Annotated in this window: 52 protein-coding genes, 2 tRNA genes and 1 pseudogene (1 of these 55 only partly in view); 31 read left to right on the forward strand and 24 right to left on the reverse strand. The window is 59.3% G+C overall.

What is annotated here, in order from left to right:
• From AC2A6O_RS27795 to dctP, 3 genes are all read right to left on the reverse strand, one after another.
• Positions 1–130, reverse strand: partial view of a TRAP transporter large permease gene (locus tag AC2A6O_RS27795; protein ID WP_498931997.1) — the beginning only. 1187 nt of this gene lie to the left of the window's left edge; the window shows 130 of its 1317 coding nt (coding positions 1–130); the start codon lies at positions 128–130; its stop codon lies off the left edge, out of view.
• On the reverse strand, positions 120–641 hold the full coding sequence (locus AC2A6O_RS27800; RefSeq protein ID WP_162855071.1) for a TRAP transporter small permease subunit: 522 nt from the start codon (positions 639–641) through the stop codon (positions 120–122). The genes AC2A6O_RS27795 and AC2A6O_RS27800 overlap by 11 nt, the downstream gene beginning before the upstream one ends.
• 159 nt (positions 642–800) lie before the next feature.
• A complete protein-coding gene (gene dctP, locus AC2A6O_RS27805) occupies positions 801–1823 on the reverse strand; it encodes a TRAP transporter substrate-binding protein DctP (protein WP_148585911.1) in 1023 nt (340 codons plus the stop codon).
• A gap of 132 nt (positions 1824–1955) precedes the next feature.
• Here dctP and AC2A6O_RS27810 point away from each other — a divergent pair, with 132 nt between their 5' ends.
• Positions 1956–2681, forward strand: a complete 726-nt coding sequence (locus AC2A6O_RS27810; RefSeq protein ID WP_498931998.1) for a GntR family transcriptional regulator — start codon at positions 1956–1958, stop codon at positions 2679–2681.
• Positions 2682–2720: 39 nt separating this feature from the next.
• Here the strand turns inward: AC2A6O_RS27810 and AC2A6O_RS27815 are convergent, their stop codons facing one another.
• Entirely contained in the window at positions 2721–3308 is a 588-nt protein-coding gene (locus AC2A6O_RS27815; RefSeq protein ID WP_498931999.1) for a TetR/AcrR family transcriptional regulator, read from the reverse strand.
• Positions 3309–3394: 86 nt separating this feature from the next.
• On the opposite strand from AC2A6O_RS27815, the gene AC2A6O_RS27820 reads away from it, so the two are divergent.
• The 3 genes from AC2A6O_RS27820 (at position 3395) to metK (ending at position 7626) form a co-directional block, all read left to right on the forward strand.
• Positions 3395–4198, forward strand: a complete 804-nt coding sequence (locus AC2A6O_RS27820) for a crotonase/enoyl-CoA hydratase family protein (protein ID WP_498932000.1) — start codon at positions 3395–3397, stop codon at positions 4196–4198.
• Positions 4199–4662: 464 nt separating this feature from the next.
• Positions 4663–6354: a glycine/sarcosine N-methyltransferase gene (locus AC2A6O_RS27825; protein WP_498932001.1), complete on the forward strand. Its 1692-nt coding sequence runs from the start codon at positions 4663–4665 to the stop codon at positions 6352–6354.
• A gap of 84 nt (positions 6355–6438) precedes the next feature.
• Positions 6439–7626: a methionine adenosyltransferase gene (gene metK, locus AC2A6O_RS27830; RefSeq protein ID WP_498932002.1), complete on the forward strand. Its 1188-nt coding sequence runs from the start codon at positions 6439–6441 to the stop codon at positions 7624–7626.
• Between the two features lie 70 nt (positions 7627–7696).
• Here the strand turns inward: metK and AC2A6O_RS27835 are convergent.
• Positions 7697–7993 (reverse strand): annotated as a pseudogene (locus AC2A6O_RS27835) (Rossmann-fold NAD(P)-binding domain-containing protein); the annotation flags it as partial.
• Between the two features lie 179 nt (positions 7994–8172).
• Positions 8173–8622 (reverse strand): ketosteroid isomerase-related protein, encoded by a 450-nt coding sequence (locus AC2A6O_RS27840; RefSeq protein ID WP_498932003.1) that lies wholly within the window; start codon positions 8620–8622, stop codon positions 8173–8175.
• Positions 8623–8991: 369 nt separating this feature from the next.
• Here AC2A6O_RS27840 and AC2A6O_RS27845 point away from each other — a divergent pair.
• The 8 genes from AC2A6O_RS27845 to AC2A6O_RS27880 all read left to right on the forward strand — a co-directional run bounded on the left by AC2A6O_RS27845 (position 8992) and on the right by AC2A6O_RS27880 (position 15554).
• Positions 8992–9064: transfer RNA gene (locus AC2A6O_RS27845), tRNA-Thr, on the forward strand.
• Positions 9065–9140 (forward strand) — tRNA-Leu (locus AC2A6O_RS27850).
• A 388-nt stretch (positions 9141–9528) separates the two neighbouring features.
• On the forward strand, positions 9529–10686 hold the full coding sequence (locus AC2A6O_RS27855) for a slipin family protein (RefSeq protein ID WP_498932004.1): 1158 nt from the start codon (positions 9529–9531) through the stop codon (positions 10684–10686).
• Between the two features lie 192 nt (positions 10687–10878).
• Positions 10879–11430: an RNA 2'-phosphotransferase gene (locus tag AC2A6O_RS27860; RefSeq protein ID WP_498932005.1), complete on the forward strand. Its 552-nt coding sequence runs from the start codon at positions 10879–10881 to the stop codon at positions 11428–11430.
• Positions 11431–11605: 175 nt separating this feature from the next.
• On the forward strand, positions 11606–13075 hold the full coding sequence (locus AC2A6O_RS27865) for an MFS transporter (RefSeq protein ID WP_498932006.1): 1470 nt from the start codon (positions 11606–11608) through the stop codon (positions 13073–13075).
• 130 nt (positions 13076–13205) lie between these two features.
• Positions 13206–13355 carry a hypothetical protein gene (locus AC2A6O_RS27870; protein WP_498932007.1) on the forward strand — a complete coding sequence of 50 codons (150 nt, stop codon included), beginning with the start codon at positions 13206–13208 and terminating at the stop codon, positions 13353–13355.
• 99 nt (positions 13356–13454) lie between these two features.
• Positions 13455–14513, forward strand: a complete 1059-nt coding sequence (locus AC2A6O_RS27875; protein WP_498932008.1) for a PAAR domain-containing protein — start codon at positions 13455–13457, stop codon at positions 14511–14513.
• Positions 14514–14570: 57 nt separating this feature from the next.
• Entirely contained in the window at positions 14571–15554 is a 984-nt protein-coding gene (locus AC2A6O_RS27880; protein ID WP_148585900.1) for a hypothetical protein, read from the forward strand.
• Between the two features lie 21 nt (positions 15555–15575).
• On the opposite strand, the gene AC2A6O_RS27885 is transcribed toward AC2A6O_RS27880, so the two are convergent.
• From AC2A6O_RS27885 to AC2A6O_RS27900, 4 genes are all read right to left on the reverse strand, one after another.
• Complete coding sequence (locus AC2A6O_RS27885; RefSeq protein ID WP_498932009.1) at positions 15576–16901, reverse strand: DUF930 domain-containing protein; 1326 nt, start codon at positions 16899–16901, stop codon at positions 15576–15578.
• 106 nt (positions 16902–17007) lie between these two features.
• Positions 17008–18993 carry an RNA polymerase sigma factor RpoD gene (gene rpoD, locus AC2A6O_RS27890; RefSeq protein WP_148585898.1) on the reverse strand — a complete coding sequence of 662 codons (1986 nt, stop codon included), beginning with the start codon at positions 18991–18993 and terminating at the stop codon, positions 17008–17010.
• 531 nt (positions 18994–19524) lie between these two features.
• A complete protein-coding gene (gene dnaG / locus AC2A6O_RS27895; protein ID WP_498932010.1) occupies positions 19525–21471 on the reverse strand; it encodes a DNA primase in 1947 nt (648 codons plus the stop codon).
• Positions 21472–21645: 174 nt separating this feature from the next.
• Positions 21646–22140, reverse strand: coding sequence for a GatB/YqeY domain-containing protein (locus AC2A6O_RS27900; RefSeq protein ID WP_162530082.1), 495 nt, complete (start codon positions 22138–22140; stop codon positions 21646–21648).
• A gap of 245 nt (positions 22141–22385) precedes the next feature.
• On the opposite strand from AC2A6O_RS27900, the gene carA reads away from it, so the two are divergent.
• Positions 22386–23570 carry a glutamine-hydrolyzing carbamoyl-phosphate synthase small subunit gene (carA, locus tag AC2A6O_RS27905; protein ID WP_498932011.1) on the forward strand — a complete coding sequence of 395 codons (1185 nt, stop codon included), beginning with the start codon at positions 22386–22388 and terminating at the stop codon, positions 23568–23570.
• Positions 23571–23733: 163 nt separating this feature from the next.
• Here carA and AC2A6O_RS27910 read toward each other — a convergent pair whose 3' ends face one another.
• The gene (locus AC2A6O_RS27910; RefSeq protein ID WP_148585894.1) at positions 23734–24171 is read right to left on the reverse strand and encodes a MerR family transcriptional regulator; all 438 of its coding nucleotides are present in this window, start codon (positions 24169–24171) and stop codon (positions 23734–23736) included.
• Positions 24172–25040: 869 nt separating this feature from the next.
• On the opposite strand from AC2A6O_RS27910, the gene AC2A6O_RS27915 reads away from it, so the two are divergent.
• The 4 genes from AC2A6O_RS27915 to AC2A6O_RS27930 all read left to right on the forward strand — a co-directional run bounded on the left by AC2A6O_RS27915 (position 25041) and on the right by AC2A6O_RS27930 (position 30149).
• Complete coding sequence (locus tag AC2A6O_RS27915) at positions 25041–25319, forward strand: helix-turn-helix domain-containing protein (RefSeq protein WP_498932012.1); 279 nt, start codon at positions 25041–25043, stop codon at positions 25317–25319.
• 171 nt (positions 25320–25490) lie between these two features.
• Complete coding sequence (gene carB, locus AC2A6O_RS27920; RefSeq protein ID WP_498932013.1) at positions 25491–28853, forward strand: carbamoyl-phosphate synthase large subunit; 3363 nt, start codon at positions 25491–25493, stop codon at positions 28851–28853.
• A 114-nt stretch (positions 28854–28967) separates the two neighbouring features.
• The gene (greA, locus tag AC2A6O_RS27925; protein WP_148585891.1) at positions 28968–29441 is read left to right on the forward strand and encodes a transcription elongation factor GreA; all 474 of its coding nucleotides are present in this window, start codon (positions 28968–28970) and stop codon (positions 29439–29441) included.
• A 240-nt stretch (positions 29442–29681) separates the two neighbouring features.
• Positions 29682–30149 carry a hypothetical protein gene (locus AC2A6O_RS27930; protein WP_498932014.1) on the forward strand — a complete coding sequence of 156 codons (468 nt, stop codon included), beginning with the start codon at positions 29682–29684 and terminating at the stop codon, positions 30147–30149.
• 37 nt (positions 30150–30186) lie between these two features.
• Here AC2A6O_RS27930 and AC2A6O_RS27935 read toward each other — a convergent pair whose 3' ends face one another.
• Together AC2A6O_RS27935 and AC2A6O_RS27940 are read right to left on the reverse strand one after the other, a co-directional pair.
• Entirely contained in the window at positions 30187–30537 is a 351-nt protein-coding gene (locus AC2A6O_RS27935) for a VOC family protein (protein WP_498932015.1), read from the reverse strand.
• Between the two features lie 32 nt (positions 30538–30569).
• Positions 30570–31037 carry an Lrp/AsnC family transcriptional regulator gene (locus AC2A6O_RS27940; protein ID WP_148585888.1) on the reverse strand — a complete coding sequence of 156 codons (468 nt, stop codon included), beginning with the start codon at positions 31035–31037 and terminating at the stop codon, positions 30570–30572.
• Between the two features lie 201 nt (positions 31038–31238).
• Here AC2A6O_RS27940 and AC2A6O_RS27945 point away from each other — a divergent pair, with 201 nt between their 5' ends.
• The 3 genes from AC2A6O_RS27945 to AC2A6O_RS27955 are packed head-to-tail and all read left to right on the forward strand — an operon-like array spanning position 31239 to position 34188.
• Positions 31239–32270: a mitochondrial fission ELM1 family protein gene (locus AC2A6O_RS27945; RefSeq protein WP_498932016.1), complete on the forward strand. Its 1032-nt coding sequence runs from the start codon at positions 31239–31241 to the stop codon at positions 32268–32270.
• A gap of 21 nt (positions 32271–32291) precedes the next feature.
• Complete coding sequence (trxB, locus tag AC2A6O_RS27950; RefSeq protein WP_148585886.1) at positions 32292–33260, forward strand: thioredoxin-disulfide reductase; 969 nt, start codon at positions 32292–32294, stop codon at positions 33258–33260.
• A gap of 31 nt (positions 33261–33291) precedes the next feature.
• Positions 33292–34188 (forward strand): LysR family transcriptional regulator, encoded by an 897-nt coding sequence (locus tag AC2A6O_RS27955; protein WP_148585885.1) that lies wholly within the window; start codon positions 33292–33294, stop codon positions 34186–34188.
• Between the two features lie 703 nt (positions 34189–34891).
• Here the strand turns inward: AC2A6O_RS27955 and msrP are convergent.
• A complete protein-coding gene (gene msrP / locus AC2A6O_RS27960) occupies positions 34892–35854 on the reverse strand; it encodes a protein-methionine-sulfoxide reductase catalytic subunit MsrP (RefSeq protein ID WP_498932017.1) in 963 nt (320 codons plus the stop codon).
• Positions 35855–36023: 169 nt separating this feature from the next.
• Positions 36024–38081, reverse strand: a complete 2058-nt coding sequence (locus AC2A6O_RS27965) for an elongation factor G (protein WP_498932034.1) — start codon at positions 38079–38081, stop codon at positions 36024–36026.
• A gap of 477 nt (positions 38082–38558) precedes the next feature.
• Here AC2A6O_RS27965 and AC2A6O_RS27970 point away from each other — a divergent pair, with 477 nt between their 5' ends.
• The gene (locus AC2A6O_RS27970) at positions 38559–38852 is read left to right on the forward strand and encodes a hypothetical protein (protein ID WP_148585882.1); all 294 of its coding nucleotides are present in this window, start codon (positions 38559–38561) and stop codon (positions 38850–38852) included.
• 35 nt (positions 38853–38887) lie between these two features.
• Here AC2A6O_RS27970 and AC2A6O_RS27975 read toward each other — a convergent pair whose 3' ends face one another.
• The 4 genes from AC2A6O_RS27975 to AC2A6O_RS27990 all read right to left on the reverse strand — a co-directional run bounded on the left by AC2A6O_RS27975 (position 38888) and on the right by AC2A6O_RS27990 (position 41920).
• Positions 38888–39367 carry a DUF992 domain-containing protein gene (locus tag AC2A6O_RS27975; protein WP_498932018.1) on the reverse strand — a complete coding sequence of 160 codons (480 nt, stop codon included), beginning with the start codon at positions 39365–39367 and terminating at the stop codon, positions 38888–38890.
• A gap of 107 nt (positions 39368–39474) precedes the next feature.
• A complete protein-coding gene (locus AC2A6O_RS27980) occupies positions 39475–39705 on the reverse strand; it encodes a hypothetical protein (protein WP_498932019.1) in 231 nt (76 codons plus the stop codon).
• A gap of 203 nt (positions 39706–39908) precedes the next feature.
• Complete coding sequence (locus AC2A6O_RS27985; RefSeq protein WP_498932020.1) at positions 39909–41108, reverse strand: pyridoxal phosphate-dependent aminotransferase; 1200 nt, start codon at positions 41106–41108, stop codon at positions 39909–39911.
• A 95-nt stretch (positions 41109–41203) separates the two neighbouring features.
• Positions 41204–41920, reverse strand: coding sequence for an MBL fold metallo-hydrolase (locus AC2A6O_RS27990; protein WP_498932021.1), 717 nt, complete (start codon positions 41918–41920; stop codon positions 41204–41206).
• Between the two features lie 127 nt (positions 41921–42047).
• Between AC2A6O_RS27990 and AC2A6O_RS27995 the strand changes: the two genes are divergently transcribed.
• Positions 42048–42407, forward strand: coding sequence for a winged helix-turn-helix transcriptional regulator (locus tag AC2A6O_RS27995; protein ID WP_498932022.1), 360 nt, complete (start codon positions 42048–42050; stop codon positions 42405–42407).
• 37 nt (positions 42408–42444) lie between these two features.
• Here AC2A6O_RS27995 and AC2A6O_RS28000 read toward each other — a convergent pair whose 3' ends face one another.
• On the reverse strand, positions 42445–43575 hold the full coding sequence (locus AC2A6O_RS28000; protein WP_205514165.1) for a hypothetical protein: 1131 nt from the start codon (positions 43573–43575) through the stop codon (positions 42445–42447).
• A gap of 428 nt (positions 43576–44003) precedes the next feature.
• Here AC2A6O_RS28000 and AC2A6O_RS28005 point away from each other — a divergent pair, with 428 nt between their 5' ends.
• The 5 genes from AC2A6O_RS28005 (at position 44004) to AC2A6O_RS28025 (ending at position 46825) form a co-directional block, all read left to right on the forward strand.
• Positions 44004–44228: a hypothetical protein gene (locus tag AC2A6O_RS28005; RefSeq protein WP_498932023.1), complete on the forward strand. Its 225-nt coding sequence runs from the start codon at positions 44004–44006 to the stop codon at positions 44226–44228.
• A 43-nt stretch (positions 44229–44271) separates the two neighbouring features.
• The gene (locus tag AC2A6O_RS28010) at positions 44272–44514 is read left to right on the forward strand and encodes a hypothetical protein (protein WP_498932024.1); all 243 of its coding nucleotides are present in this window, start codon (positions 44272–44274) and stop codon (positions 44512–44514) included.
• 496 nt (positions 44515–45010) lie between these two features.
• Positions 45011–45484 carry a DUF3775 domain-containing protein gene (locus AC2A6O_RS28015; protein WP_498932025.1) on the forward strand — a complete coding sequence of 158 codons (474 nt, stop codon included), beginning with the start codon at positions 45011–45013 and terminating at the stop codon, positions 45482–45484.
• Positions 45485–45683: 199 nt separating this feature from the next.
• Positions 45684–45809 (forward strand): hypothetical protein, encoded by a 126-nt coding sequence (locus tag AC2A6O_RS28020; RefSeq protein WP_286192709.1) that lies wholly within the window; start codon positions 45684–45686, stop codon positions 45807–45809.
• 56 nt (positions 45810–45865) lie between these two features.
• Positions 45866–46825 carry a heparan-alpha-glucosaminide N-acetyltransferase gene (locus tag AC2A6O_RS28025; RefSeq protein WP_498932026.1) on the forward strand — a complete coding sequence of 320 codons (960 nt, stop codon included), beginning with the start codon at positions 45866–45868 and terminating at the stop codon, positions 46823–46825.
• A gap of 36 nt (positions 46826–46861) precedes the next feature.
• On the opposite strand, the gene AC2A6O_RS28030 is transcribed toward AC2A6O_RS28025, so the two are convergent.
• Entirely contained in the window at positions 46862–47737 is an 876-nt protein-coding gene (locus AC2A6O_RS28030) for a phosphotransferase (protein ID WP_498932027.1), read from the reverse strand.
• A gap of 79 nt (positions 47738–47816) precedes the next feature.
• On the opposite strand from AC2A6O_RS28030, the gene AC2A6O_RS28035 reads away from it, so the two are divergent.
• The 3 genes from AC2A6O_RS28035 to AC2A6O_RS28045 all read left to right on the forward strand — a co-directional run bounded on the left by AC2A6O_RS28035 (position 47817) and on the right by AC2A6O_RS28045 (position 51673).
• Complete coding sequence (locus AC2A6O_RS28035) at positions 47817–48131, forward strand: Rdx family protein (protein ID WP_498932028.1); 315 nt, start codon at positions 47817–47819, stop codon at positions 48129–48131.
• 97 nt (positions 48132–48228) lie between these two features.
• The gene (locus AC2A6O_RS28040; RefSeq protein ID WP_498932029.1) at positions 48229–48933 is read left to right on the forward strand and encodes a substrate-binding periplasmic protein; all 705 of its coding nucleotides are present in this window, start codon (positions 48229–48231) and stop codon (positions 48931–48933) included.
• Between the two features lie 217 nt (positions 48934–49150).
• The gene (locus tag AC2A6O_RS28045) at positions 49151–51673 is read left to right on the forward strand and encodes a methyl-accepting chemotaxis protein (protein ID WP_498932030.1); all 2523 of its coding nucleotides are present in this window, start codon (positions 49151–49153) and stop codon (positions 51671–51673) included.
• 101 nt (positions 51674–51774) lie between these two features.
• On the opposite strand, the gene AC2A6O_RS28050 is transcribed toward AC2A6O_RS28045, so the two are convergent.
• The 3 genes from AC2A6O_RS28050 to AC2A6O_RS28060 form a co-directional block, all read right to left on the reverse strand.
• Positions 51775–52155 (reverse strand): carboxymuconolactone decarboxylase family protein, encoded by a 381-nt coding sequence (locus AC2A6O_RS28050; RefSeq protein ID WP_330563324.1) that lies wholly within the window; start codon positions 52153–52155, stop codon positions 51775–51777.
• A complete protein-coding gene (locus AC2A6O_RS28055) occupies positions 52109–52585 on the reverse strand; it encodes a MerR family transcriptional regulator (protein WP_498932031.1) in 477 nt (158 codons plus the stop codon). The genes AC2A6O_RS28050 and AC2A6O_RS28055 overlap by 47 nt, the downstream gene beginning before the upstream one ends.
• A gap of 198 nt (positions 52586–52783) precedes the next feature.
• Positions 52784–54358, reverse strand: a complete 1575-nt coding sequence (locus AC2A6O_RS28060) for an ABC transporter substrate-binding protein (protein ID WP_498932032.1) — start codon at positions 54356–54358, stop codon at positions 52784–52786.
• A 196-nt stretch (positions 54359–54554) separates the two neighbouring features.
• Between AC2A6O_RS28060 and betC the strand changes: the two genes are divergently transcribed.
• Positions 54555–56072, forward strand: coding sequence for a choline-sulfatase (gene betC / locus AC2A6O_RS28065; protein ID WP_498932033.1), 1518 nt, complete (start codon positions 54555–54557; stop codon positions 56070–56072).
• The last annotated feature ends 709 nt before the right edge of the window (positions 56073–56781 follow it).

Raw genomic sequence — 56781 nt, forward strand, 5'->3', positions numbered from 1 at the left:
CACGTTCGCCGAAATAAAGGATCGCGGTCGCCAGCGACACCGTCAGCGTGGTTATGCCAAGCGGCACGCCCAGCGCCATCAGCGCCAGCAGCGCAACGACGATCAGAAGGGTGATGATTTCAATGCCCACCGGCGATCTCCCCTTCGGTGCGCTGGAACCAGCGAATGATGTTTGCGACAAGCTGGAGGATGTAGAGAACGCAACCCACGACAAGCAGGGTCTTGAGATAGGTCGGCTGGATCGAATTGAGTGCGGTGCCGGAATGTTCGGTGCGCTTCAGCACCTTCAGCATCGGGTCCCACAGGGCCAGCGTCAGAACGCCCACGGCCCCTGCCGCGATCAGCATCTGCAACAGCCGCATGACGTGCCAGACGCGGGGGCTGACCAGCGTTTCGATCATGGTGATGGAAATATGCCGCTGCCGCTGGGTGACATATCCAACAGCCAGAACCCAGGCCGAGGCACAGAGCGTCATGGCAAGTTCCGTCGACCAGACCGTCGGCCTGTCAAAGCCGTACCGCATCACCACCTCGAGGGCCGAGACTGCGATACACGCAAAAAACAGCACGGAGCAGCCATGGCCGATGAACACGCTGACATGGTCCATGATTTCGGCATAGCGCGCGAATAGGCGTTTCATCATCCCTCCCGGAATGCAGGTAGATCTTGTGGGCAAACCTTGAACGGCGGCCCCGGCGCTGGGCTTCACAGCTGTGTCCAGCCCAACACCCTGGCAGCGAACCCCGGCGCCCTCACCTCACCGGAAGCAAGGCAGGGGCACGCGGTTCTGCGACACGCCTCAGTTTTTGAAGAGACCGATCCCGGTCATGTAGGAGATGTTCGCGTCCAGAGCTTCCTTGGCAAGGTCGGACTTCTGAGCGTAGGCCTCCCACTCCTTGCGGGCGATCTCACGCAGTTGGTCGCGATCTTCCTGGGCCCAGTTGATCACTTCGATCTTCTCGCCCTCACTGTCTCTGGCGGCGAGTTCCTTGTCCTTCTTGTCGACTTCCGCCGCCATTGCGAACATGGCGTCATACCACCAGTCGCGCAGAGCTTTCTGGTCTTCCGCACTCAGCGCATCCCACTTTGCCTTGTTGATGGTGAACTGCATCGACGGCATGGAATGGATGCCCGGATAAAGCGGGTATGGCGCTACGTCATGGAGACCGGTTGCGTCATTGTTGACATAAGCCGAGGCATCGGCGGCATCGACAATGCCTTTTTCCAGCGCGCCATAGACCTCGGAGAAGGGAATGGAAACCGGCGATGCACCAGCAGCCTGAAAGACTGCCGCAGCCAGCCCTTCCGGCGAGCGGATCTTCTTGCCGGCCAGATCTTCGAATGTGCGGATCGGCACACGGGCCGGCAGCGCCTCACGGGAATAAGGGCCGCAAGCCACAACCTGCACTTCACCACCGGTGACGGCATCGGCGGCCTTCTGCATCACGGCTTCGCCGCCGCCATCCTTGCAGAAGCCAAGCATCTGCTGCGGCGTGTCATAGCCGGAAATGAGATCGCCCATGATGGCATACGCCGGCTCACGGCCCGCGAAGTAGTTTACGGACGTAAAGTCGCCGTCCAGAACGCCAGCGGCAACCGCATCGGGTGTTTCCCTTGCCGGAACCACGGACCCGTTCGGCGTCAACTGGATTTCGACACGGCCGTCGGTCATTTCCTTGATCTTCGGCAGCCAGTTTTCCGTCAGATACTGGGTGGAAAAGTCCCCTGCATTGAATGAGGTCTGAATGCTGAAGGTCTCTGCCTGCGCGATTGTTGCGATGACGGAGACCGAAGCTGCCAGGGCAGCGGCGGTGAATTTCATGGTGTCCTCCACTCGATTGCGCGGGGAACTCCTCCTCCCGCTATCTGATGCATTAATATATTAGTGCATTTCTTGCAAGTGTGTTCTATCTTCTGCCGAGAGGAATCGTGCGTTCGAACAAGAGGATCAGCGATGAAGGCGGAACTGGATCAGATGCTAAATGACCCGGGCAAGGTGTCAGACACCGGTGGCGGAGAACGAATTCGCCGCATCTCCGTCAGTCAGCAAATCCAGGAATCGCTGCGCGCCCGGATCATCTCGCTGGAGCTCAAGCCCGGCCTCAGCCTGTCGCGGACGGACCTCGCCTCGCACTATGGCGTCAGCCAGACACCCGTGCGCGACGCCATGATGAAGCTTGAAGAAGAGGGATTGCTGACCATCTATCCGCAATCCAAGACCGAAGTGTCGAAGATCGATGTCGACCACGCCCGCGAAACCCAGTTCCTGCGCCTGTCGCTGGAGCTGGAAGTGACCCGAACCCTGGCAAAACAGGAAGACAAATCGTCCATCGCACCGGCGCGACAACTCCTCCGGCTTCAGGAAACAGCCCTTGCCGAAGGCGATCTCAGCCTCTTTGCCACTTTCGACAAACAGTTTCACCTGTCCCTGTTCAAGGCCGTCGGGCTTTCCAGCCTGTCTCAGCTCGTTGCGTCGCGCTCGGGCCACATCGACCGCTTGCGCAACCTCAACCTGCCGGATCCCGGCAAACCGGCCAGCATCCTGCGGTACCACGCGTTGATTCTCGAAGGCATGGAAACAAGCGACGAACCGGCAACGGAAGCCGCAGTGCGCGAACATCTGTCGGGTACCCTGAAGCAGGTCGACCAGATCGTCGCCAGAAACCCGAAATTCTTCTGAGGTGTTACCTCATAAATGAAGATGAAACGGCGCCGACCTTCAGGTGGCCTGACTGGCCCTTGCCGACGCCACCAGGGCCCGCGCTGCCTCTCCCGCAGCTTCCGCATATGCCGGATCGCGGTGAACCAGAATCGTTGAAAACGCGCCATCCATCAGCAAAACGATATGCCTGGCAAGGTCCGGCGCGCTACCAATACCCGCGGCCTCGAATTCTTCCCTCATCCAGGTCTCGAATTTCTTCTTGTGCCCGGCTCCGACCTTCATCGCCGGGTGCCCGGGCATATTGGCAAGTTCCGCCGCCGTGCGAAGAAAACCGCACCCCTTCCACTTCGGATGCCTTGCAGAGACCGCTATCTGCCGGAAGATCGCCTGAACCTTATCCGGAAGCTCACCTTCGGCCTCACCGAACCATTTGCGGAACTGTTTGAGGTTCGGCTGATCGCGCGACGCCAGATAGGCTTCAATCAGGTCGTCCTTGCTCTTGAAATGATAGTAGACCGTCTTTTTGGTGATGCCCGCCTTTTCCGCGATCGTATCGAGACTGACGGCACGAATCCCCTCTGCGTAGAAGAGCTTGTTGGCAGCGGTCAGGATCCGCTCTCTGGCTGTCTCGGCAGGCTTGTTCATCCACCAAGTATACTCTCCAGTGAATATACTTCAATGCTCCTCACCGCTAGCGTCCTCCTATCGACATCAAACCAAGGACACAGCCCATGACCACTCCCGTTCTTCTGGACCGCCATGGCCCGATCGCACTTCTGACGATCAACCGGCCGGAAAAACTGAATGCACTCGATTACGCAACGAACGACCTCCTTCTGGCTCATCTGAACGAGCTGGAACCGGACGACGGCGTTGGTGCTGTCGTCATCACCGGCGCAGGCAGGCGCGCCTTTTCGGCCGGCGGAGACATTCACGAATTCTCGCGCAGCATTGCAGACGGCATAGAGGCCGCGGTACGTGACTTCTGCCAGCGGGGGCAGCGCATGACCGCCCGTTTGGAAGATTATCCCAAACCGGTCATTGCCGCGGTCAACGGTCTGGCTTACGGCGGCGGCTGCGAGATTACCGAAGCGGTCCATCTTGCCGTTGCCTGCGAAAGCGCGCTGTTTGCCAAACCGGAAATCAATATTGGCATCCCGCCAACCTTCGGCGGCACCCAGCGCCTGCCACGCCTGGCAGGCCGCAAGCGGGCCCTGGAGTTGCTTCTGACCGGCGACAGTTTCTCCGCAGCAAGAGCGCTTGATATTGGTCTGGTCAATCAGGTTGTCGCCGACGGCAGGGAACTGGACGCAGCCTTCGCCCTGGCAAAGCGCATCCTGCGACACTCTCCCCTCGCCGCTTCCAGGATCCTGACCGCTGTCACACGCGGCCTGAATACGACCATCACAGAAGGCCTGCGGATCGAACAGGAACAGTTTGCCCGCATGGCAGCCACGCGGGACGTTCACGAGGGTCTCACAGCCTGGATCGAGCGGCGCATGCCGGACTATCAAGGTGCTGAGGCCAAGCAGTAAAACCGATATGCACGCATGACGGGCGCCGCCCGAATTCATGTCAAAAAAGTTTTACTAAAAAAATATCTGACTGATTACAAAAGTTTAGCGGGCAGCCTTTGGTCTAATCCCCATTATTCCGGCACCGGCTGTTGTAATGAACCCGTTGTTTGTTAATGTTCCGCCATCCAATGACTGAAAGGCGCGCGCCGCTTCCACAGCGGATGGACCGGGCACCAGACAGCTCGCCGTCCGCATCTGCAGCACTCCTTAGCTGCCTTGTGCGCCTTCCAGAAAAGTCCGGCATCCGACCTTTTGCGCAACGGGTCGGCAAAATTCCGTCCAGTGCACCTCGCACCACCTGCCGGGCTTGAAGCAGAACATTTCCGACGCTCGCTGCCCGACTCCCGGGCGGCGCCTGAGCGCGTGCACGTTGCGGCCTGTTCCGTGCGGCATCGCTCGACCTCAAAAAGGAGACGATATCCATGAAGGCTGAACAGCTGGCCCTCAATGCCGAATTGCAACTGGACGAGCAGGCTTATGGCCAGGATCCGATTGCAAACCGGGAGACCGATCTCTATCGCGGCGAATACATCATGTCGTTCGTGGAAAAGTGGGACGAGTTGATCGACTGGGACGCCCGGGCAGACAGCGAGGGACAGTTCTTCATGGACGTGCTGCGTGCACGCGGCAAGGAAACCGTTCTCGATGTCGCCACCGGGACGGGCTTTCATTCGGTGCGCCTGACCCGTGCCGGTTTCAACGTCACATCGGCAGACGGCTCCGCCGCCATGCTGGCGAAGGCCTTCCAGAACGGCCAGAAACGCGGCATGATCCTGAAAACCGTTCAGGCCGACTGGCGTTGGCTCAACCGGGACATTCAGGGCAAATACGACGCCATCATCTGTCTTGGCAATTCCTTCACCCACCTTCACGACGAACTGGATCGCCGCCGCGCGCTTGCCGAGTTCTATGCCGCACTCAAACATGACGGGATCCTGATCATCGATCAGCGCAACTACGATGCGATGCTCGACCATGGCTTTTCGAACAAGCACAAATACTACTACGCCGGCGAGAAGGTGAAGGCCGAACCGATCCACATGGACGACGGCCTCGCCCGGTTCAAATACAGCTTTCCCGATGGCGCCGAGTACACGCTCAACATGTGCCCCATCCGCAAGAACTACATGCGCCGCCTCCTGTCGGAAGCAGGCTTCGAACGGGTCCGCACCTATGGGGACTTCCAGGAAACCTTTGCCGAAGACGATCCGGACTTCTTCATCCACATTGCCGAAAAATCCAGCCTGCAACTGGTGCGCTGGGGTGGTGCGCGGCCTGAAGACGGCTCCAGGGACATCCGCGAGGTCGCAGAAAGCTACTATGACAGTGACGACGCCGACACCTTCTACAGCCTTGTCTGGGGCGGTCAGGACCTGCACATCGGCCTTTATGACACCACCAGCAACATCCGCGAAGCCTCGGATCTGACCATCGACGAGATGGCCGGCATGCTGCCGAACCTCGGCAAGGACGCCAAGGTTCTCGACATTGGCTCCGGCTATGGCGGCGCCATGCGCAAGCTGGTCAAGGCCAGTGGTTGCAGCGCTGTTTGCCTGAACATCTCCGATGTCCAGAACGACACCAACCGGCACCGCAATATTCAGCAAGGCTTCAAGGACAGGATCCGGGTCGAGCACGGCGTTTTCGAGGATATCCCGGAAGAGCCGGAAAGCTTCGAAATCGTCTGGAGCCAGGATGCGATCCTGCACTCCGACCAGCGCCACAAGGTGCTTCAGGAAGTCTACCGGGTTCTCAAGCCGGGCGGCTACTTCATCTTCACCGACCCGATGCAGGCAGACGATGCCGATCCGAATGCGCTTCAGCCGGTTTATGACCGCCTGCAGCTCAACAGCCTGGGGTCGATGCGCTTCTACCGTGAGACGGCCGAAACCCTCGGCTTTGAGACCGTCGAACAACGGGACATGACGCAGCAGCTGCGCAATCACTATTTCCGGGTACGTGAGGAGCTGCTCTCCAACTACGACAAGCTGCGCAACGAAGGCGCATCGGCAGACTATCTCGACAAGATGGCGCTCGGTCTCATGAACTGGGTCAACGCTGCGGACGACGGGCAACTCGCCTGGGGCATCCAGCTTTTCCGCAAGCCTGCCTGATCCCCTTCCTTCCTTCCCTGCCCGGCGCGTCAAGGCTGCACCGGGCAGCACTTCCCTTTCAAAAAAAACGACGAGGAGCGCACAATGACGCAAAGATCCTGGCTATTCACCAGCGAATCCGTCTCCGAGGGACACCCGGACAAGGTCTGTGACCGGATTTCCGACACCATTCTGGACGCTTTCCTGGAACAGGACCCTGACGCACGCGTTGCCTGCGAAACGCTGACCACCACCAATCACGTCACCATCGCGGGCGAAGTTCGCGGGCCCGATCAGGTCATGGACAACGTGGAGAATCTGGTGCGTGAAGCCGTGCGCGATATTGGCTATGAACAGGAAGGCTTCCACTGGGAAACGCTGGAAGTGATCAACCGCCTGCATCGCCAGTCGGCGGACATCGCCATGGGTGTCGATGAAGGCGACAAGGGCGAGGAAGGTGCCGGCGACCAGGGCATCATGTTCGGTTACGCCTGCAACGAGACCGAAGAGCTGATGCCGGCGCCGATCCTGCTGTCGCACAAGATCCTGCGCACCATGGCCGAAGCCCGGAAGTCCGGCCGCGAGCCGCGCCTTGGTCCGGATTCCAAGAGCCAGGTGACGCTTCGCTATGAAAACGGCCGTCCGACCGGCATCGATGCCGTCGTCGTTTCCACCCAGCACGGCGAAAACGTCAGCCAGGAAGACGTGCGCGAAGCGGTCCTGCCCTTCATCCTGCACGCCCTGCCCGTCGGCTGGTCCGTTCCCGACAACCGGATCTTCATCAACCCGACAGGCCGTTTCGTGATCGGTGGACCGGATGGTGATGCCGGCCTCACCGGCCGCAAGATCATCGTCGACACTTATGGCGGCGCAGCTCCGCATGGCGGTGGTGCCTTTTCCGGCAAGGATCCGACCAAGGTTGATCGGTCGGCTGCCTATGCCTCGCGGTACCTTGCCAAGAACGTGGTCGCTGCCGGCCTTGCCGACAAATGCCTGATCCAGCTCGCCTATGCCATCGGCATGCCGGAGCCGGTCGCCGTCTATGTCGACACGCAGGGCACCGGCAAGGTGGATGAAGTCGCGCTCGGCAAGACCTTGCGCGAGATGGTGCGCCTGACGCCGCGCGGCATTCGCGAGCGGCTTGGCCTGTCGAAGCCGATCTACGCCCGCACCGCTGCTTACGGCCACTTCGGCCGCGCACCGGAAGAAGACGGCGGTTTCGGCTGGGAGAGAACCGATCTTGCCGACGAACTCGCCCGGCACTTCGGTGCCCGTGCGGATGCGGCTGAATAAACGACCAAAGCAATACCGGCGCGGCAATCGCCGCGCCGGGTATTCGTCCGGTTTTGTGTGACGCCTGGCCTCAGAACCTTTCCACGCTCGGTCGCAACTCAAGCTCGGATGTCCACGCGCTTTTGTCCTGACGCGAGATCTCCAGGTACGTCCGCGCGATCGCATCCGGATGGAGGGTCTTGTCCGGGTCGTTATAGGGCGCACCGCGATCCGGATTGTAGATCCCTCCGTCGATAACGAAATGAACCACGTGGATGTTCTGCGGCGACAGTTCCCGGGCCAGGGACTGGCACAAGCCGCGCAGGGCGAATTTGCCCATGGCGAAGGGGGCCAATTTCGGGAAGCCCTTGATGCCGGCGGCAGCACCGCGCGTGTCAGATGCATCACGCCATAGACATTGGCGTCGAACAGATCCTGTGCGTCGCAATCACCAGCGATCGTCCGTTCAGGCACAAAAAAGCTCTCCGCGAACGCCCCCGGAGAGCTGACTGTTCACCTGTTATTTTGGCCTGTCCGGCGCCGTTGAAGTGGCACCAAGGCTACGGCTCAGACCTCTTCTGACACCGTTTCTTCGCCGTTCTCCACCCCATCCGAAACCTGGTCGATCCAGTCTTGCAGGTTGTAATAGGTGGTGATGCGGGCAATCTGGCCGTCACGGATCTCGAAGAAGCTCCCCGCCGGCAGCTTGTAGGTCTGACCGTTCGCGGGCGGCAGGTCGTTGTCGCTGCCGATATAGCTGCCATGAACGATGAACTCGGCGGCGGCCCGTGTGCCGTCCTCGTTGACGAACAGCTCGATATCGCTGAGACGCTCCTTGTAGCAGCGTGTCATGTGAACGTTGAAGGACCAGAATTTGTCCTTACCGACACGGCGCTCGCCCTGGTTGACGTCATGAATCAGATCGTCAGTTACAAGGCTCTCCATTTTCTTGGTATCGCCGGCATTGAAAGCGGCGAAATAGGTGTCGATCAGAAACCGGGACTGTTTGTTGGGCATAGGTCCTCGCAAGGGCGGAAACTCAATCTGGCCGGGAGTGTGCCTCCGCCGCCTGACCGGCGCAAGAGGCAGACAGAATTGCGGTTTACGGTTCTTCACCGAAACCACTTGAAACCAAACAAAGTCCTTTTCCCGAGCCCGCTTTGCCTCCAAAGGGAAAGTTGCCTAAATGCAACATACTGCACCTCAATAGCAACACTTATCTCCAAGCGTAAAATTGACTGTTGCATCGAGCCCTGATCTCGCAGTATCAACTCCTCGCCGGTCACTGACCCGACACAGACATCAACGGTTAGGCCATTTTCGCCACCCGCATGATCAGGCCCTGCCCACTCATGTACGGATGCTGTTCTGGTGGACCAGGCACCATCACATGTAGCTCAGCGGTTAGAGCGTCAGGCAAGTTGCCTGGAAGTCACAGGTTCGACTCCTGTCTTGTGAATTTTGGATAGCCAACTGGTAAAGGCACCGGATTTAGTTTCCGCTAGACGGGGGTTCGAATCCCTCTCCAAAAGCCACGGCCTCAAACGCCGAACTGGCCTTCCACGCCAGCAGCTCTGCAAGCTGTTCCATAAGGGGCCTGAAGAGGTCTTGCGAACGCGGACCGAGCGTCTTTTGCCTTCGGGCGAAAGTGCCTAACCGCCGACGCCAGGTCGCTTCGCCCGGCCTTTGGCAAAGGCTCCGCCGCGGCTTTGCCGGAACCGCCTGTTCTCGAACGGGTGGAACCCGCGTTGCCGCCGCGCCGCCCTCTGGCCAAGGGCCCGTGGGGAGACCTCGTGCTCTCTTCAGGTCTCATGATTTCGCCCCGGTTGCCTCATGACGAGCGGCCGGTTTTCTCAACCTCCAACCATCTTCAACACCGGAAAGGACAACCAAGTGCCTTAGCGCTATGGAAGGATTATCGAAATGACGACTTTTCTCGACAAGATCCGCGGGCGAACCCGCGTAGTGATTTCTGAAACGGAACGGGCTCTCCACATCTGCAAGGGAGAGCTTCAGGGTATTCTCGGACCGGGAGAACACAGCCTCAAGAATGGCGGTGGCACACTGGTGGTCGAGCGCCAGTCCATAACGGCGATGCCTCAGTTCCGGTCGACCTACGAGAAGGCGCTCTTCGATAAGCTTCCGCAAGTTGCCGAAGAGCACCTGACCGTTATCCGGACCGGACCGGGGGAAGTGGCCGTTGTGGAACGCGACAACCGCATCCACACCGTGCTTGGCCCGGACGAGCGGCTTGTCCTGTGGACGGATGCCGGCCCGTGGACCTTCGAGGTCATCGACACGGCTGCCGACCCGGCCCTCACGCCGAAGCTCATGCGCCGGCTCGGGGATGCCCGGCAGACGCAGCAGTTCGTGATCGTGCCGGTGAGCGACGGTAGCGTTGCCCTGCTCTTCATGGATGGGGTGCTCACCAAGGTGCTTGAAGCCGGCGTGCATGCCTTCTGGAAGGCAGGCCGGACCGTGACGCAGAAGGTCATAGACCTCAAGCGTCAGGCCCTTGACGTCACCGGTCAGGAAGTCCTGACCCTCGACCGCGTCACCATCCGGATCAACCTCTCCGCGGACTACCGCGTGGTCGATCCGGTGAAGGCCGCAACCGAGGTGAAGGACTTCACCGACACGCTTTACCGGGCCTTGCAGCTTGTGTTCCGCAAGCAGCTCGGTGCGCTCAAGCTTGACCAGATCCTTGAAAAGAAGGGTGAGGTCAACGCTGAAGCTGCCGAGAAGATCAAGGCCGACATGGCCGAGATTGGTGTCGAGGTCTCCGACATCGTCCTCAAGGATGTGATCCTTCCGGGCGAAATGCGCGAGATCCTCAACAAGGTGGTGACGGCTGAAAAGGAAGCCGAAGCCAACGTGATCCGGCGCCGGGAAGAAACGAACGCAACCCGTTCGCTTCTCAACACGGCAAAGGTCATGGCCGAAAACCCGGTCATGCTTCGGCTCAAGGAGCTCGAAGCGCTCGAAGCGATTGCCGGCAAGGTCGACCGGCTCACGATCCACAACGGAACCGTGGGCCTGATGAACGACATCGTCCGGCTTCGCGACGAAAACGCGGCATAAAACGGAACGGCGCGGGGCACCCTGCGCCGTTTCTGTTTCTGCGCAGCTCTGCAAGCCTTAACCGGTCACGCTGCCCCCATTTGCTGAATGCCTGTCAAACCTCGTCACCGGCAATCACAATTGATGTTGCGTTCCTGCTTTCACCGGGACCGCAGATTTTGAAAAACACCATCCATTTAAAGAAAAAAGACAATGAAAACAGACGCAAAGATCTCAAAACGCCTGTCTTTCTGGCTTAGGCACAAACCGGAAGACGCCGGTTTGGAGCTATCAGACGACGGCTGGACCGACGTTGCCGCTGTCCTGAACGCCTTCAGCACGCTTGGCCTTGAGTGCAACAGGGACCAGCTTGAAAGAGTGGTCGCGACCAACGACAAGAAACGCTTCGAGTTTTCCAACGACGGCAAACGCATCCGAGCGCGCCAGGGCCATTCGGTGGACATTGACCTCGGCCTGACGGCCCTGGCGCCTCCGGAAATCCTGTTCCACGGAACAGCGACCCGCTTTCTGCCGCTCATTCTGGCCGAAGGCCTGAAGCCGATGGCCCGGCACCATGTGCATCTGTCACCGGATCGCGACACCGCGCACAAGGTCGGCAGCCGTCACGGCAAACCTGCCATCCTTCAGGTCGCGGCGGGGGCCATGCAGGCGGACGGGCACCGGTTTTACCGGACAGACAACGGCGTCTGGCTGACGGATGCAGTTCCCACCACCTTCCTGACGATGTCCGAAGGCTCCTCATGAAGGTCTTCTGCTCGAGGGCGGAGCTCCGGGGCACACCGGTTCGCTCGACATGAACCCCGGGGCCTCCACGGCTTCGTCATCACTCAATACCGGCGGTATAATAAAAAAATAAAAAACTTTCTTTATTCCTTCACCTCAAATATAAAAAGAGAATCCTTTCTTTATTGAGGTTCCCATGTCCGTCTCTTCGCCAGCGCATGTGCCTGCCAACAATTCACTCTTCGCGCCGGAACGTCTCACCGGCACTCTTGCGCTTATGCTGGGGGTCGGGTCTCACGCCATCAACGGCTTTGTCACAACCGCGGTCCTGCCGGATATCATCCGGGATCTCGGCGGCCAGGATCGGGCGTTCTGGGTGTTTTCCTCATTCGAGATGATGGCGATCCTGGCAGGTTGCCTCACAGGTGCGGCTAAGGTCCGTTTTGGTGCCAGACATCCTTTCCTGTTGGCGTCCTTTCTGCTGGCCAGCGGCTCGGTTCTGGCCGGGCTGTCGGTTTCCCTGGAAGGGCTGATTGCCGGGCGCGCCCTTCAAGGGTTCGGCGAAGGCATGATCATCGCGCTGTGCTACTCGCTGATCCCTGATCTCTTTCCCAGCAACATTGCCCCGCGTGTCTTTGCCATGCTGGCGGCCGTGTGGGCTGTCGCAGCAGGCATAGGGCCGGTTTCAGCCGGCATCCTGTCCGAACTCTGGTCGTGGCGTGCCGCCTTCCTGATCAACATACCGCTGGTGCTGCTGCTGTTCGTGCTGATGAACAGTGCCCTGCCCGCAAGTGCGGTCCGTCCAGCCCCGTCAAGCGTTTCCAAGGTCAGAAAGTCCCCCGTCCGTCTGCTGGTCCGCCTTGGCCTGCTCGCTGCCAGCATCTTTCTCCTGACCGTTATCGGCGAACTGCATACGGCTCTGCCGCTTGCCCTGACGATCATGGCCGGCCTCGCAACCGCCGCACTTCTTCTGACCTACGATGCTGCCAGCCCGCAGCGTCTCTTCCCGCGTGATGCTTTCCGGGCACACACCCTCATCGGCCTCGGCACCTGGATCGTGTTCCTGATCTCCGCAGCCGCTGCCGTGCGCGCAGTCTTCGTGACAACGGTGGGCCAGGTCTACTGGGGGCTCAGCGTAACGCAGGCAAGCTATGTTGCCGCCGGTCTCGCCTTCTCCTGGTCGACTTTCGCCTTCATCTCCTCTCGCGCGCCCTCGCGCCAGCGCGAGCTGACCTATCTGACGATGGGGCCCTTTCTGATCGCCGGCGGTTTGACCCTGACCGCAGTTGCCATAACGACCGCTTCCCTGCCTTTGTTTGCACTCGCCGCGGTGGTGGCCGGTGCGGGGCATGGGCTGTGCAACCAGATCCTGATGCGCTCGCTGATGTATACGGCGGAAGACGAAGACCATAACCTCGTCTCCAGCATCCTGCCGACGATCTCCTCCGCCGGCATTGCCATCGGCGGAGGCCTCACCGGCTTGATCGCCATCGTCACCGGCCTCGTGGCGCCCGGGTCGGAGGAGCTGTTGACCCGGGAAGCCGTTGCCCGGTCAGGTGCCTCGATCTTCTACATCAATGCCTGTCTGACACTGATTCCAGCCCTGGCCATGCTGGTTCTGCGCCAGCGTCTGATCGCTCGGGAAAGCGTCGCCTCGGAAGAATAGCCTGCAGGGTGCGGCCCCATACATGAAGACGGGATGGCGTGAGACATTGCGAAACCGCATCAGGAAGCGTGCGCTGAGCGGGCTTTATGCCCGATAAAGCAAGCTGACGACACGCGATGGAGCCATCTTCATGTATGAGGCCAAACCCTGGGGCATGAACTTCCGGCGAGCATCGCTGCGCACCTTCCTGACGGAAAACGATTGCCTCACTTCGGCTGAGCCTTGCAAGAACGCAGAACCATTTCGATTTGGTCTGCCCAATGCCTATACGCAGTATTGACAGGGTTAAACAACTTCTGGATGATCTAGAAGTTGTATTTAGACCGGTTTATTTATGCGTTTTCCTGCCGCTCGTCTCACCGACCTGCATACCTGTCCCATGTGTATGGGGGTTCCCGCACCAATCGTCTGGAAGGGTGCCTATACCGTGCTCACCGGCATGCTGCCGCAGGCACGAGTTGGCGACATGTGCGTGTGCGTCGGTCCGCCGCCACCTGTCGGCGGCGATCCTATCATCACGGGCGCCTGGAACGTTCTGGTCGAAGGCAGCCCGGCAGCGCGGATGACCGACCTGACCGCAAAGGCCGGCACAATCATGACAGGCCTGCCGACGGTTCTGATCGGAACGCAAGGTGGTGGCGCTGGCGGAGGTGGAGGCGCAGGCAGCGCTGCCCCACCGGCGAAAAGTCCGCACAAGTTCTCCGCGGGAGCGGAAACAGGTCGCGAGAAACCCTACAAGGAAAGATACAACTCGAAAGGCATTCAGGTTCAGCAGCCAGACACCGAGAAGCTTTCCCTGAAGGACCAGTTGAAAGAGAACGCCGAAGTCAGCGCCGGTTACGAAGATGAGCTGTTCAACAAGGAAAAGGTCTTCTGGGAATCGGAAGGCGGTCATTTCAAGTCCGAGGCGAGCGCGGAGGCGAAACTCGGCATCTCCGGCGACATCAACGGAGACTTTGCCGCTGGAGCTTATGCAACTGCGAAAGTTGCCGTCATCACCGGGAAGGCAGAAGGCAAGACGCTCAACGGGCTGGCCGAGGGCAAGGTGGAAGGCGAAGCCTTGTCCGCGTCAGCCGAAGGCGGTGCCGGTTTCAGAAAATCCGATGATTTTACAGGAGTGGAAGGCAAAATCGGTGGTGAACTCGTTCTGGTGCAAGGCAGTGCCGAAGGCGCCATTAACATCAGCCCCAAAACCCTGTACGACAACACCCTTGGCCCGTTCCTGAGCTGGGCGAGTGGAGATCCGGCAAAACGAACACTCGACAGTGCCTATGACCACGGCTTACGGATCGGAGGCAGGGGCGAAGCCGGCGTAGGGGCCGCAGCCGGGGCCAGCGCGCAGCTCGGCAAGATCGACGGCGTCTATGGCCTGACTGCGGAAGCCAAGGCAGGGGCCGGCCCGATGGCGGGCTTCAAGGTCTTTGTCGGAGTTTATTAGACAGGCCGACCTCCCATCCGGGACCGCCGGCAACAACACCCAAGGGTGACGATCGGAATGACCACAGAGGACTATGTCGCCGCCGAACTGACTGCAATCAGCCAGGCTCCCTTTGCGTTCCAACTGCTGCTTCCAGGAAGCTGGGAAGTGAAGCAGGTCAACGAGCAGCCTCTCACGGCGGACGATCCCACCATCATCGCGGTCTTCGAGCCTCCCGTGGCGGCGAATACGTCCGTCCAGGTGATCGGCATTCTCCTCAACAACGAGATCTCCGCTGCACATTGGCTCGAATACTACTGCTCCCTGTCGTCCTGGCAGGTCGACACACTGGAGCCGATTGATGCCCGACGCGCACGCGCAAGCTGTTTCGTCCGGGCCGAAGGCCATGAACTGCGTGGCCTCGTCACCGTCACGGTGAATGGCGACACGCTGATCCTGATCCAGGCCTTTGTCCCCTCCAGCGAGTTCGCCGCCCTTTCCGACATCGTCAACATGGCCGTCAGGTCGTTCCGCACCGAGCAGGTGAAGCAACCGAATGTGATTGAGGACTGGAGCAGTTTTTCCCTGTTCCAGGACATCGGCTTCTTTTTCCCCGCGTCCTGGCATGTCAACCAGCCGCAATCCGGCCTGGCAGACCGCATGGCCATTGATTTTGCCCGCACCGGTTCAAATGGCGAGATTCTGGGGTTCGCCAGACTGAAGGCCATCAACGCACAGCAGCCGGTCGACCTTGTTGAGGAACTGGGCAAGACCCGGCGCGAGTTCGAAGGCTCCAACATCGTGTTCGACGCTGGCGCAACCTCAAAGACCGTGACACTTGACCCGCCGTTTATCGAAGCCACCGAAGTCACGGTCGGAGCCCGTACCAACGAAGGCGATGACCCGCTGGAATTCACCACCCTTGCGATGAGAACCCCGTCACACGTAATCATAAGCTCCATCCTGGGCCCGGATCGCAAGACGTCGTTCTACAATTGGGCCGTGAATAGGCGCGCCCATGAAATCGCAAACGCGTCCCTGCAATTCAAGAATCAGTCGTAAGCATCACCCGGCAGGCGGGCATCAAAAGCCCGTCAGGCCCCGTTCCAGCCACTGGCTCTGCGGGATCTCCTTGCCGATCTTGAACGAGAACCGCTCCACGCGCGTTACACCGGCATCCGTTTCACAACGGAAAGCAACATCGAACCAGCGCCCGAGACTGCGGAAAGCCGCGATACGCGGTTGCAGCACAGTGCCGCCGCGCGGCCGGAAAGACGGCAGCAACTCAGGCGGCAAGGCACTGACAGAGGCAATCTGTTCCCTGAGTTCGGTCATGCACAAAAGGTTCAGCCGTTGGCCCTCGGTCATGCCGCGCATGGCTGTGCGCGCCTGCGGATCGTCCAGAATATCGCGTGAATAAAGTTCGCGTGCCGCAATCATCCCGGCTGGCGGGCCTTCAGAGCCTCCGGATACCCGGCCCCCGCCGCCCTGGCTGCGCCCCGTAGAGGCCACCGGTTTTGGCGGTTTGGGTGCCGGTGTCTTGTTGGTTGCAATCGGCCCGACAATGCCGAAATCCTCGGCGGGCAGTTCTCCGGTCTCGCTTGTGTCCGTTTCCGCACCGGTTCCCGCGATCTCTGACGGCACAGCGTCCGGCTGGTCGGGTGTTTCGGCAACATCCGACGCTTCGTCCGGTGCTTCGCTGTCATCGGCAGTCTCATCCGGGGTCGTGTCTTCGGGAGCGGTGTCTTCGGCAGCCGTATCCTGCGCTTCCTCGGGAGTATCTTCCTGCGGCGCGTCGGTTTCAGCCGTATTGCTCTCCTGGCCTTCGCCCTCACCTTCCCCTTCACCCGCGTCGGCTTCGCCCGCCTTGGCGTCGTCCGTCTGCGCGTCGGCTTCCGCCTGCTGCTCACCCTCAGCGGTCGCGCTCTCTGCAGACTCCGGCGGCGTTTCCTCTTCCCCTTGCGGGCCCGTGTCTTCTTCGCCGAATTCAGTCACTTCCTGCAGTACGGAAGGCTCTGGCGGAGCTTCCGGCGTCTCGGCAAGGTCTTCCTGCTGGGGAGCAGGTGGCGGTGGTGGAGGCGGTGGCGGCGCTGGAGCTTCTTCAGCCTGTTCCTGTTGCGGCTGATCGGGCTGTTCCGGGGTCTCGACCTCTTCCTGCTCAGGCTGCTCCGGTTCAGGTTGCTGCAACTCGGCAGGAGGTGTCTCTTCCTCCTCCGGCGGCGGAGGCAGCAACTCCACTTCGACAACATCCCTGAGAGGCTCGGTCGTGTACCCCGACACCCCTTCGAGCAGCATCAGGGCCACCAGCGCATGCAGCACTGCGGAGATCGCGAGACCCCACAGGAACAGCCGTCGGTCCGCAGGCTCAGTCCCCACCATGTTCCGGTCCATGTCGGCGGTGATGGCCAATAGAGCGCCCTTAAAGCAAAGTTGCCGGTTGGTTTCTGGTGCGAAGTTTCAAAAAAACCCGGCGTCTCCGCCGGGTTCTTCGATGTTTCAAGCTCTTCCCGGCAGTTTAGCTGTCCAGGAACGAACGCAGCTTGCGAGACCGGCTCGGGTGCTTCAGCTTGCGCAGCGCCTTCGCTTCGATCTGGCGGATACGTTCGCGGGTCACCGAGAACTGCTGCCCAACCTCTTCCAGAGTGTGGTCGGTGTTCATGCCGATGCCGAAGCGCATACGCAGCACGCGCTCCTCACGCGGAGTGAGCGAGGCAAGCACGCGGGTGGTGGTTTCGCGCAGGTTGGACTGGATGGCCGCATCGATGGGCAGAACCGCGTTCTTGTCCTCGATGAAATCGCCCAGGTGCGAATCTTCCTCGTCGCCGATCGGCGTTTCGAGCGAGATCGGTTCCTTGGCGATTTTCAGAACCTTGCGAACCTTTTCCAGCGGCATCTGCAGCTTTTCAGCCAGCTCTTCCGGGGTCGGCTCGCGTCCGATTTCATGCAGCATCTGGCGCGATGTCCGGACGATCTTGTTGATCGTCTCGATCATGTGCACCGGAATACGGATGGTGCGGGCCTGATCGGCAATCGAACGGGTGATCGCCTGCCGGATCCACCACGTCGCATAGGTGGAGAACTTGTAGCCGCGACGGTATTCGAACTTGTCCACCGCCTTCATCAGGCCGATGTTGCCTTCCTGGATCAGATCCAGGAACTGAAGGCCGCGGTTGGTGTATTTCTTCGCGATGGAAATCACGAGACGCAGGTTCGCCTCGACCATTTCCTTCTTCGCGATGCGTGCCTCGCGCTCGCCCTTCTGCACCATCGCAACGATGCGGCGGAATTCAGTGATTTCCAGGCCGGTTTCGGTGGCCAGCGTCTGGATGTCCTGACGCAGCTCGCGAACCGTTTCCTTTTCCTTGGCGATGAAGTTCTTCCAGCCGCGCGTGGAAAGGTTGGCCACCTTGCGCAGCCAGTTCGGATCAAGCTCGGCGCCCTGATACTGCTTCAGGAAGTCCGTGCGGTCGACGTTGTAGCTGTCGGCCAGACGCAACAGACGGCCTTCATACCCCATCAGGCGCTTGTTGATGTCATAGAGCTGGGCAACCAGGGCGTCGATACGGTTCTGGTTGAGCGACAGGCTCTTCACATCAACGATGATGTCTTCTTTCAGCTTCTTGTAGCGGCGCTCCTGGCTAGGCGACAGGGTCTTGTTGGCCAGCTTGTTTTCCACCAGCTGATCCTGCAGGCGGCGAAGCTTCTTGTAGTTGTCGGCGATGTTGTCGAAGGTTTCCAGAACGCCCGGCTTCAGTTCGGCTTCCATGGCGGACAGGGAAACGTTGGACTCGAACTCGTCGTCATCGTCGTCGTCGCCCTCGCCTTCTTCGCTTTCGGTGTCTTCCGACGCACCGCCGGAATTTTCCGAATTGCCTTCACCAGGCGCGACATCGTCATTGGCAACGGCAGGCCCCGCCTTGGCGTCGGGCCCGGCATAGGTTGCTTCCAGATCGATGATGTCACGCAGGAGAACCTGGGCTTCGTTCAACTCGTCGCGCCAGATGATGATGGCCTGGAAGGTGAGCGGGCTTTCACAAAGACCCGCAATCATTGCCTCGCGGCCAGCCTCAATGCGCTTGGCAATCGCGATTTCGCCTTCACGCGACAGCAGTTCCACGGACCCCATCTCGCGCAGATACATGCGCACGGGGTCATCGGTGCGGTCGGCCGGCTCTTTCGTGGTGGTCTTGGCAACCGCTGTGGTGCTTGCCGCCACCAGGTCGCCGCCATCGACCTCTTCAGGCCCTTCTTCGGCTTCGTCGGCCTCAATCACATTGATGCCCATGTCAGACAGCATGGACATTGTGTCTTCGATCTTTTCAGATGACACCTGCGACGAGGGCAGAACTTCGTTCAGTTCGTCATAGGTCACATAGCCGCGCTTCTTGGCGGCTTTTATCATCTTTTTGACAGCGGCATCCGACAGGTCCAGCAGAGGGCCGTCAGGGCCATCCGTGCTCTGCTCCTGAGTGTCGTCTGCTTGTGTCGCTTTGGCTACCATATTGTGCTCCAGTTCGCGGCCGGTCCGGCCACGCCGCGCCCCTTGTTTGGCTTCAACCCAATTCCGCCTCAGCGCGCCAGCAATTGCTGCGGCGGCGTCTGAAAGAATCACTGTTGGTAAGGTTGTAAGCCGTGTCCCTTAAGTCCCAATTAACCGTACACTTTTCGACATTGGCATATTTCAGCATCGACGCAGCACACGGCCTTTTCTGAAGGCATCCGGAAACGAATGCGTAAAAGGTGTTCATTCGGGTTGCAGCTATATTAAGACTTTTGCCGCGAGCAGGCTTGGAAGCTCCGGCGCATGAGGGCTGCAAACGTTCTATTTAGCTCGGCTCACACGATTCGCAAGTGTGATTCGTCACTGGTCAATCGGAAAATGCCATTTTTGTGCCTCTGCGAACACCAAAAAGAGTTATTCCAGACCCAACTCAGGCCAGACTCGGAAAAGCGGATAACCGCCTGGAAAGCTCCCTTTCCGGCGAGTTGAGGCGGAAATGCCACCACATCAGTCACCGCCAACCGCTGCGTCTCAATGCGCTGCCACCGCGACCGGAGGCGCCGTGCGAATTTTTTTCGCGCGTTCGGCAAGATCGGCTTCATCGCGCGCACATTCTTCCCGCCGCCGGCTCAGATCCTGTGTCAGCGCCTGAATGCGCATCCAGGAATGTTCATCAAGCTGCTCGTCCGCGGTTGCCAGTTCCGACGACAATTCGTCTTCCAGAGCATTGAGTTCCAGAACATCGAGAAAATGCAGATAGGCCGCTTCGATGAAATCCTCCGGCGGATTGGATTTCAAGAGCGGGAAGCGGTGTATCAAGGCGGAAAACTCAGCCCCTCGCTGCTGCTGCATCCCGATGGTTTCCAGCATCATCTCGCCCATGATGTCCCGAAGCGGCTCCTCGAAGCCGCTGGTCAGTTTGGCAATGGGCGTCGCTTCCAGATCGTCGACGATCCTGCACAGGATGTCCCGGAGCTCCCTGTGCAGGTCATTGGCGAAAGGCAATCTGGAAAACCGTTCGAAGTTCCGGTCCAGCAGATGCGGAAAGCGCATGCTCAGTCCAAGCACCACACGCTCCGTTCCGAAATCATGGCTGGCCGAAACCCGCTCGCGCGCCATGCCAAGCGGCACGGCGGCCTCGCCTGGACCGCCTGCTCGCCCCCCCTTGCCACCCTGCCGGGACTGGCGAGCCTGCTCGAAGAACAGGTTCGACAGCTTGAACTTCAAATCGAGCTGGTAACGCCTTCGCACCCGCTCGTCGCGAATGGTGCCGATCAGATCGTCGAACCGTTTTTCAAGAGCCGCCTTGCGTTCAGGCGTATCCAGCCGGGAAACGGAGATCTCCCGATCCCAGACCACCTCGAACAGCGATTGCGCCCGTGCCACCTCTTCATGAAAGCCGGAAACTCCGCGCTGCTTGACCAGGTCATCGGGGTCCATGCCATCGGGCAGGAAGCAGAACTGGAAGGAATAGCCACTCTTGAGCACCGGGAAAATCCGGTCGATCGCCCGGTGCGCCGCCGAAACACCCGCCGCGTCACCGTCGAAGCAGATCACCGGCTCGGGCGCGAATTTCCACAGCCGCACCACCTGGTCTTCGGTGAAGGCCGTTCCCAGAGAAGCGACCACATGGTGGATGCCTGCCTGCCAGAGGGCAATGGCATCAAGATAACCTTCCACCACCACGGCCTCACCGCTCTTGAAGGCGGGCTCGCGTGCACGGTGCGCGTTGAAAAGCATGACGCCCTTGTGAAACAGCGGTGTTTCCGGCGAGTTCAGGTATTTCGGTTGGCCCTCGGGAGACAGCGTCCGCCCACCAAAGGCGACAACCCGGCCGCGGTCGTCCTGGATCGGGATCATCAACCGGCCACGAAAGCGGTCGTAGGAGGGCCGCCCATCCTCCGGCTTGATGATCAATCCAGCCTCGATCATGTCAGCTTCGGGGATCTCGCGCGCGGCAAGATATCCCTTCAGCGCGTCCCGGCTTTCAGGGGCGAACCCGAACCGGAACTCACGCAAGGTTTCCTGGGTCAGGCCGCGTTTCTGTGTGTAGGCGCGGGCGGTATCACCGCGCGGGCCGGCAAATTCGTTCTGAAAAAACTGCGCCGCCATTTCGCAGATGTCGGCAAGCCCTGCCCGCTTCTTTTCGCGCCGCGCCGCCTGAGGATCGGGCGCGGGCAGCCCCACGCCCGCCTGCTCGGCCAGGCGCTCGACAGCCTCGGGAAAGCTCAGCCCCTCGGTTTCGCACAGGAAGGTGAAATGATCGCCGGACGCCCCACAGCCGAAACACTTGTAGCGGTTGCGCCGGTCATCAACGTGAAAGCTGGGGCTCTTTTCCTGATGGAAGGGGCAGCAGGCCCAATAATCGCCCTTGCCGGGCTGCGTCTTGCGCCTGTCCCAGGTCACACGCCGACCCACGACCTCCGATAACGTCAGCCGGGCACGGATTTCATCGAGGAGACGCGGTTCAAAACGCATGGAACAGTGTTGACGCCCAGGTTCACGGAATACGGCTTTCTGCCACCGGCACACTCAGGCGCCGACGGTCAGTCCGCCAAAATAGAATGTCTTTGAGGCTGTTTCCAGTGGCACCGGACCACCTGCCCGGTTTCTGGAAATATTGTGCATAAGCTTACCGGCCGTGGTGTCGGGTCAGTCCTGCTTTCCGGTGCCGTTACTGCCCTGCTCGCCGCCATCGGCCCGCAGCATGTCCTTGACCAGGCAGGACGCCTGCACGAAGTCCATTTTGCCCGGATATCGGCTCTTCAGTTCGTTCATGCAGCGGCCGATATCGCGCAGACCATGTGCGTCGATCTCCCTGACCGTCTCCTCGCAGATCTTCTGCATTTCGTCGTCGCTGAGCTGAACAGGCAGAAATTCGCGAATGATTTCACGCTCTTCACGCTCCTGCTCGGCCAGATCAAGCTGCCCGCCGCTTTCGAACTCTTCCGCTGAAGTTTCTCGCTGACGGATCATTTTCTGAAGGATCTCAATCACTTCAGCTTCGTTGACGCCGTCCTTGCCGTTTTCACGCGCAGCAGCCTCACGATCCTTCACGGCGGTCTGCACAAGACGCAATGTGGCGGACCGGCGCTTGTCGCCAGTATCCTGCGCCGCTTTCAGGGCAGCATTGATTCTTTCGCGCATGATGTCGCGCATGGTTCACCCTACCCCTGTCGCGCTGAGGCACGGCGCTCAGGGGCGCCATTCCATTTTCTCAGCCAAGCCATTGAATTTTAAAGATCTTTTTTCAGAGGATCAATATTGACGATCCAAGCCGCTTCCCATAGAGTCCCGCGCTTAATGCAGGCAGCCATTTGCGAGCTTTCCAGCCCGCCTCAGACGCCCTTCCTGCAGCGCATGATGTCACCAACAAGATCTGGAAACAAGACATGACGACTGCAGACGCATGGTCCGAGACCCCGGCGACCGCCCTGCTTGTGCTCTCCGACGGCAGTGTAATCGAAGGACAGGGCCTCGGCGCAACCGGCCAAGCCGTTGGTGAAATTTGCTTTAATACGGCAATGACGGGCTATCAGGAGATCCTGACCGACCCGTCCTATTCCGGTCAGATCATCACCTTCACATTTCCGCATATCGGCAATGTCGGCACGAATGATGAAGACATCGAGACGGTCAACATGGCCGCGGACAGCGGCATCCGCGGTGTCGTGCTGGCAGCCTCCGTCACCGATCCGGCCAACTACCGGGCAGCGAAACACCTCGACGCCTGGCTGAAGAGCCGTAACCTGATCGGCATCAGCGGCATCGATACCCGTGCCCTGACTGCGCTGATCCGCGAAAAAGGCGTCCCCAACGGCGTGATCGCGCATTCGCCGGACGGCACATTCGATGTGGATGCGCTGAAAACAGCCGCAGCAAACTGGTCCGGCCTTGTGGGCATGGACCTTGCCAAGGACGCCTCAACCTCCCAGTCGCACCAGTGGCACCAGACAACCTGGAAATGGAACGAAGGCTTCGGAGAGGCACAGGGCGGCAAGTTCAAGGTCGTCGCCATCGACTACGGCATCAAGCGCAACATCCTGCGCCTGCTGACCGATGCAGGCTGTGACGTCACCGTTCTTCCGGCGACCGCAACGGCCGAAGACGTTCTGGCGCATACCCCTGATGGCGTATTCCTGTCCAACGGACCGGGAGACCCTGCCGCCACCGGTGACTATGCCGTCCCGATGATCCGGAAGATCGTTGACTCAGGCGTTCCCACGTTCGGGATCTGCCTCGGTCACCAGATGCTTGCGCTGGCGCTAGGCGGCAAGACCCTCAAGATGCATCAGGGACACCACGGCGCCAATCATCCGGTGTTCGACCACACCACCGGCAAGGTCGAGATCACCTCGATGAACCACGGTTTTGCGGTCGATGCGGAAAGTCTGCCGGACAATGTCCAGCAGACGCATGTTTCCCTGTTCGACGGCTCCAACTGCGGTCTCGCCATGAAGGACAAGCCTGTCTTTTCCGTCCAGTACCACCCGGAAGCATCACCCGGTCCCCGCGACAGTCATTACCTGTTCAAGCGGTTCACCGATCTGATGGAAAGTGCAAAGTCGGCAGCCTGAGTTCATGAGGGTCCGGGAGCCGGCGGATAGCGCCGCTCTCCCCTGCGCTGCAGGTTGATGCTGACAGCGGTCAAACCGTTCCGGAAACGAATGCTCGGTCAAACAAAAACCCCCGGCTCGCACTGCGCGCCGGGGGTTTTTGTTGGCATGATGCCCGAATGCGTTATTTGACCAATTCGTCAAACGCCGTCAGGATCTCGCCGACTTCCGCAATCTGCTCGTCAAGCATCTGCTTCTGCTCGGCAAGGATGTCTTGCTGCGCCAGGCAGATTTCCTGAAGTTCCTTGAACTGGTCTTCCCGCTTGTCGTTGCCTTCCACCAGCTTGATGACGCGACGGATCTCGGCAAGCGTCAGGCCGATCTTCTTGGCCTGCAGGATTACCCGCATCCGCGAAACATCACGCGGACCGTAGAAACGGCGCGCACCCTTGCGAACTGGATTGAGAAGGCCTTTTTCTTCGTAAAATCGAAGAGTTCGGAGGGTGACGTCGAACCGTTCGGACATTTCCGAGATCGCAAGATTGCGATCGTCCAGCATCACTTCTTCTCCTGGCCCGGCAATATCCGGCACCACGACCATTTTGGTTGCTACATTGTTCATTCTATTAAGCCCGATCTTGTCTTTCTTGTTCCAGGTCTGGCCGGGTCTTGCTGCACTCCTGAATCGCTGGTCCCACCACCAACTCATCAGGTCCCACTAGCACCGCAAGTGCAGCCTCTGTCGCTTTGAGCGCAACGCTCTCCGCTTCAGAAGCTCCCAACGCCAAACTCATAGGAGACTAAGCAATAGTTTAATACACCGGATTGACAGTTAAAATCTAGGTCAAAAATAGGTATATTGGCGCGTTTTTATGAAAGTTTCAGTTACGCGAAAACCAAAACTAGAAAATAACCAGAAAGGACACGCATCCATGATTGTCTATTCATTGAGAAATAGGCAAAAAGCATACAAATATTAATTATCGATAATCTAAATATGACAAGCTATCTTTTCTTGAATATAAGAATCCACTATAAATTTTCTTTACCTCACGGCAGAGAGCAGTGAAAAAATACTTACCTCCCTTATTCCTAATCCTGCTGTTTATTACGAATGGTGAAAATAACCTAGATACTATGTAGACAAAATATCTCCCAAACCGCCCTTTCCAGGGCGCAAATCGACAGAACTTGCAGAACAATACCCGCAATACGCGAGTATCAATTCACATTCGAACCCTAAAAAAACACAAGGATTTTCAAGACATTTAGGGTTAAATCGCCAATCCACCATGAGGAAAAAATGTGTATCAATTTTTTGTCCACACGGTCAATTTAATGCCACCAATCCTCCGTAAAGGCAGATGCAAAAGAGCACATTGTGCACTTCTCGATTGACAATCGATGAGCAAGGTTATTTCTGTCACAGATGCCGGACGGGCACTCAGGCACACAGCTGCCCGCAACCAAGGTATTCTGGAATAAGACGAAATGGCCGATTCAAAATCAAAAGACAGCGTGACTGGCATGACGCCTCAGCAGTTCCGCCACTGGCGCCGGGCACTCGGGCTCAAGCAGAAAGATGCTGCGGATCGTCTCGGCCTGAAGAAGCGCATGATACAATATTACGAAAAGGGGAATCGCGACGGTCGGCCCGTCGAAATTCCAAAGTCCATACGCCTTGCCTGCTATGCATTGTCGGAAGGGATCGCCGACTTCGACGGCCAAACAACGATCGCTTTGCCCACCGAAACCGCCAAGCCGGAATAAAGTCGTGATTTTAGCCCGCAAAAGGTCGACTTTCACGTCCTGACGGGGTTTCCTCCTGCGCACCTTTTCCCTATAAGACGCGCTCAGCCAACATAGTCATACCCTCATGTCCGAGCCAGACCGAATAGCGGCCCCGCTATCCGGAAAGGCCGCTGCGAGCTGCGAGCCGAGATGCCAAAACGCACAGATATCTCTTCCATCCTGATTATTGGTGCTGGTCCGATTGTCATCGGTCAGGCCTGTGAATTCGACTATTCGGGCACTCAGGCCTGCAAGGCGCTGCGCGAGGAAGGCTATCGTATCATCCTGGTCAACTCGAACCCGGCGACGATCATGACCGATCCGGACCTGGCCGACGCTACCTACATCGAACCGATCACGCCGGAGCTGGTTGCCAAGATCATCGAGAAGGAACGCCCCGACGCGCTCCTGCCGACGATGGGGGGCCAGACCGCGCTGAACTGCGCGCTCGACCTGGAGCAGATGGGCATTCTGGAAAAATACGGCGTCGAAATGATCGGCGCCCGCGCCGATGTCATCGAAAAGGCCGAGGACCGCGAAAAATTCCGGGCAGCGATGGACGTCATCGGTCTGGAAAACCCCCGCGCTGCCATTGCCTCCTCCCCGGCGATCCACGACGAAAACGGCCGGATCGTCGGCTATGACCGCAACGCCGGTTATCTTGAAGCCATGCGTGCCATCGACGAGATCGGCCTGCCGGCAATCATTCGGCCCGCCTTTACCCTTGGCGGCACCGGCGGCGGTGTGGCCTACAACAGGGAAGAATATGAAACCATCGTCCGCTCCGGCATCGATGCCTCGCCGGTCGGTCAGGTTCTGATCGACGAGAGCCTGCTCGGCTGGAAGGAATACGAGATGGAAGTCGTTCGCGACAAGGCGGACAACTGCATCATCATCTGCTCCATCGAGAACGTCGATCCGATGGGCGTGCACACAGGCGATTCCATCACCGTCGCGCCGGCCCTGACGCTGACCGACAAGGAATACCAGATGATGCGCGACGCCTCGATTGCGGTGCTGCGCGAGATCGGCGTGGAAACCGGCGGATCGAACGTGCAGTTCGCGGTCAATCCGGACAATGGCCGTCTGGTCGTGATTGAAATGAACCCGCGCGTGTCGCGCTCCTCTGCCCTGGCTTCCAAGGCAACCGGTTTCCCGATTGCCAAGATCGCGGCCAAGCTTGCCGTCGGCTACACGCTGGACGAACTGGAGAACGACATCACCGGCGGCGCGACCCCGGCTTCCTTCGAACCGACCATTGATTATGTCGTCACCAAGATCCCGCGGTTCGCCTTCGAGAAATTCCCGGGATCCGAATCGACCCTCACCACCGCCATGAAGTCGGTCGGCGAAGTGATGGCCATTGGCCGCACCTTCAACGAAAGCCTGCAGAAGGCCTTGCGCGGACTGGAAACGGGTCTGAACGGTCTCGACGAAACCGAAATCCCCGGCCTCGATCAGGGCGACGACCGCAACGCCCTGCGCGCTGCCGTCTCGACGCCGACACCGAGCCGGCTGCTCAACGTCGCCCAGGCCATGCGCCTTGGCATGTCTGCCGAAGAAATCTACGAGGCCAGCGGCATCAATCCCTGGTTCCTGGAGCAGATCGAGGCGATTCTCGACGTCGAAGCGAAAGTCCGCAAGATCGGCCTCCCGAAGGATGGGGAGAACCTGCGCAAACTGAAAGCCATGGGCTTTTCCGATGCGCGCCTTGCAAGCCTTGCCGATCTCGACGCGTCGGATGTCGCCAAGCTCCGCAAGGAACTGGACGTACACCCGGTCTACAAGCGTATCGACACCTGTGCTGCCGAATTTGCCTCACCGACCGCCTACATGTACTCCACGTACGAGGCTCCCTTCATGGGCAAGCCTGCCTGCGAGGCCAACCCGAGCGATCGCAAGAAAGTGGTCATCCTGGGGGGCGGTCCGAACCGGATCGGCCAGGGCATCGAGTTCGACTATTGCTGCTGTCACGCCGCCTTCGCTCTGGAAGACGCCGGCTACGAAACCATCATGGTCAACTGTAACCCGGAAACCGTCTCGACCGACTACGACACGTCCGACCGTCTCTATTTCGAGCCGCTGACCCCTGAGGACGTCCTGGAAATCATGCGCAAGGAGCAGGAGAACGGCACGCTGCACGGCGTCATCGTTCAGTTTGGCGGCCAGACCCCGCTGAAGCTGGCCCAGGCGCTGGTCAAGGCCGGCGTGCCGATCCTCGGCACGTCTCCCGACATGATCGATCTTGCAGAAGACCGCGACCGGTTCCAGAAGCTCCTGATCAAACTCGACCTGAAGCAGCCGGAAAACGGCATTGCCTACTCCGTCGAACAGGGCCGCCTGATCGCCGGCCAGCTCGGCCTGCCTCTGGTCGTGCGCCCGTCCTACGTTCTGGGCGGCCGCGCCATGCAGATCATCCGCGACGAGGAAGCCCTCAACTCCTACCTGCTCGGCACGCTGCCGGAGCTGGTACCGGCCGAGGTACGGGCCAAGTACCCGAACGACAAGACCGGCCAAATCAACACCGTTCTGGGCACCAACCCGCTGCTGTTCGACCGCTATCTCGACGGCGCCATCGAAGTGGATGTCGATGCCCTTTGCGATGGCAAGGACGTGTTCGTCTGCGGCATCATGGAGCACATCGAGGAAGCCGGCATCCATTCCGGCGACAGCGCATGCTCCCTGCCGCCCTTCTCGCTCGGCGAAGACATGCTGGAAGAACTCAAGCGGCAGACCAAGGCACTCGCCCTGGGTCTGGAAGTCGGCGGGCTGATGAACGTGCAATACGCCATCAAGAAGGGCGAGATTTTCGTTCTGGAAGTCAACCCGCGCGCCTCGCGTACCGTGCCCTTCGTCGCCAAGACAATCGGCGTGCCGGTTGCGAAGATCGCCAGCCGGATCATGGCGGGCGAAAGCCTTGCATCCTTCGGACTGTCGGAAAAGAAACTCGACCATATCGCGGTCAAGGAAGCCGTCTTCCCGTTTGCCCGCTTCCCCGGCGTCGACACCATCCTCGGCCCGGAAATGCGCTCGACCGGCGAAGTCATGGGCCTGGACACCGCTTTCGGCAAGGCCTTCGCCAAGGCCCAGATCGGCTCCGGCACCGGCGTTCCGGACAAGGGCACCGTATTCGTTTCCATGCGCGACGAAGACAAGGCCGGCGTGATTGACGCGGTCCGCAGCCTGGAAGCCGGCGGCTTCACCATCATCGCCACCGGCGGCACCCAGACGTTCCTGGCGGAAAAGGGGATTGCGGTGAAGAAGATCAACAAGGTCCTTGAAGGCCGGCCGCACATCGTCGATGCTATCAAGAACGGTGAGGTTCAGCTCGTCTTCAACACGACCGAAGGTGCGCAGGCTATCTCCGACAGCCGGTCCATGCGCCGGGCAGCTCTTCTGAACAAGGTTCCGTATTACACGACCCTTGCAGGATCTGTGGCCGCGGCCAAAGGCATCGCTGCCCATAAAGCTGGGAGCCTTGAAGTAAGACCTTTACAATCCTACTTCGGCTAAGTCTATTATACTCGTGACCGGCCGGGAAAGCGCGCCTTTCCCGGCTCGGTTTATTTTTGTCAAAGCGCGGTCCTCGAGTTAAGGGGGACCCAATAAGCTGAAGGTCTGAGACCAATGGAAAAAGTTCCGATGACCTCTGCCGGGTACAAGATGCTTCAGGATGAGCTGAAGGAACGTACGTCGGTTGAGCGCCCGCGCATCGTCGATGCGATTGCAGAAGCACGTGCACATGGCGACCTGTCGGAAAATGCGGAATACCATGCGGCTAAAGAAGCCCAGAGCCTGAACGAAGGCCGTATTTCGGAACTCGAAGACAAATTGTCCCGCGCTGAGATCATCGACGTGAGCAAGTTATCCGGCGACATCGTCAAATTTGGCGCAACCGTCACACTGATCGATGAGGACACCGAAGAAGAAAAGAAATACATGATCGTTGGCGACGTCGAATCCGACGTAAAGCACAACAAGGTCTCTATTTCTTCCCCGATCGCCCGTGCGCTGATCGGCAAGGCCATCGGCGACAGCGTCGAAGTTGCCGCCCCCGGCGGTGCCCACTCTTACGAGATCGTGGACGTACGCTTCATCTGATCCCCAGCCTTTCTGGATTTGCCTTGCGGCAAAAGACCTCCCCCGGGGGCCCGGACATTCGAGCCAGACAGGCTGAATATCCGGGCCCACAGGGCCAGGTTTTGGCTGTCGTCTGACGCTTGCGGGCAACGTATGGGCGTGCGGCAACAGCCTTTAAGTCGCAGCAAAAGCTAAGCTTTCCCTTTGACGTCCACACGAGAGCCGTTAAGCTGACAACCAGAAAGTGTCGGAGGGTTTGCAATGGTCTTTAACGCGATTGCCGTATGGCTGCTGATCGCGTCGGTTCCGTTATGGATTTACCGCTGGTTTCTGTTTTCCAGGCTCACTGCACGCGAACGCCAGATGTTCAAGCGCCTCGTCGCACAGCGCCACGAGAGCGCTTTCATGTTCGCCCTACGCATGGCCGGTTATCTGATCGTGCTCGCATTCAGTGTCTTTGTGGTTCTGTTCGGGCTCCGATATCTGAAAGACGGAGACCTGGGCATCACCACCTACTCCGACACGATTCGCAGCCGGCTCTATTCGGGCATCGGACCGGTCGACAATGCACTCGACAAGTTCCACTACGATCAGATGCTGCCCGTCGCGGCACTGACGACAATCCTGTTCCTTACAGTGTCCTTCACTTTGGCAACCGCAGCTCTCAGGGATATTTCCCTTATACGCCGACTGCTCAGGAAGGTCAGACAACTGGCGTCGACTGACTGATTGATTGAGATCCCTGCCTGTCGCTCGGCAGGAGGCGTCAGATGTGCTGCAGGATATTCACAAGCCGCCCGAAGGGGTCACGTACATAAAAGCGCCGGACACCCCAGGGTTCATCCGCGGGACCGTACTCTACGGCGAGGCCTTGTGCCCGCGCTCTTTCCAGCACCTCTTGGAGATTGTCGACTTCCACCGAAAGATCAGGGACGGGCGTCCCCGCGCCACCTTCGGCCGCAATGCTGACCTGAGCCATCGCACCGCTGTCCCCGGCAAAGGTGACGATCCAGCCGTGATCCATTGCCAGGTCCATACCCAGCAGATCTCCGTAAAAGCTTTTCGCCTTGTCGGTATCAGGCGAAGCAATATTCGCAACGATCCGTTTCACGGCCATGGCGAAGTGTGCCTCCAGCTCTCAAACCGGCGTCAGTCGATTGGAACGACCGGCTCGTCCTTGGTGCGGCGGATCGTCAGAGCCGTACGAACACTGTCGACATTGGGTGCGGCGGTCAGGTCGCGAATGATGAAATTCTGGAAGGTCTGCAGATCCGGAGAAACGCATTTCAGCAGGAAATCGACCTCACCGGAGAGCATGTAGCTTTCTCGCACCAGCGGCCAGTTCTGCACCGTCTGCTCGAAAGCAATCAGATCCGCCTCGGTCTGGCTGTGCAGTCCAACCATCGCAAAGGCCGTGACATCGTAACCGAGCTGCTTTTCGTCGAGCAGCGTCCGGTAGCCAAGAATGAGCCCGGCTTCTTCCAGCGCGCGCACCCGGCGCAGGCAGGGAGGAGCGGAAATGCCGACCCGACGGGCCAATTCCACATTGGTCATCCGTCCATCATCCTGCAATTCTTTCAGGATCTGCCAATCAATGGCATCGAGCCGCGCTTTCAAACCTGTCTCCTTCGCGCTTCGCATGAGGTGTCATGCTGTGGGCATCCGGGCCTTTCGCAAGACTGTCGCCTTGCCCGACACCGGAATCCCAAGCTACCCTCTATTCGTGCTGCCGGGTTATGATTTTTTGCGCGTTTGTGCAAGACTATAACAAAATTGCGCACTATTTCGAAAGATTACGATAGGGAACTTCTCCAGAACATGCCTTTATCGCCGGAGAAAGCCCCTTCCTCCCTCTGGATCCTGACAGATGGCAAGGCAGGCGATGTCGCGCAGTGCCGTGGTGTCGCCGAAGCGCTTGGCGCCCCCTTCGAGGAGCGCCGGGTTGCGCCGCGCGCGCCCTTTTCCTGGCTCATGCCCTTTGGCCCGATCGATCCGCGTGAGCGGGCAACCCGTCCCGGCAGCCCGATCGCCCCGCCCTATCCGGATATCGCCATTGCCTCCGGCCGCCGGGCGGCCGCCTATCTGCGCCATGTCAAACGCCGCTCAGGCGGACAGACCTTTACCGTGTTCCTGAAAGACCCACGCACGGGACCGGACGCTGCGGACCTGATCTGGGTTCCCGAACACGACAAGCTTCGCGGACGCAATGTTCTGGTAACGCCAACCTCGCCGCACAGGTTCTCAGCCGCGAAACTGGCCGAGCTTCGCGGCCAGCACACTGCAGACATCGATAACCTGCCCCGGCCGCGTGTTGCGGTGCTCGTTGGCGGCGATAGCCGGCACCACAGTTTTTCCGAAGACGACCAGAACCGTCTTTTGAACGGTCTTCGTGAACTGGCACACACCACTCGTGTGCATTTCATGATCACAGCCTCCCGCCGGACGCCCGCCGGGCTGGCCTATGGTTTGGCGGGTCTGGCGAAATCGGGAGACCATCTTTACTGGACCGGTGAAGAGCCAAACCCCTATGGCCTTTATCTCGCCAAAGCCGACGCCATCATCGCAACCGCCGATTCCACAAACATGATCGGAGAGGCCACAGCCACCGGCAAACCCGTCCATGTGTTCGAACCGGGGGGTGGTCACGACAAGATCACCCGGTTTTTGGGGACTTTGCGACACCTGGGTGTCATTCACCCCTTTCCAGGTCCGCTGAAAACCACTACCTACGAGCCGATAGATGCCACGCCAGTGATCGCTCAACGCATCTTGAGCGATTTTTCGGCCTTTCGGCAAGACCAGAACAACGCCCTGACGGGCCAGCCCGGTCAAACCAACGACGGGGCATGAAGACAGGATAGAGGTGCGCCCATGAGCACGGAACACAGCAAACTTCTGATCATTGGCTCCGGCCCGGCCGGCTATACAGCGGCGATATACGCTGCGCGCGCCATGATGGAGCCCACGCTGGTGGCCGGAATTCAACCGGGCGGTCAGTTGACCATCACCACCGATGTCGAAAACTACCCCGGCTTCGCCGATCCCATCATGGGACCCTGGCTGATGGAACAAATGCAGAAGCAGGCGGAAAACGTCGGCACCAAGATTGTCTATGACACGATCGTGAAGGCCGATCTCTCTCAGCGCCCGTTCCGTCTGGAAGCCGACAGCGGCACGGTGTTCACCGCAGATTCTCTGGTGATCGCCACCGGTGCCCAGGCCCGCTGGCTGGGCCTGACTTCTGAACAGGATTACATGGGCGCCGGCGTTTCGGCCTGTGCGACATGCGATGGCTTCTTCTACCGCAACAAGGAAGTTGTTGTTGTCGGTGGCGGTAACACGGCCGTGGAAGAAGCGCTTTACCTCGCCAATCTGGCGTCCAAGGTGACTTTGGTTCATCGCCGCGACAGCCTGCGGGCGGAAAAGATCCTGCAGGACCGCCTGTTCCAGCATCCCAAGATCGATGTGATCTGGGATCACCAGGTGGATGAGATCCTTGGTGGCGGCGTGCCGAAAGCTGTCACAGGTGTGCGGCTGAAGAACACCGGCACCGGCGAATTCCGGGAAGTTTCCACCGATGGCGTTTTCATCGCCATTGGCCACGCACCGTCCGTGGAACTTTTTAAGGATCAACTCACCCTGAAGTCGAACGGCTACCTGGAAACGGCTCCGGATTCGACCAGGACATCCATCCCGGGCGTGTTTGCGGCCGGTGATGTGACCGATGACATTTACCGTCAGGCGGTCACCGCTGCCGGCATGGGCTGCATGGCGGCCCTTGAAGCTGAGAAGTTTCTGGCCGAACATGAAGTGACGTCGACAAAACAGGCCGCCGAATAGGCTGGTATGACTGTCCTGCGGAGGGGCACGCATGGATTGGGACAAACTGCGCATCTTTCATGCGGCCGCACAGGCAGGCAGCTTTACGCACGCGGGCGACACTCTGCATATGAGCCAGTCCGCCGTAAGCCGTCAGGTCAGCTCGCTTGAACACGATCTGGGTGTCCCTCTGTTTCACCGGCACGCCCGCGGGCTGCTACTGACCGAACAGGGGGAATTGCTCTACCGGACCGCCAACGACGTGCTGATGAAGCTGGAGGCGGTTCAGTCGAGCCTGACGGACAGCAAGGAAAAGCCCTCCGGGGCCTTGCGCGTGACCACCACGGTGGGGTTGGGCTCCACCTGGCTCACGTCGCGGATCAGAAGCTTCATCGATCTCTATCCGGACGTCGACCTGCACCTGATTTTCGACGACGACGAACTGGACCTCAACATGCGCGAAGCCGATGTCGCCATCCGCTTGCGCCAGCCCACTCAGCCAGACCTGATCCAGCGCAAGCTGTTCACCGTGCACTTCCACGTCTATGCGGCACCGGACTACCTGCAGCGCTTCGGAACGCCGGTGACCATCGAGGATCTCGACAAGCACCGTCTGATCACCTTCGGCGAGCAGGCCCCGGCCTATCTCCGCTCCATGAACTGGCTGGAAACGGCCGGACGCGCTGCCACAAGCCCGCGCAGGTCCGTCCTCAAGGCCAACAATCTCGTGGCCATAAAACGGGCCGTTCAGTCTGGCGTGGGCATAGCCATTCTGCCGGACTACATCATCGACAAATCGTCCAACCTGGTGCCGATGATGACAGACCAGGAAGATAAGGTGCCCTCTTTCGACACCTATTTTGTCTATCCTTCGGAACTGAAAAACACCGCGCGTGTTACTGCCTTCCGCGAATTTCTGCTATCAAACGCCGAAGGCTGGGTGTTCTAGGCGCTTTCGCACGCAAACCCCGGTCGTTGATTGCCACAAGGCAGTTCCAGCCGGGACTTGTGCCTGACGGGACGCCGTTTGCGCCCCCCCCTGTTCCTTGCGCTCAGTCGCAGGACGCAAGGCCGGTACACTGGCGCAACGCCGTCGTTTCGCAGTTGGGCCTCCGCTCCCCTCGTCATTCCGTTTATCTCGCACGGAGCACGATCGCTCCGCTGTACCCGCAGGTATCGCCTTCGCTCAGGTTGATTACCCGACTCACGCCCAAATAAGGCTAAAATTTAGGCACTAAAATTTTCGCATAAAGAACGAGCATATTCACGTTTTCCAGTGCCTCAATGGATTTTTTTCACCTGGAATTTAACTATTTGCGAGGCCCGCTCCGCAGGCTTCGACTAATTCAATTTGTTGAAATTAAAGAAGTTTTTGGAGAATTTTTGACCACTCGGTCAAGCTCTGCGGAAAACGCATAGCAGGTCTGCGCCCCTGCCTCTTGTTTATGCAGCTTGTGCACTGCATATAAGCATCACTGTTGGTCACACGGACATCACGTCCTCCTCCCAGTGATGTTCCGACCAGCTGTTCCCCTCTGGAAGGTGATTCCACTGTTTACAGTGAATCAAAATAAACTGCCGGGTCTTTTAGACCCGGCTCTTTTTTTGTCTACCGCTTGCTGCGCCGCAGCATGACGTGATGCCACCTCATCTCACATGAACAGGCGTTCGTTGCCCAGGTCCTTGTAGAGGCCGGCGACCTGCTCTTCATAGCCGTTATAGAGAAGCGTATTGCGGCGTTCGTCCGTTCCAAGCAATCGCTCGGAAGCCTGCGACCAGCGCGCATGTGGCACTGACGGGTTCACGTTCGCCCAGAAACCATATTCCGAAGACTGAATCTCTTCCCAGAAGCTGACAGGACGCTCGTCAGTGAAGGAGATCTTCACGATCGACTTGATCGATTTGAAACCGTACTTCCACGGAACCACCAGACGGATCGGCGCACCATATTGCTTGGCAAGCGGCTTGCCATAGATGCCGGTCGCGATGAACGCCAGTTCGTTGGTCGCCTCTTCCAGCGTCAGCCCCTCCACATACGGCCAGGGATACCAGCTCTGCTTCTGACCCTTGGCAACGGACGGATCGAGGAAGGTTTCAAACCGCAGATATTTGGCACCTGTCTGCGGTCCGGCGAGCTTGACCAGTTCGGCAAGCGCGAATCCCGACCAGGGCACGGCCATCGACCACGCCTCCACACAGCGATGGCGATAGAGCCGCTCTTCCAGCGGCATCTTGGCCAGGAGATCGTCGATACCGATCTCCTGCGGGTTGTCGATCATGCCATCCAGCACGACGGTCCAGGGACGTATCTTGAGGTCCTGCGCCGCCGGCCAGATCTGCTTGTGCGTGCCGAACTCATAGAAATTGTTGTATTTGGAAGTGAACTCTTCCGGGGTCACGTTCCGGTCGAGTGTAAAGGCGGCATTTCGCTTGACGGGATAGAGACCGGCGCTTGGGTCCTCTTCCGCAAAGGCGGGTCGCATTCCAAGTCCCGTGCCCATCAGGGCCCCGGCCCCGACAAGGCCGGCGAGGATCTGTCGACGGTTCATGAAAACCGCCTCTGGCGTCGCCTCGCACTCGGGAATCTCCCAGCTGCGTTTTTTCAATATGTTCATTGTCAGTCTCCCGTTTGTTCCGAAGGAAACCGGAATCGGCCTTCAATGGCAAATAACGCCCTGGTGACCGGACGCAACATCAATGTGATCGAATCTTTGACCGGAGCGGCACTTCGAACGCAACAGAGGGGCCAGTCGGCCCCTCTTGAAATCGCGTTCAGGTGGCTGATCACGCCGCCTGCTTGCCAGACCTTTGCAGAGCCAGATCGGCCGCCTTGCCGGACAATTCCGCCATATGGTCGAATTCGGCCGTATAGCTGGCGACACCGGCTGTCGCAGAGCGCAATTCAACGATCAGGTCACCGATTTCCGCCTCCGGCATCAACGCCTGAACCTCATCCCAGCCGACCCAGTCCGGGCGGGCGTCGAAGCCGAGCAATTGTCCGCGCCGCGCCGAGACAATCGCGTTGACCCGTGCCGTTGCATCGCTCGGACAGGCAATCACCACCTTGTGGATCGGCTCCAGCAGCACAGGCTTGCACTCTATCAAACCTTCCCGGATTGCCAGAATACCAGCCATCTTGAAGGCCTGATCGGAACTGTCGACAGAGTGATAGGACCCGTCTGTCAAACAGACGGACACATCCACCACCGGGAACCCCAGCGGCCCTTGCCTCAATGCTTCCAGCACGCCGTCACGCACCGACGGGATATATTGTTTCGGCACGACGCCTCCGGTGATCGTATCGGAAAACTGGACGCCTTCACCGCGCGGCAGCGGAGATATTTCAATCACCACGTCGCCGAACTGACCGTGCCCGCCCGACTGTTTCTTGTGACGACCACGAACCTTGGTGCCTGTGCGGATCGTTTCTTCATACGGCAAATGCGGTGTATGGACTGAGACATCCAATCCGTATTTTCCGGCAAGCCTTTCCTGGGCAACACGCAAGTGCATCTCGCCCTGCCCCGATAGCAGTGTTTGCGCCGTTGTCTGATTCTGCGAGACAACCAGCGAGCGATCTTCTTCAACCAGCTTTGCAAGCGCCGCCGACAACCGGACTTCATCCTTGCGATGATTGGCGGCAATCGCCGTTGCCAGGACGGGGAGACGTCTCTCCGGCATTTGCAGGCTTTGGATCTTTCCGCTTTCGAAACTCAAAAGGTCGCCAGTCTGCACATCATCGAGACGCCCAAGTGCGACCAGCTCCCCCTTGCCTGCGGTCGCAATCTTGTTTGTCTGCTGGCCGAAGACCGAGAACAGGCCGGAAACCCTCACTTCACTGTCTCCATTGACGAAGAGACTGTCACCATCGGAGACCACGCCCTCCAGAACACGGGCAATCGACAGCTTGCCGCCGTGCTGGGTGTGCAGCGTCTTGATGACCTGCAGCGTCGCCTTCGACTTTGCGCCGAGCACCCTGCGCGACAGCAGGTCGACACCTGGAACTTCATGGCGCAGGGCCTTGAGCAATCGGCTGACGCCGTTGCCGTGTTCTGCAGAGCCGAAGAAGACAGGGCAGATGAGGCCGTCCTGCATTTCGTTCACCAGATCGGCAAACACCTGATCGCGATTGGGTGCGATATCCTCAAGCAACGCCTCCATCAGGTCGTCATCATGGTCGGCCAGATGCTCCAGCATGGTGAAACGGGCTTCATGCTCGCGCGCAAGGTCCGCATCGGACATGTCGATCCGAGTGCTTTCCTCTTTCTCGTGATAGACATGCGCCCGTTCCAGAGCCAGATCGATGAAACCGGTTGCCAGACCGTCTTCCCAGATCGGAATTTGCCGCAGCACCAGCGGAACGGCAGAGGCCGGTTGCAGAAGGCTGAGGACATCACGCACCCGCTGTGTGCTCTTGTCGATCTTGTTCAAAAACAAAACCCGCGGAATGGCGCGGGCTTCAAGAGCTTTGAGGATCAGCTGCAAGGCCGGAACCTTGCGCTCGTCGTCCTCCGCCACAACGACCGCCAGATCAACACCGGACAGAGCTCCATCCATTTCGCTGAGGAACTCGACCGATCCCGGACAGTCGACGAACACCAGGCGGTCTCCCAGAAATTCCACATCCGCGATGTTCAGTTCCACACTCATGCCGTGGGCACGTGCCTCGGACGAAGCATCGCCCACCGTATTGCCGCCCGCGACGGTTCCTTGCCGGGCCACCTTGTCCGTTCGCGCCAGCAAGGCTTCCAGAATACTGGTCTTGCCGCTGCCGAACGGACCCACCAAGGCGATACAGCGCGGAGCGCTGCCCGCGGCAGATCCTTTTCCGTTTGAACTCATTGTCATGCTGAGCCTCCCGTTAGTTCGAGGATACCTCGTAACAACGCGGCAGGGCCGGCTGGGGAACGCGGCCTTCCGCGTCTCGCCCGGATGGGATCGAAGGCCTATAGCCCGGTACTCATCGCACCAAGCCCCAAACAGCGGCCGATCGACCAGGGGCGGTCCCCCATCGTCGCGCCGATGCCAGCGGCAACGCAAGGGAATCTTACGCGGCAGCGCAGCAATTAGCCCGTGAGAAGCTTCGCAGGGGGCTTGGAAACCAGAGACCCGACGCGTTGAGGCGCATGAACTGGTTGGTCAGAAGATGACGCCACACCCTTGGCAGTGGTAAATCTCCAAACCGGCGTTTGAAAAAGCCCGTCTTTCAGAGACACGACCGGGAATGCCTTTGCCCTGCCGGATTTGTCAAATAGTGAAATTCAAGCGCGGCGACCTATGTAGTCTGTGATGAACCGCCTCCGGGCCCAAGGAGCATGCTTGACCAAGACCCTGTTACTCTTTGCAGCCATCATGGCCGCGGCACCCGCATTTCCGGCGCAGGCGCAGTCCAACCAGCTACGCAGTCCCCCCATGGCGTCCTCGCCGCGGCTGCCCTCGGCCGGGCAGCAGCTCAACCAGAACCTCAATCGGCAACAGTCCGGCTTCTCGACCCGTCAACAGATCGACGGTGCGGTTCGCCTGAACCGCACCGAGCAGATCAACCGGCAGAATATGCAGCCGGACAAGGTGGAAACACCCTGTGCCGGTGCAAATGAAAGCTGCCGCGACTGAAGCTGGGAGATGAAGCGACGGATGGCCGCTGAGACTTAGTTGATCAGTTCCAGCGTCATCTTGCTGACACCCAGGGTCAGATTGGTTCCGGTCTGGCTTTCCAGACTGAAGGGATTGAGCGCGATGGACCGATCGAAACCACCCAGCAGCGCGTTCGCCTTGATCCCCGCACCAACGCTCGCACCGGCAGTCAGTCCGGCGTAAGTACCCGTCAGAAGGCCAGGCTTGCGGTTTGCGGACGGCGCCAGGACGCCCCAGACCAGCGTGGCCTGCTTGGTCTTGCCGATGTCGAGCCCGTAGTCACGTACGGTTCCCTTGTAGTTCTCCACCGCGCCGCCATCGACCGGTGAGAAGCTGCATCCAAGTGTTGCCGAAGAACCGACAATGAAGCTGTGCTCGCCTTCCACAAGGCAGGTCAGTTTGCCGATTTCAACCTTTGGGCTGTCTTCGGAGGCAAAGGCCGGCATCGCCGTGGCAATGGCCACGGCAGCGAGAACCGGTGTCAGAATACGCATAGAGAGAACTCCCGTTCGGCTGCGAATATCCGCTTGTAACAGACGTGCGGATTACCTCCGTGATATGGCGTGCCAAGACGTCAAAATCGCGGCAGGAAAACAACGTGTCATGTATAAATTTCGCAGGTCTCCGAAGCGCTCCCCAAAGCAGACGCCAGCATGATGCTGCTCGAAGATTTCTCCGACAGCCCCGCGATCAGGAACCGTTGACCGCCGATCAGCAGGGTCAATGTGGCGACCACCGGTAAAATGCTGTTTTGCGCAGCCCAGAAGGCCCAGACCGTACCGGCCAGCCAGCTACAGATCGCTCGCCTGCCGCCGCAGAAGAATGAAAACAATCGACGGCAGGCTCTCGAGCAGATCAACAAGAAGCTGTTTCTGTCGAGCGTTTGCCACCGTTCATCCTCTCATCAATTGGAACAGGCCAGGACGCTCATAGCATGCTCTAAACCCGGGCCACGCACGCAGAAACCCGGACCGCAACAAAAAAGGACGGCCAACAAGGCCGTCCTTTCTCAACGCTTCGCGAAGATCGAAAAGCTTATTTCAGGTTGCCGCAGAAGCGCTGGATGCGGGTGCAGGCTTCTTCCAGGGCTTCGGTGGAGGTCGCATAGGAAATGCGGAAGTTCGGGCCGAGACCGAAAGCCGAGCCGTGAACAACGGCAACGCCTTCAGCTTCCAGAAGCTCGGAGACGAAGTCCTCATCGCTCTCGATCACCTTGCCGGACGGTGCCGTCTTGCCGATGGTGCCGGCACAGGACGGGAACACGTAGAACGCGCCTTCGGGCACCGGGCAGGAAATACCGTTCGCCTGGTTCAGCATGGAGACGACCAGATCCCGGCGACCCTTGAAGATTTCATTGTTCTTCGGAATGAAATCCTGGGTGCCGTTCAACGCCTCGACCGCCGCCCACTGAGCAATGGAACACGGGTTGGAGGTCGACTGCGACTGGACCTTGGCCATCGCCTTGATCAGCTCGGCCGGGCCACCGGCATAGCCGATACGCCAGCCGGTCATCGCATAGGCCTTCGAGACACCGTTGACTGTCAGCGTGCGCTCGTAAAGAGCAGGCTCCACCTGAGCAGGCGTGGTGAACTTGAAGTCATCATAGACGAGGTGCTCATACATGTCGTCGGTCATGACCCAGACCTGGGGGTGCTTCATCAGCACAGCGCAAAGCGCCTTCAGCTCAGCTTCCGTATAAGCCGCACCGGACGGGTTGGACGGAGAGTTGAAGATCAGCCACTTGGAACGCGAGGTAATCGCCGCATCGAGCGCTTCAGGGGTGATCTTGAAAGTCGACTTGTCCGCTTCCACGATCACCGGTTCGCCGCCTGCCAGCAGCACCATGTCCGGATAGCTCACCCAGTAAGGGGTCGGAATGATGACTTCATCGCCCGGGTTCAGCGTTGCAATCAGCGCATTGTAAAGCACCTGCTTGCCGCCGGTTCCAACGGTGATCTGGTTGGTTTCGTAAGTGAGGCCGTTTTCCCGCTTGAACTTCTCGACGATAGCCGCCTTCAGCTCCGGAATGCCATCGACAGCCGTGTACTTGGTCTTGCCGTCGGTGATGGCCTTGATGGCGGCTGTCTTGATGTTTTCCGGGGTATCGAAATCCGGCTCGCCAGCTCCGAGACCGATTACATCGCGGCCTGCGGCTTTAAGCTCGCGTGCCTTGTTGGTGACGGCGATGGTCGCAGAAGGTTGAACACGCGCCAATGCGTCAGCAAGAAAGCCCATAATGTCCTCCAGGGGGAAACGGGATTAACAGCGCGCGGACCCTAGATCCGTGCGCTGCGGAAAACAAGACCAAATCAAGACGAGACCGGGCGTTTTCAGACCGCTTGCGCCAGTTTGCCGGCGTATCTTTCGATCGCCCTGGCATCAAGCGGTCCACCATGGCCGAGATAGAACCGTTTCGCCCCCTTCGACAGCAAAAGTTTCAGCGACCGGGCGACCTCAATCGTGTCTTCTTCAAAGGGTGGTGGCTTGGGCCAGCCCTTGAATGCGATTCCCCCAAGAAGAATGCCGGATGCCGCCAGATCACCCGCGATGACGGTACCGTCTGCAAGCAGGACCGAAAGCGATCCCGGCGTGTGGCCAGGCGTCGGCAATACTTCTCCCGCAAGGCCATAGGCTGACAGATCCAGGGTCTGGTCTGCCGACAGGAGAATGTCCGGCTCGACCTTCGCAAACGGCCGCTCGATGGCCCCCGTCATCTTGAACAGGCGGCCGAATGGGCCGGAGGGACGCAGCAGTGGCGCCCTGCCCTGGCAATAGGGCAGATCGCCTTCATGCAGCACAATGGGCGCCCCGGACAGTTTCCTGATGCGCGCGGCGCTACCTGCATGATCGATATGGCCATGGGTCACCACGATCAGCTTGAGGTCGGCGAGGGAGCAACCGGCTTTTGACAGACCTTTTCCGATCTTGCGTTCGCTGCCCGGCAACCCCGTGTCGACAAGCACCGCACCATCGGCAGAGGTCAGCAGAAAGGCATTGACCATGCCGAACGGCAGGATCGGAATGGCGTGGATCTGGATCTCGGACATGTTTGCCGCGGCTCTCTTCCTGGTGATAGGCTGAGCCTTTCCTAGGCGGACGCGAAAAAGCGTTCAATTAGGCACCTTTTGGTAACCCGGACACGCCTTGGATCCGGGCAAACCGGCGGAAACGGACATGAGCGAACCGATCGCACCCCTCTGGCGCCTGCCCGGCACGCAGGACTGCCCTGTCGCCGACACTCTGAAAACCATAGGCGGCAAACACACACCCAGGGTTCTGCATTGCCTGGCCTTGAAGGATCATCATTTTCTGGAACTTCAGCGCACACTGTCGCCGATCAGCCGAAAGGTGCTCGTCCAGGAGCTGCGCCATCTGGAAGAGGCCGGACTTGTCGCCCGCACCCAGCTGGACGACGCTCGCCGCCGTGTCCGCTACGGCCTGACACCAAAGGGCCGCGGCCTGGCTGAAATCCTGGGTCGGATCTTCCTTTGGGCCGTGGAACACCACACCGGGAACGAAGCTTCCGCGGCTTGACGCAAACGGGCCGGTCAACCGTGCCCGGAGTACACAATCAGCTTCTCGTTTCGAGGATGAGCTTGGGCTCGTCCTTGTCTTCATCGATGATCGTGGATTTGAAGCGCTTTTTCTTGGTCTGGCCGTTGAGCACGGTCACAGGCACCGACAGAGGAACATCCGAAGCTTCCTTGGCGGCCGTCAAAAGGGAGGCGTAATTGCTCGGGTGCAGCAGCATTTCGGTGATCGGACGGCCGTCGATTGCCTCCGACGTCAAATGATAGGTCTTCATCGCCGCATTGTTGGCCGCGATGATCATGCGTGACTTGATGTTGACCACCAGGATCGGCGCGCTGCACGCTTCGAAGACCTTGGCAAAATCGACATCGCCGCCCGCATGGCCTGCCGAGAACAGTACGCCGCCCACCGTGCCGCCGACGCGGAAATACATGGCGTCATATTTCAATTCGACGCTGTCGTTGGAGGCCAGCAGAAACTTGCCCCGGCCGGTCGCGCTCGCCCGGCGCGTCAGCGCCGCCAGCGTCAGGGAGACGATCGTCCGGCCAACCCGGTTCTGGATATGGGCGATGTTGCGCCCAAGGATCAGCCGCGCGTCCTCGATCTGAAAGCTCTTCAGGAAACCGTCGCTGGCAAAGCGCACGTAGCCGAAATTATCGACCAGAAGCACCCCGCGCGTCGACGACGCCACGAAATGCTGGAGGATCGGCGCAAGCCCCAGCACGACCCTGCCCGGATTGTCGTCGTTCTCGCCAACGGAGGGAAAGCAGATCGCGAGGATCTTGCCGTCCGGCAACTCATAACGATAGGCAACGATCGGAATGCCCGGGATCCGGTGGTCCGGTCCGCCGCCGACATCGAACGGTCCTGCCCGCCCTTCCCGGATAGCGCCCTGCACCAGACGGAGAATGGTTTTCCGATCCTCCGGCGACAGATGGCGCAATGCTTCGTTGGAAGGCGCCTCCTGCAGATCGCGCACTTCACTGTTGAAACTCTGCGACCCCACCTCATGCCAGAGGATGGTCTTTCTGCTGATATCTGCGATGAAAAACTGGATACCCGCCAGAGCTAAAGCCGGTGGCTCCGCAGCCTTTTTGACCGGCGGTTCCGTCGACGTTGCTAGGTCTGTCGGCTTATCCACCGTGGCGCTCTGAGCGGCGTTAGTCGTCATTCGATGCCTGGTCTGTTCTTAGCGGGTCTCCCTGTTCTGGAGCATGCTTGTGAAATGCAAACAAAAGCTAAAATCCCGCTGTTAAAATCCTGGCTTACGTCAATTTTTACAGTCTTTAAAAATGAAATACATTTTACGAGAAGGTTTATTGTTATTTTTACGAGGGGTTAATTTACAGAATTCTGCCCTTGACTGCACACGTGCCTGAGACGGCCTGGTAACGCGAAAATCAAGATACCCTCGCTCCGGTTTGCAGCCGCGACCGGAGACTGGACACCACCTGTTGTGGTGCTTATGCCGGGCGCCAGCAATCAGTCGGAACTTGCCGCAAAATGGTCATGAAAACACACAGGCCATGTCTAATTCGCGTCTGCCTGACGGCGCAATTTCCATCGAAATTGATGTCTCCCAAGCGGATGGAGGAGCCGATGGCCCTAGCAACGATTGTTCAGCCGACGACTGAAACGCAGAACGTAAGCTCGAAACCTGTTTCCCTGTTCATCATGGCAGCAGGCTTGTTGATGATGATGTCCACGTTGGAGCCGTCCCTGGCGCTGCCGATGGTCGCGTTTCTGACCATGGCCGCCGTCACCTGTCTGATGGCCCGCCGCCTGTTTCAGGACCTGACCGGCGCAGATGCGCAGGCAGACTGACAGCAGCCACCGTACAACCGTTCAAACCTGACAGAACTTGATCATGGCACGCGTCGAAAATCAGAAATCCAGAAAATCCAATCCCTCGAAAAGCGACCTGCATGAAGCCCGGCCGCTGTTGCAGGCGATCTTTCTGGGCATGCTGCTGGCAACCGCCCTGGTCGCTGCGGCAGCCATGGCCAAACCAACCAACATGAACAGCATCACCAAAACCGCCCCTGCCGCCCACACGGTAGTCGGAAGCGCACCGGCGATCCCCGGTCTGCCATCAAAGTCCACGTTCTGAAAACACAATCCCCAAGATAGCCGAGACCCGGCCTCATGCTTGACATGAGTGCCGGGCCTCAGTGCCCGGTCCGCCGCCGGAGAAACTTTCTTTTCCGCTGCCGGCCCCTCTTTTGTCTGGCTGACAGGCCATCGCAAAACCAAGCAATGGGGCACACCCACATTCTGACCGCACCTGGGTGATCGGCCTGGGGTGAACAGCCTGTCGCCCCGCTGTTGATCACGGTCAAGGACAGGATTTCGACTGCCAGCCAAGTAAAGCAAGAACAGGTTTTGCCCGCAAGACCACATCCGGCTTCGGGCAGGCACCGGCAGCGTATTTACCGGAGACACCGGGTTCGGCCTTGGATACCGGGGATAACTCGGGTGCGGGTCTTTGTGAAAATCTTCCGCCACGTCCCTGCCTCGGGCGTGGAACAAAACCTGCAGCGGGGCATTTATCTCTCAGCGGGTGATTATCGCCGCTGCAATTGGCGGCCACAGAAGGAATTCCGATCATGACCATTGCCAACGACGAAAAGTGGATCGATAAAGACACGAAGGGCTTGTCGGAGGCATCAATGGACATCAACCTCACACTTTCAGCAGACACGATCCGCCTGCTAGCACAGAAGGCACGGGCCGTCTCATCTTCGCTTGAGGACACGTTCGAGGACGGTCACGAAGGCGACGTCGAATTCGATGCCGACACGCTGGAACAGAGCCACGGTCACGATGGCTTGGCCGAAGAGGAAAACGACGACCTCTCCGATGAAGAATTGCGGGAACTGATCGAGGATCTGAATGTCGATGAAGCCGCCGAACTGGTGGCCATCGCGTGGATCGGCCGTGGCGACTTCGAGGCTGAAGACTTCCAGCAAGCCGTCGATGAAGCAAAGGAACGTGCCGCCGGCTCCACGGCAAACTATCTGCTTGGCCTGCCGCTTCTGGCCGACCACCTGGAAGCTGGCCTCGACACACTGGACCTCTAAGAGGAACCCCGCAGCGCTCTTGTCCGCAGGTCGTCGGACGCTTCGGCAGGGCAGATCGCCTAGGTCAATTTTGCCGGGTCTTTCACATATCGCCTTTTTCCTTGGGAAAACCGGCCGAGACCTGATTTACCGTCTTTACCGCCGCCGGACATTTGGCTCACTCTTGCCCCACTTCGTGGTGGGACAAAGGAGTGAGGGCATGCTTCAAAAGTCGGCGAACCAGGACGTATTTACCGTCCATCGTCCATCTCCATGGCCATATGTCGGCGCGTTGATGGCTGCGTCGGCCCTGATCACGACACTGGTCGTGACCTTCAGCAGCTAATCCAGACCGGCATAACCGCCCGTCATCTACCCCGGTTATCGTCAGAAAGTCCTTTTATGCGTTCAACGCGTCTGGCCGTGCTCGATCTTGCCCGCGGCCTCGCAGTTGTCGCCATGGCGATCTACCATTTTTCCTGGGACCTCTCCTGGTTCGCTTATGTCGATTGGCCCGTCGCCCAGGGCTCCGGCTGGCGTATCTTTGCTGCTTCGATAGCCGGCAGCTTCCTGTTTCTGGCCGGCATCAGCCTCGATTTCGCGCATCACAAGGGCATCCGTTGGCGGGCTTTCTGGCGCCGTCTTGTCGTGATTGTCGCTGCGGCGGCGGCAGTGTCTGCGGTCACCTATTTCACCTTCGGCGACACATTTGTCCGCTTCGGCATTCTGCACTGCATTGCGCTGTCCAGCCTGATCGCCTTGCCCTTCACGCGACTTCCCGTCTTCCTTGCCGGGCTCGCCGCGGCGCTGGTGTTCAGCCTGCCCTTTTGGGCCGCTTCTCCGGCATTTGACGGGCAGGTGTGGCTGTGGACCGGGCTTGGCACGCCGGGTTTCGCAAGCGTCGACTATGTTCCGCTTGCCCCATGGGCAGGTGTGACACTCGCCGGTGTTGCCGTTTCGAAGATTTTTCGCAAGTTCGACCTCTGGCAGAAGGTGTCCGGCCTGATGTTTTCGCGCCCTCCGGGCCGCCTGACCCGGTTTCTCGGTCGCCATTCCCTCGCCGTCTATCTGCTGCATCAGCCTTTGCTGTACGGCCTGGTGTGGACAGCAACACAGATCGGACCTGAGATGGACCGGTCCGCAATCGCCTTCGTGCGCAACTGCACGGTTTCCTGTCAGGGCACAACCGCCACGCCTGAAATCTGCGAGGCGGCGTGCGGATGCACGCTCGATTATCTGAGAGCGGACGGCATCTGGGACAAGCTGCTGGCAGAACCGGAAAACCAGTCGCTGCGGAACCGGATGTCAAACCGATACAGCCAATGCCTTGCAGACCCCAACGGACAGGCTCCGCTCAACTGACGCCGCCTTCCCTGATGCTCGGGCTGTCTTCCAGGTTCAAGCAAGATCCGCCAGTTGTTGAAGAGCCCGCATTCGCCTCTGCCTGGCAAAGAGAAGAAACACGGTTTCGTCCCGTCCTGCCGCCACCTGCTCCAGTGCCCACAGTGCCGATACCGTGTCGCATTTGGCTTTCATGACGCTAAGACGTGCCGCGTCAGGCAGCACAGCTCCGGTTGCCGCATAGGCTTGCAGAAAGACGTCCTCCTGATCCGGCCTCATCTCGTGCTCCAGAACTGCATAGGCAAGATCCCAGGCCGGATCGGACATGCCGGAAAACTCCCAGTCGATCAGCCAGAGCCCTTCAGCCGTCATCAGGCAATTACCCGGAGAGGGATCCCCGTGGCTCGGGACATACTCAGGGCCGTCTCTATCGGCCATGCGAAGCTTCAGCACCTCCTCCAGTCCGGCCATCTCCGCGCGATGCTCAGTCATATCGAGAAGCCCTTGCCATTGCATCTGAAGCACGCTGTCCGGGTCGAGACGCCCCTCGAAGGCGGCGCCGGACCCATGCAAACGCCCCAGCGCCTGACCAAGAGCCTGAGCGAGATCATATGCCGGCAGCCCCAGAAGGCCGGCAGGGATACTCCTGACCTCGACGGCCCTCGTCACCAGAACACCTGTACCTGGATCACAGAACACCGGCGGCACGGCTAAGCCAGCAGCTGCGGCCAGCGTCAGGTTTCGCGCTTCCGCTTTCCGGTCGATGCTGCCTGCCGCCTCCGGGCGCGGCAGCCGCAGAAAGAAGCTGCCTTCCTCGGCCTCAAGCTTGAACACACGGTTGGTCAACCCGGGAAACGCCGTGGCCGTCAGAGGCTCACCGCAAAGGATGTGCAATTCCGGATGGTTTTCAAACGTCTCCAGAATAACTGGCAAAGTAGCGTCTGGCGCGTCGGAGCAAAGTTGTGGCACAAGCAAAAACCATCAAGTGAAACAAAGGAACCGGCCGGACGCCATGACGAACGTCCCTTCGCCCCATATCATCATCACCTATTGCCGCCAATGCAATTGGCTGCTGCGCTCCGCATGGATGGCTCAGGAGATCCTGTCCACTTTCTCCGAAGAAACCGGTGCGGTCAGCCTTGTTCCCGGCGCTGGCGGTATCTTCACGATCATCTGCGACGGTGAAACCGTCTGGAACCGCGAAACGGATGGCGGCTTTCCGGATGCCAAGGTGCTGAAACAACGGCTCCGCGACCAACTCTGGCCGGAGAAGGATCTCGGCCATAGCGACAGGCAGGACCGGCAGAGTGAGCCCGGGAAAGTATGATCGGATACCCTTCCTAAACCTTCAAACCTGTATAGTGTGCCTCTGAAACAAAGCTTTCGGCAGATTTTTTAGATAATACGCATGAACCGGAGTCTTCATGCACATCAGATTATCAGCGTTTTTTCTGGCAATTGCATTGCTTGCAAGCACAGGTATTTCCTCGGCAACGGACAATACTCGCGCTGAAATTGTCATTTACACCGAAGACTACAAACCCCTTTATTTCCCGTATGAAAACGGGCGCATCGACGGCACTGTGACCAGACTTGTCCAAAGCCTTGCCGACGAGGCCGGCATATCGGTCGAGATGCATATGCGGCCTTTCAAACGCGGATTGAATGCGGTTGAAAGCAGCGCCAACCATTGTTTCATGGCTCTGTGGCGCACTGAAGCCCGTGAACCGAATTTCTCCTGGGTCGGACCTCTGGAATACGACGGCTACGGCCTGTTTGCGCTTAAGGACAGCACAATCGAACTGTCCTCCGTGGAGGACAGTTTCGCCTATGCGACAGGCGCCGTCGGCGGCTGGACCAGCACCAATGAACTTCAGAAAGCGGGCCACCCGAATCTGGTTCTCGTTTATGAAGACAAGCTGAATGCAAACATGCTGCAGTCCGGTCATACCAAACTCTGGCTGGGCGGCCTGATTTCATCTCCCTATGTCGCTGCGCAGGAAGGCGCGGAGATCAAGAGGCTGCTCACCCTCCGGAAAGTGGAACTCGCGCTGGCCTGCAACAGGAACATAGATGCGTCCCTCATTAACCGATTGCAGGCAGCCCTCAACACCCGCCTAAAGAAGTAACTGCAAAGCGACCACAGGCGTCTGACGCATTAGGCGAATATGTCTCCCTCAACAACGGCCCCCTTGTTTGCCCGCTCCCGAAAAAGAGCGTTTCCAAAGTCTTACGTGCTTAAAATACAAACAAATGACAGCTCATAATTAATGCAGACCTCTTTCGGATCTTATTAAAACTTTCCGCGCAAAGTGCTTCCGGCTAGATAATATCCGGGGCGCAAGAATGAAGTTCGTAAGCTTTCCTTTCCGGAAAAGTGCAACCAGAGCCTTACCAACAGGGATTGACCGCCCTGGAACCGCGTCGCGGCAGCGCGTTTTCTTCGACTGGCCGATCAAGACCCAGTTGCAGATCGGGTTCGGTGCAATGCTTCTGTGCGCCATCGGAGTTGGCGCGGGTGGCTTATACGCCGGCTCGGAGGTCAAGAACTCGGTAACGGTCGCCAAGACGGCCAACGAGCTTCTCGGCAGCGTTCCCAAATTGCTGACCAACGCCCAGACATTCGGCCGGGATGGCAGCAACCAGGCGGCAGACGGCGTCGCCACCGATATCGCCTCGATTTCCCGTGAAAGCCTGAACCTGTCCGAAAGCCAGCCTCAGGCGGCAACGCAACTTGCGACAATCGTCAACGAGCTCGAGAGCAGCTTTGCGACGCTGCGCGACAAACGGCAGAGCCGCGACACCGCAGCTGCGAGCCTCGACACGCTTACTGCCGAAATGGTCGAGACGACCAAGAAAGCCTTCGAAGACTACACGGCCCTTGCTGCATACAGATCTGCCCTTGCCCTCAACAACGAAGGCAAGATGAACAACCTGTCCAACGTCAGCCCACGTCTCAGCAACATGCGCATCACCACGGTGGTGCTGGCACAGGAGGTGGAAACCTTTGCCGCGACACCGGACAAGGCTCTCGCAAAGAAGCTGGCCAAACAGGTGGATGCACTCGTCAAGGATGCCAAGGCGGTTCGTCGAACGGTGAAGACCGATACGATCAAGGACAGCGTCAAGTCTCTGACAAAACATTCCAACTCCTTTGAAAAGCTGCTGAAGGCGCATCTCAAATCTCCGGCCCCGGACGCCTGGAACACGCAGCTGGAACCGGCCACCCGCGAACTGATCACCCTCGCCGACACCATCATCAAGGCCGCCCAGGAGCCGATCAACGACCTGACGAAGGAACTGAGGGAGTTCGACAAGGCCAGCGCAGACATCGCACTGCTGTCGAATTACACCCAGAGCGTGGCCCGCAGCGTGCTCGGCATCCGCAGCGCCTACTCCGACTATCTGAACACCTCTTCTCAGGTCTCCGCCGATACGTTCCAGATGTACCTGACCGACGCGCGCACAGAGCTTGAAAATCTTGACACCGTGCGAACCTCCGCCAGCAAAAATGCCTCTGACAAGGCCCTGAGCGATCTTCTGAACGGTCCTCTGAAAGCACTTGTAGCAGCCGGAGCGGACGCCTTGCCGGAACTTGAGGCCACGTTCGTCGAAGTCGTTGCCTCAACCACCGCGCTGCGATCCAGCGAAAAGTCCTTTGCCGCGGCAGCCGCCTCGCTGACGGACCAGGCGGAAGTCATCAGCGCCAACTCGGAGGCGACCGCTCTTGCAAGTGCCGTTGGCGCACAGACACAGATTACCGTCACTCTGGGGCTGGCCCTGCTTCTGGGGATCGCCTTCGTCGTGCTGCTGTCCAGCGCCATCATCCGCCCCATCCGGGGGCTGACCGGAGCAATGCTCAAACTGAGGGACGGCGATACGGATATCGCCCTGCCCGCAACCAACCGCAAGGACGAAATCGGCCATATGGCCCAGGCCGTCGCCACCTTCCGCGATCGGGAAATCGAACGGATGCGGCTGGAAAAGGAAACCCTTGCGAGCCAGGAAGATGTCCGCAAACGACAGGCGACCGTTGACGCGCTGGTGGCCTCCTTCCGTCAGGATATCGAGGAAGCCCTCGCCACCGTGACCGGCAACATGCAGCAGCTCGACAACACTGCCGAGCAGCTGTCCGAAATCGCCCGCACGACCACAGGCAGGTCCGAGGACGTCAGCACGGCGTCCAGCCAGGCCAGCCACAACGTCCAGACGATTGCAGCCGCCACGGAAAAACTCAGCACCTCGGTTCAGGAAGTTGGCCGGCAGGTCAATGACACCCTGGTGCGCGTTGAAGAAGTCGCAGGCGCCACCCGCACCTCCAACGACCAGATCAAGGGTCTGTCCGCCGCTGCGGAGCGCATCGGCACCGTCGTACAGCTTATTCAGGAGATTGCCGAGCAAACCAATTTGCTGGCACTCAATGCGACCATCGAAGCCGCACGCGCCGGTGACGCCGGACGAGGCTTTGCCGTGGTTGCTTCCGAGGTCAAGTCACTGGCTGGACAGACAGCCAAGGCGACCGAGGAAATCTCCAGCCATGTGACCGAAATTCAGGACGCAACCAGCGGCGCCGTCGAAGCGATCAGCACGATCATGACCATGATGGAAGCCGTCAACGAAACTGCGGCCGCCATGGCAAGCTCCGTGGAACAGCAGGCCGGTGCAACCACCGAAATCTCCGACGGCGTCTCCCAGGCTGCCGGACAGACCGCCAGTGTATCGGAGAATATCGGCGACCTCTCCCGTGGCTCCAGCGAAACCAGCCTGTCGGCCCGTGAGGTGGAAGAAATCACCGATGCTGCCACCCGTCAACTCGCCGAGGTTACCACCCGGATCGACAGGTTCCTTCAGGACGTCGCCGCGGCCTGAGTGGGGACTGCAATAGGGTATGCCGGTATACCGGCACCCCACTGTTTTTCACCTGGCTATCCGCAATCATCTTGGCGGATTAGATGCGTGACTGATTTCACTCACGCCGCATCCTGAGCCTCGAACACCTCCCGCGCCGCATTGAGGCCGTTGATGGCTGCCGGCAGGCCGCCGTAGACGGCCATTTGCCAGATCGCCTCGATGATTTCGGTGCGGCTGGCCCCGGTGGCCAGCGTGTGTTCGATGTTGATCTTCAACTGCGGTGCCGTCTGTCCACCGAGCACGGTCAGCGCCGCGATGGTGCACAATTGGCGCGTTTTCAGGTCAAGGCCCTCACGGGCATAATGCCGGCCATAAGCCCATTCGATCAGGCTTTCGGCAAAGCCGGGCAGAAGGTCGTCATAGCCCTTGCTGAGAACGGCTTCGAGATCGGGATTAAGTTTCTGCGTCAGCGCGCGGCCGCGTTCCAGGGCGGTGCTCATCTTTCGGAACTTCCTTGCTTGGCGGCGCAGCGTGTTCGGTCCGGGCGCAGCTTTCGAAGGTGGGGTCGACGGTCTCGCCCGCTTCCATCCTTCTGTAGAGATCAATCTTATCGTCCAGGACATCCAGCATTTCGGTGAGCCGGACGATATCGCCGGCAACCTTCTGTCTGTGCTGTTCCAGCAATTCACGGCGCTCTGTCAGAGAGGCCGCCCCCTTTGTGCGCAGGTCCGCGTAATGCAGCCGATCCTTGATGCCCATGCCGGTTGACTTCAGCCGGTCCAGGAAATCAATCCATCTGAGGATCGCCGCATCGTAGACCCGCCGTCCACCACCGTCCCTCAGGGGCCGTGGCATCAGGCCGATCTTCTCGTAGTAGCGCAGGGTATCAGTCGAAAGTCCCGATTTCTCGGCCAGGTCACCAATCCGCATGTCAGTCTCCGAACGGAACGATTTCCTTCAGCTACCAGTTGGAGCGCACTCCAGGTCAAGCGTCTTTTTGAAAAAAACGGCCAGCGGAGTGACCGCTGGCCGTTGGAAAGGCTCCCGATGGAGCGCTGTGAAGATCAATCCGGCGAGGCGGGTTCAACCGCCTTCGCCTTTACGGCTGCAGAAGCCGTCTTGGGACTGTTAGGCGAACCACCAGCGTTCGATGGCCCGGAAGCCGTCGAGGGTCCAGTTGGCGCCCACCACTTCGGGATGCGCAACGCTGTTGGTGTGCGCCATCACGTAGCTGGCGAACATCGGCACGATCACGCCGCCTTCCGTACGCAGGATCTGCTGCATTTCCTTGTACATCTCGGCGCGCTTGGCCTGGTCCAGTTGCGAACGGGCCTCGACCAGCAGCTTGTTGAAGCGCTCGTTGTCCCAGAAGGTATCGTTCCAGGGAGCACCGGCTGCATAGGCAACCGTAAACGCCAGATCCTCGGTCGGACGGCCGCCCCAGTAAACGGCGGAAAACGGCTTCTTCATCCAGACGTCCGACCAGTAACCGTCGTTCGACTCGCGCACCGGCTTGAGGTTGATGCCGGCTTTGGCGGCGCTGTTGGAGAAGAGGACTGCCGCATCGACCGCGCCGCCGAAGGCAGCGTCAGCCGCCGACAGACTGACATCGAGCGAATCGAGACCCGCCTGTTTCAGATAAAACTTGGACTTGTCCGGATCGTAGCTAGTCTGCTCGATATCGTCAGCATAGTAGCGGTAGGACGGGCTGATCGGCGTATCATTGCCCACCGCGCCATAGCCGAACAGAATCTTGTCCACCAGTTCCTGCCGGTCGACGGCATATTTCAGCGCCAGACGCACATTGTTGTCGTTGAACGGCGCCGCGCGCGTATCCATGGCAAAAGTGTAGTGCTGCGTGCCGGTGACCGACAGAATCTTGACGTTCGGCGCACGCTGGAAGAGGCTGACTGTCTTCAGATCGACCTGGTCGATCGCATCGACGTTGCCCGTCATCAGCGCCGACTGGCGCGCAGCCGCATCCAGGATGGTCAGCATCTTGACTTCATCGAAATGGGCGCGGTCGGTTTTCCAGTAGTTCGGGTTGCGCGTCAGCTCGGCAATGACGCCGGGATCGTAGTTGACCACCTTGTAGGGACCGCAGCCGTTCGGGCTTCTGGTATCGATTGTGCCATCCTTGGCGGGCATGATCGCAAGGTGATAGTCACTGACGACATAAGGGAAGTCGGCATTGCCTGCTTCCAGTGTGAAAACGACCGTATCGCCGTTCGCCTTGACGTCCTCGATCTGCGCGACAATCGGTTTCGCTGCAGAGGTACTCTTCTCGCCGCGATGATAGTTGATCGAGGCAACGACATCGTCCGCAGTTACCGTGCCGCCCTCGTGGTATTCAACACCCGGGCGAATCTTGAACGTCCACTCTTTCGCGTCGGGCGATGCTTCCCAGCTCTCGGCAACTTCCGGCACGAGTGAACCGTCGGCCCCGATTTCAACAAGGTAGCCGTGACGTGCGGTCGCGAAGGTCTGGGAATAGGCGTTGTCCCATGTGCCCGGATCGTAGTTGTCGTTGGTGTTGCCGCCGGCCATGCCGACCCGGAACGTGCCGCCCTTCTTGGGCTGCGCAGAAGCCGGCCCGACACCGAACTGTCCTGCGAACGCCGTTGCGCCGATAGCGGCCGTTCCCATCAGAACGCCTCGCCGGGAGATCCCCGATTGTAAGAGTGGCTGGTTTAGAGTCTTCATATACCTGTCCCTTCTTTATTCAGGCCAATCTGGCCCGGCTGAACGGCATAAGCTGCACACATAGGTAAGATGTGCAAGTTACTTCGCTTTAATAACGTCTTGGGCTGGTGAAAGAGGATAATGAATTTGATTGATTGCTCAATCAAAAAAACATTAAGTATCCGCCACTCGTCCTGCAGTCCGTTGGAGAAGCCCTATGACCAAACGCAAGAACATCCTGATTTTGATGGTCGATCAATTGAACGGAACGCTCTTTCCCGATGGACCGGCAGACTTTCTTCACGCTCCCAATCTCAAGCGGCTGGCGGAACGTTCGGTCAGATTTGAGAACGCCTACACCGCCTCTCCGCTCTGCGCACCGGGACGGGCGAGCTTCATGTCGGGCCAGTTGCCGCGCCGCACCGGCGTTTACGACAACGCGGCCGAATTTGCCTCCGACATTCCGACCTATGCCCATCACCTGCGCCGCGCCGGTTACACGACCTGCCTGTCGGGCAAGATGCATTTCGTCGGCCCGGACCAGATGCACGGCTTCGAGGAACGCCTGACCACCGACATCTACCCGGCCGACTTCGGCTGGACGCCAGACTACCGCAAGCCGGGCGAGCGCATCGACTGGTGGTATCACAACATGGGCTCGGTCACGGGCGCAGGCGTTGCCGAGATTTCCAACCAGATGGAATATGACGACGATGTTGCCTTCCAGGCCGTGCGCAAGATCCACGATTACGGCCGCGGCAAATACGACAGGCCCTTCTGCCTGACGGTCAGCTTCACCCACCCGCATGACCCTTATGTCGCCCGCCAGAAATACTGGGACCTTTACGAGGACTGCGAGCACCTGCTGCCGCAAGTTCCCGCCATGCACTATGACGATCACGACCCACACGCAAAGCGCATCTTCGATGCCAACGATTGGCGCAAATTCGACATCACGGAAGAAGACATCCGCCGCTCGCGCCGCGCCTATTTCGCCAATATCTCCTATCTGGACGACAAGATCGGCGAGATCCTGCATGCCCTCGACGCGATGGACCTCAGCGAGGACACGACCATCCTGTTTGTGTCCGACCACGGCGATATGCTGGGCGAGCGCGGACTGTGGTTCAAGATGACCTTCTTCGAAGGCTCCGCACGCGTGCCGCTGATGGTTGCCGATGCGGATCTGACGCCAAAGCACATTTCCGATCCGGTCAGCACGCTCGACGTTCTGCCGACCGCCTGCGATCTTGCCGGCATCGACATGAGCGAGATCATGCCCTGGACCGACGGCACCAGCCTCGTGTCGCTGGCAAAAGGCGAGGCCCGCACCGCACCGGTGCTGATGGAATACGCCGCCGAAGCCTCCTACGCGCCGCTGGTCGGCATCCGCGAAGGCGATTGGAAATACATCCACTGCGAACTCGATCCGCCGCTGCTCTTCAATGTGACGGACGATCCGCACGAACTGACCAACCTCGCCGCCGACCCGACCCATGCGGCAACTGCCGTACGCTTTGCGGAAATCGCCGGAAAGCAATGGGACATGGCCGCCTTCGACGCCGAAGTCCGCCAATCCCAGGCCCGCCGCTGGATCGTCTACGAAGCCCTGCGCAACGGCGCCTATTTCCCCTGGGACTACCAGCCCCTGCAAAAAGCCTCCGAACGCTACATGCGCAACCACATGGACCTGAATGTGGTGGAAGAGAGCCAGCGGTATCCAAGGGGAGACTGAAGGCGAGTTACAGCCCATGCCTGCCCTTGAGCCACCTGGATCGCCACTCCCGTTTTTGTCATCCCCGCGCAGGCGGGGATCCAGTAACCACCCACCCTCACGGATGGACACTTACCGGCCACAGGGAATACTGGATCCCGGTCTTGGCTGCGCCAAACCGGGATGACAATGCGGAGGCAGTCTCCAACGTCTGCCCCAACCGCTTGCTTCACCACACCCACTTTGTCATCCCCGCGAAGGTGGGGATCCAGTAACCACCCGACCTCACGAATGGCCACTTACCAGCCACAGGGAATACTGGATCCCGGTCTTGGCTGCGCCAAACCGGGATGACAACGTGGAGGCAGTCTCCCACACCTGCCCCTACCACTTGCTTCACCACACCCACCTTGTCATCCCTGCGAAGGCGAGGACCCAGTAACCACCCGCCCTCAAGCATGGCCACTTACCGGCCACAGGGAATACTAGATCCCGGTCCTGGCTGCGCCAAACCGGGATGACAACACTGAGGCAGTCTCCAACGCCTGCCCCAACCGCTTGCTTCACCACACCCACTTTGTCATCCCCGCAGAGGCGGGGACCCAGTAACCACCCACCCTCACGGATGGCCACCTGCCAGCCACAGGGAGTACTGGATCCCGGTCCTGGCTGCGCCAAACCGGGATGACAACGCGGAGGCAGTCTCCCACACCTGCCCCATCCGCTTGCT

It is taken from the genome of Labrenzia sp. ATLA3 (genome assembly GCF_057180185.1).

Bases quoted from the DNA above. Each gene is read 5' to 3' on its own strand.
- AC2A6O_RS27800 (WP_162855071.1), bottom strand. From the start codon at position 641: ATGAAACGCCTATTCGCGCGCTATGCCGAAATCATGGACCATGTCAGC.
- dctP (WP_148585911.1), bottom strand. From the start codon at position 1,823: ATGAAATTCACCGCCGCTGCCCTGGCAGCTTCGGTCTCCGTCATCGCA.
- AC2A6O_RS27810 (WP_498931998.1), top strand. From the start codon at position 1,956: ATGAAGGCGGAACTGGATCAGATGCTAAATGACCCGGGCAAGGTGTCA.
- AC2A6O_RS27815 (WP_498931999.1), bottom strand. From the start codon at position 3,308: ATGAACAAGCCTGCCGAGACAGCCAGAGAGCGGATCCTGACCGCTGCC.
- AC2A6O_RS27820 (WP_498932000.1), top strand. From the start codon at position 3,395: ATGACCACTCCCGTTCTTCTGGACCGCCATGGCCCGATCGCACTTCTG.
- AC2A6O_RS27825 (WP_498932001.1), top strand. From the start codon at position 4,663: ATGAAGGCTGAACAGCTGGCCCTCAATGCCGAATTGCAACTGGACGAG.
- metK (WP_498932002.1), top strand. From the start codon at position 6,439: ATGACGCAAAGATCCTGGCTATTCACCAGCGAATCCGTCTCCGAGGGA.
- AC2A6O_RS27840 (WP_498932003.1), bottom strand. From the start codon at position 8,622: ATGCCCAACAAACAGTCCCGGTTTCTGATCGACACCTATTTCGCCGCT.
- AC2A6O_RS27855 (WP_498932004.1), top strand. From the start codon at position 9,529: ATGACGACTTTTCTCGACAAGATCCGCGGGCGAACCCGCGTAGTGATT.
- AC2A6O_RS27860 (WP_498932005.1), top strand. From the start codon at position 10,879: ATGAAAACAGACGCAAAGATCTCAAAACGCCTGTCTTTCTGGCTTAGG.
- AC2A6O_RS27865 (WP_498932006.1), top strand. From the start codon at position 11,606: ATGTCCGTCTCTTCGCCAGCGCATGTGCCTGCCAACAATTCACTCTTC.
- AC2A6O_RS27870 (WP_498932007.1), top strand. From the start codon at position 13,206: ATGTATGAGGCCAAACCCTGGGGCATGAACTTCCGGCGAGCATCGCTG.
- AC2A6O_RS27875 (WP_498932008.1), top strand. From the start codon at position 13,455: ATGTGTATGGGGGTTCCCGCACCAATCGTCTGGAAGGGTGCCTATACC.
- AC2A6O_RS27880 (WP_148585900.1), top strand. From the start codon at position 14,571: ATGACCACAGAGGACTATGTCGCCGCCGAACTGACTGCAATCAGCCAG.
- rpoD (WP_148585898.1), bottom strand. From the start codon at position 18,993: ATGGTAGCCAAAGCGACACAAGCAGACGACACTCAGGAGCAGAGCACG.
- dnaG (WP_498932010.1), bottom strand. From the start codon at position 21,471: ATGCGTTTTGAACCGCGTCTCCTCGATGAAATCCGTGCCCGGCTGACG.
- AC2A6O_RS27900 (WP_162530082.1), bottom strand. From the start codon at position 22,140: ATGCGCGAAAGAATCAATGCTGCCCTGAAAGCGGCGCAGGATACTGGC.
- carA (WP_498932011.1), top strand. From the start codon at position 22,386: ATGACGACTGCAGACGCATGGTCCGAGACCCCGGCGACCGCCCTGCTT.
- AC2A6O_RS27910 (WP_148585894.1), bottom strand. From the start codon at position 24,171: ATGAACAATGTAGCAACCAAAATGGTCGTGGTGCCGGATATTGCCGGG.
- AC2A6O_RS27915 (WP_498932012.1), top strand. From the start codon at position 25,041: ATGGCCGATTCAAAATCAAAAGACAGCGTGACTGGCATGACGCCTCAG.
- carB (WP_498932013.1), top strand. From the start codon at position 25,491: ATGCCAAAACGCACAGATATCTCTTCCATCCTGATTATTGGTGCTGGT.
- greA (WP_148585891.1), top strand. From the start codon at position 28,968: ATGGAAAAAGTTCCGATGACCTCTGCCGGGTACAAGATGCTTCAGGAT.
- AC2A6O_RS27930 (WP_498932014.1), top strand. From the start codon at position 29,682: ATGGTCTTTAACGCGATTGCCGTATGGCTGCTGATCGCGTCGGTTCCG.
- AC2A6O_RS27935 (WP_498932015.1), bottom strand. From the start codon at position 30,537: ATGGCCGTGAAACGGATCGTTGCGAATATTGCTTCGCCTGATACCGAC.
- AC2A6O_RS27945 (WP_498932016.1), top strand. From the start codon at position 31,239: ATGCCTTTATCGCCGGAGAAAGCCCCTTCCTCCCTCTGGATCCTGACA.
- trxB (WP_148585886.1), top strand. From the start codon at position 32,292: ATGAGCACGGAACACAGCAAACTTCTGATCATTGGCTCCGGCCCGGCC.
- AC2A6O_RS27955 (WP_148585885.1), top strand. From the start codon at position 33,292: ATGGATTGGGACAAACTGCGCATCTTTCATGCGGCCGCACAGGCAGGC.
- msrP (WP_498932017.1), bottom strand. From the start codon at position 35,854: ATGAACATATTGAAAAAACGCAGCTGGGAGATTCCCGAGTGCGAGGCG.
- AC2A6O_RS27965 (WP_498932034.1), bottom strand. From the start codon at position 38,081: ATGAGTTCAAACGGAAAAGGATCTGCCGCGGGCAGCGCTCCGCGCTGT.
- AC2A6O_RS27975 (WP_498932018.1), bottom strand. From the start codon at position 39,367: ATGCGTATTCTGACACCGGTTCTCGCTGCCGTGGCCATTGCCACGGCG.
- AC2A6O_RS27985 (WP_498932020.1), bottom strand. From the start codon at position 41,108: ATGGGCTTTCTTGCTGACGCATTGGCGCGTGTTCAACCTTCTGCGACC.
- AC2A6O_RS27990 (WP_498932021.1), bottom strand. From the start codon at position 41,920: ATGTCCGAGATCCAGATCCACGCCATTCCGATCCTGCCGTTCGGCATG.
- AC2A6O_RS27995 (WP_498932022.1), top strand. From the start codon at position 42,048: ATGAGCGAACCGATCGCACCCCTCTGGCGCCTGCCCGGCACGCAGGAC.
- AC2A6O_RS28000 (WP_205514165.1), bottom strand. From the start codon at position 43,575: ATGACGACTAACGCCGCTCAGAGCGCCACGGTGGATAAGCCGACAGAC.
- AC2A6O_RS28005 (WP_498932023.1), top strand. From the start codon at position 44,004: ATGGCCCTAGCAACGATTGTTCAGCCGACGACTGAAACGCAGAACGTA.
- AC2A6O_RS28010 (WP_498932024.1), top strand. From the start codon at position 44,272: ATGGCACGCGTCGAAAATCAGAAATCCAGAAAATCCAATCCCTCGAAA.
- AC2A6O_RS28015 (WP_498932025.1), top strand. From the start codon at position 45,011: ATGACCATTGCCAACGACGAAAAGTGGATCGATAAAGACACGAAGGGC.
- AC2A6O_RS28020 (WP_286192709.1), top strand. From the start codon at position 45,684: ATGCTTCAAAAGTCGGCGAACCAGGACGTATTTACCGTCCATCGTCCA.
- AC2A6O_RS28025 (WP_498932026.1), top strand. From the start codon at position 45,866: ATGCGTTCAACGCGTCTGGCCGTGCTCGATCTTGCCCGCGGCCTCGCA.
- AC2A6O_RS28035 (WP_498932028.1), top strand. From the start codon at position 47,817: ATGACGAACGTCCCTTCGCCCCATATCATCATCACCTATTGCCGCCAA.
- AC2A6O_RS28040 (WP_498932029.1), top strand. From the start codon at position 48,229: ATGCACATCAGATTATCAGCGTTTTTTCTGGCAATTGCATTGCTTGCA.
- AC2A6O_RS28045 (WP_498932030.1), top strand. From the start codon at position 49,151: ATGAAGTTCGTAAGCTTTCCTTTCCGGAAAAGTGCAACCAGAGCCTTA.
- AC2A6O_RS28050 (WP_330563324.1), bottom strand. From the start codon at position 52,155: ATGAGCACCGCCCTGGAACGCGGCCGCGCGCTGACGCAGAAACTTAAT.
- AC2A6O_RS28055 (WP_498932031.1), bottom strand. From the start codon at position 52,585: ATGCGGATTGGTGACCTGGCCGAGAAATCGGGACTTTCGACTGATACC.
- AC2A6O_RS28060 (WP_498932032.1), bottom strand. From the start codon at position 54,358: ATGAAGACTCTAAACCAGCCACTCTTACAATCGGGGATCTCCCGGCGA.
- betC (WP_498932033.1), top strand. From the start codon at position 54,555: ATGACCAAACGCAAGAACATCCTGATTTTGATGGTCGATCAATTGAAC.